The following is a 57671-nucleotide window of genomic DNA, read 5'->3' on the forward strand; positions in this document are numbered from 1 at the left end:
AAGCAACGTTAAAGTGCAGAATTATAATGGGGGAGCCAATATTACCTACTCGCTTCCTAATTCTCAAAATATTCTCTACGTGTTGGCGCAATATAAAATAAATGGCGTTACCACGCGGGAAACCAAATCAAGCTACTATTCCGACACCATCACAGTGGAGGGATTTGCTAAAAAGCAAGAATACGAAGTTACACTTTACACAGTGAGCAGGGCCAATGTGAAATCTGATCCACTGGTTGTTAAAGTGAGCCCGGATACGCCACCATACTTACTGGTAAAACCTACAATTAATGCCCAGGCAGATTTCGGCGGGATTAAAATCACCGGCACCAACCCGGGTAAAGCAAATTTAGGCGTAATCCTTTTAGGCTTCGAAGGCAATGTGTCTGATGTGATTGACCAGAATTTCTCCAAACTGGCAACAATAGATTATTCAGTTCGCGGTTACCAGCCCGTTGAAAAGAGAATTGGCTACTATGTTATTGATAATTACGGAAATATATCCGATACCACCTATAAAACAATCACCCCGCTTTTTGAATCGATTCTGGATAGAAATAAGTTCACTTCTTACCGCCTGCCATCAGATGGCGTAATTGCTTATGGATGGGATTTACCCTATTTATGGGATGGAAGAACCGATGGAAGTTCAAATGGCTGGCATACTGCGCCAGGCGGTGCCATGCCTGCTATTGCTACATTCGGCTTGGGCGTAAGTGCCAAACTGAGTCGTTTCATTCTTTGGGAACGCCCGGACGGAGGGGATAAATTTGCTTACGGGCATGGTAATCCAAAAGTATTTTCACTCTGGGGATCAAACGCAACGGCTCCGAGAGATGCCAGCCTGCCTATGTCTGCTCCTGAAGGAACGGTAATCGGCGACTGGACAAACCTGGGAAATTACAATTATCCGCCGCCACCTTCTGGCGCTACGCCGGTTGCACACACCACTGCCGATAATGATTTTGTTAAAGCAGGTGTAAGTTTCAATGTTCCGCTGGTAAGTCCAAAAGTCCGCTATGTACGTTTAAGCGTATCCACAACATGGTCTAGCGGCACCTTTGCGCACGCTATGGAAATGGCGTTTTACGGTGATGCCCGATAATTATTCTTCAAATTAATCAGTAGAGAAAAAATGAAAAACAGATATATAGTCTTAGCGGTGCTGCTTATTGCAACCATCATCATCAGTTGTACTAAAGATGATGTAGCCTTCAAGGAGTTCCTTAAAAACGGCGAAACCGTTTACCCCGGAAAAGTTTCAAAAATTGTAGCTAAAGCCGGTAACCTGCGTACAGGATTATGGTTTAATCCAAGTCCCGATCCAAGCGTAACCAAATATGTAATCAAGTGGAATAATAATGTCGATTCAATAACTGTAAAATCCACTTCTCATAATCCTTTGGATACCATTAAAGTGATTATTCCGAACCTAAGTGAGTATACTTATACGTTCACCGTATTGTCTTACGACGCACAGGGACGGAAATCAATTCCTATTGAAGCGCCCAACGTAAGGGTTTACGGGCCTCTATATCAGGGTGCATTGTTAAACCGCCCGTTCAACGCTACCGAGCCTTACGTTGTTAATGCCAACGGTTCCGTTCAGCTGAATTTTAATGTACCTGATACCATCAACGTGGGTACCACTATCCGGTATACCAATACCAGCAATGTGGTTACGGAGAAAACGCTGGCAGCAAAGGATATGTCGATTACCTTAAATGATTATAAATCAGGAACTGATGTGCTTTATAAATCTTCCTATATCCCATCTTTGGGCTCATTGGATGTATTCAGCGTAAGCGACTTTTCCACCTTTCCAAAAATATTCACCTTTGCACAATGTGATAAATCATTATTCAGGGAAGTTCGCCTGCCCAATGATGTGAATACCTACGAATCCGGTACAAGCATCAGTAAGCTTTGGGACAATAGCAATGGTCCGCAGGGCTACCCGAACATCTTTCACAGTGATGGCAGTTATATTGCACACGTGCTCACCTTCGATATGGGAAGAACTTACACCAACCTGGCCCAGATTGAGGAAGTTGGCCGGGATTGCTGCAATAATCCTGATCGTTTTGAAGTTTGGGGGATCAATGACCTGACCAATGCCACCACAAATTTAAGGGCTGATGATTCCGGCTGGAAAGCCGAAGCTGTTGCTAAAGGTTGGACCTTACTGAAAGACATCACCCGTACAGACGATGGTAAAAATGCCATGAAATTTGACCTGATTGCTAATCCGCCGCCTGTTCGTTACATCCGCATCAGGGTATTGCATACCGTAACTGGTTCAGGCTACAGCAATATGAGCGAACTCACTTTCTGGAATAAGCAATAGTTATGATCAAAAGTATTGAAATAAGAGATGCGAGATTTCCACTCGGAAATGGTGCGGGAAGTGATGCCATTCATCGCGACCCCATCTATTCCTACGCCGTGGTAAACTTAAAAGATGATACCGCTTTAACAGGTACCGGCTTTGCTTTTACTTTAGGTGAGGGAAACGATCTGGTTTGCAAAGCCGCTGGTTTTTACGCCAGCCAGTTACGCGGAAGAGACATTGAAGAATTGATGGCGAACTTCGGCACAACTTACAGGTCTTTTGCTAATGAACAGCAATTCAGGTGGCTTGGGCCCCATAAAGGTGTTGTTCACCTGGCACTGGCCGCCGTTACCAATGCCTGCTGGGATTTGTGGGCTAAAAAGAGAGGCGTACCACTTTGGAAACTGATGATCGATCTTTCAGCGGAAGAACTGGCGAATACCATTGATTTTTCATACCTGGAAGATGAACTGACCCGGCAGCAGGCCATTGATTTAATAAACGAAAATAAGCTCACACAGTCTTCCCGCACTTCAATCTTAAATGTAGGTTACCCCGGATACGATACCTCAATTGGCTGGTTTAATTATCCTGATGAACAGGTAAAACAGAATGTTAAGAGGGCGCTGGAAACGGGCTTTACTGCCATGAAACTTAAAGTTGGATCGAAAGATCCTGAGCATGATATCCGCCGCGCTAACATGGTGCGTGAAGTTGCAGGCGATGACATTAAAATCATGCTCGACGCCAATCAGCAATGGAACCTGCCTCAGGCATCAGCCGTTTGTGCCGAACTGAGTAAAATGAATCCTTACTGGATTGAAGAACCAACGCATCCCGATGATGTGCTGGCACATCAAACCCTGGCGAAGAAAATTGCCCCGGTTAAACTCGCATTGGGGGAGCATGTGCCAAATGCGATTGTGTTTAAAAATTATCTGCAGGTACAATGTGCTGGTTTCATGCAGGTAGATGCCGTACGGGTAGGTGGGGTAAGTGAGTTTTTAGCAATAAGTTTATTGTGCAGAAAATTCAATATCCCTGTTGTACCACACGTGGGGGATATGGGGCAGCTCCATCAACACCTGGTGCTGTTTAACCACATCGCCTTAGGTCACGAGGCTTTATTTTTAGAACACATCCCACATCTAAAAGCGCGTTTTGTGCATCCGGTCCGTTTAGAAAATGGTTTATACCACACGCCTCAAAATACAGGCAGCAGTTGCGATCTTAAATTGTAATTTCAATGATTAAAAAACCAATTTAAAATGATCCAGACCGTTGATATCATCATTAGTGCCAGCTATATCCTTCTCATTCTGTTTATCGGATTGTGGGTGGGCATCAGGCACCGCCGTCAAAGCCAAAAAAATGAAGCCAGCAGCTATTTTCTGGCCGGTAAGTCGCTAAAGTGGCCGGCAATCGGTCTGGCGCTTTTCGCTACAAACATATCAACCGTCCACCTGGTTAGTTTGGCACAAAGTGGTTTTGATACCGGTTTACTTAGCGGGAATTTCGAATGGATGGCCGCCTTTACCCTGATACTGCTCGCCCTGTTTTTTGTTCCTTTTTACATCAAATCAGGCGTATCCACCTTACCCGATTTCTTGGAGAAACGTTACGACCGTTCGAGCAGGGACTGGTTAACGTTTGTATCTATCGTTTCAGCCATCATCATCCACATCGCATTTTCTATGCTTGCAGGTGGTATTGTACTCAAAACCCTGTTTGGCGTAAATATATATCTGAGCGTTGTGGTCATCTGTATCATCACGGCCCTGTATACTATTGTGGGTGGTTTGAAGGCCGTTGTAGTAACCGAATCCATTCAAACCGTAGTATTGTTACTGGGGGCAGGCGTCATTTGTTTTGCCTGCTATCACAAAATGTCGGGCTGGAATGCCATGGTTGAGGTTTTACATTCTGAAAAACAAAACGTAAAACTTTCGATGTTAAGGCCGGCCAGCGACCCATCAGGAATGCCATGGTATGCCGTATTTTTAGGTTACCCGGTATTGGGCATCTGGTATTGGTGCGCCGATCAAACCATTGTGCAACGCGTTCTGGGAGCCAAAAATGAGAATCATGCCCGCGTGGGTACGTTATTCTGTGGCTTCATCAAAATTCTGCCCGTATTTATATTCATCATTCCGGGCCTTTTTGCCTACACATTAGCGCAAACCGGCCAGCTCGATCTTTCAAGCATTACGACGATGGGCAGCAATGGTCAGCCAATAGTAGAAAGTAAAGGCATCTACACGCTGATGATTACGCAACTACTGCCCAGCGGCCTTATTGGTCTGCTGGTTGCCGCTTTACTCTCCGGCTTAATGAGCCAGGTATCGGGCGCGTTAAACTCAATTTCAACCATGGTGAGCTATGATATTTACGCCCGGTATTACCCCAACCTCAACAATCGGAAACTGGTTAAAACCGGTAAAATTGCCGCAGGTATAGCCTTGCTGTTCTCTCTGGGCTTACTGCCACTACTCAACCGGTACGAAAGTATTTTTAGCGGGATCAATGACATCATCGCCCACATTGCTCCCCCAATTACATGCGTATTCCTGTTAGGGATTTTCTGGAAAGGTGCTTCTGCGCCATCAGCAAAAATTACCCTGTGGTTCGGTTCTGCCCTGGGAGCAGTGGTGTTTACCATCAATAAATTGTGGACAGATACCTGGTTCGCAGCAATCCCTTTTATGATGATGGCTTTTTACCTGTTTACATTTTGTGTACTGTTACAGATTATACTTTCCTATATCTACCCTGTTGTACATACCCGCGAAAGTGCTACGTTATACTGGGCTTCATGGAAATCACCGCTAACAGCAAAAGGCTGGCCCGGATTGGGCAACTATAAAACATTATCCGCCATATTGTTCATCAGCATGGCGGTTCTATTCTATTTATTCAGATAACTAATTTTAAATACAAGATGCATTTACTAAAAAACAAAGTTGTATTTCTAACAGGCGGCTCAAAGGGTATCGGCTTTGAGTGCGCATTAAAATATGCAGAAGAAGGTGCAAAGCTGGCCATCATTTCCAATGATCAGGCTTCGATTAATCGTGCGCTTTCTATTTTAGGCGCACCACATATTGGCATTCATGCCGATGTGTCAAATGCACAGGATATCCGCAATGCCGTCGCGAAAACGCTCGATCGTTTTCATCAGCTAGATGTGATTCATAACAATGCAGGTATTGCTTATCCCTCAAAAAATATTCATGAAACAGCTGATTCGGAATGGGATGACTTGTTTAATGTTAATGTAAAGGGTGTTTACCACACAGTAAAATTCGGTCTTGAAGCACTGATCAAATCCCAGGGGTGTATCATCAATACGAGTAGTCTGGTTGGGGAAATAGGACAGGAAAATCATGCTGCTTATTCCGCTACCAAGGGCGCAATCAACGCGCTTACCAAATCCATGGCATTGGATTATGCAAAATATAAAATCCGTGTCAACGCAGTGGCCCCGGCTGGCGTGTGGACGGATATGCTGGAGGAGTGGGGTAAAGCTCAGAATGATGTAGAAGGAATCAAACACTACCTTGATGGTATACATGCCTTAGGGTATTGCCCCAGCGGAGATGTGGTAGCCGATGCCTGTGTGTTTCTTGCGTCCGATAAAGCCCGCTTTATCACCGGAATTATTATGCCTGTAAGTGGCGGGGCCGAACTGGGATATAAAAAAGTAAATCAACTGGAAACTATTTAGTTATGCGAAATCAACTGATATTATTGCTGTCTTTCTGCTCGTTCCTTATTGAGCATGCTGCTGCGCAGCAGAACCTTAAACTCTGGTATAATAAACCGGCCCGGCGTTGGGAAGAAACCATTCCGCTTGGAAACGGCCGCCTGGGTATGATGCCTGACGGGGGAATCAATACCGAAAATATAGTGCTCAACGACATTACATTATGGTCGGGCGCCCCGCAGGATGCCAACAACTATGAAGCTCACAAAAGCCTTCCTGAAATCAGGCAGCTTATTTTAGCAGGCAAGAATGATCTTGCTCAGGATCTGGTTAATAAAAACTTCATTTGTAAAGGTCCGGGTTCAGGTGGCACCAATTATGGCTGCTTTCAGCTGCTGGGTAATTTAAAGCTTAATTTTACTTATCCAAACCAAAAAAAAGCTGTTGAAAATGCAAGCCTTTATCAACGCGAACTTTCGCTGTCTCAGGCTGTGGCCAGAACCAGCTTTGTCATCGATGGCGTCGCCTACACCCGCGAATACCTCACGAGTTTTGATGATGATGTAGATGTAATCAGGTTAACGGCCTCCAAACCAGGCTTGTTGAATTTTGATATCGAAATATCCCGTCCGGAGCGGGGAATTGTAGCTGCTGCAAATGGGGAACTGATCATGAGCGGACAACTGGACAACGGCATAGATGGCAAAGGCATGCAGTATATCAGTCGCGTAAAAGCCCGCTTAACGGGAGGTACACAAACCGTCAAAAACAATAAAATCATTGTAAAAAATGCTACCAGTGCACTGATCTACATCGCCGCCGGTACGGATTTTATGGATGCGGGCTTTAAAGAAAATGTGAACCTCGACTTAAAATCGGCATTTTCCAAAACTTACGCCATTCAAAAACAAAACCATATCCGTAACTATCAGAAAAAATTCAACCGCTTAAGTTTAAAGATTGGTAACAACATTACAGATACCATCCCAACTGATGAACGTTTAGTTAACTACAATAAAAATCCGAAAGCAGATGTTGGCTTTCCGGTGCTGTTTTATCAGTTTGGCCGCTATCTGAGCATCAGCAGCACCCGGGTAGGTTTATTGCCGCCAAATTTGCAGGGGCTATGGGCTAACCAGGTTCATACCCCATGGAACGGCGATTACCATCTCGACGTCAATATCCAGATGAATCAATGGCCCGTTGAAGTGAGTAACTTATCTGAGTTGAACCTGCCACTGGCAGATTTAGTTGGAAGAATGGTGAAAAACGGAGAGAAAACGGCAAAAGCCTATTACAATTCCAAAGGTTGGATCGCCCATGTCATCACCAATGTATGGGGTTTCACCGAACCTGGTGAAAGTGCCTCATGGGGTGCTTCAAATGCGGGGTCGGGCTGGTTATGTAACAATCTATGGGATCATTATGCTTTTAGCAATGATCAGGCTTATCTCAAAAAAATCTATCCCATATTAAAAGGCTCGGCTGAATTTTATGCCGATGCGCTGGTTAAAGATCCTGAAACGGGTTGGCTGGTCACCGCACCGTCCGTTTCTCCTGAAAATACTTTCTATCTTCCTAACGGAAAAACAGCCAGCATCTCCATGGGGCCAACCATTGATAATCAGATTGTAAGAGAATTGTTTACAAATGTGATCGATGCCGCGAAAACCCTGGGCGTTGATCAGGACTTTAGTAAGTTTCTGTCGGAGAAGTTAAAAGCTGTACCTCCGGCCGGAACTATCAGCAAAGACGGCCGGATCATGGAATGGATAAGGGATTACAAGGAAACCGAACCCCAACACCGTCATATTTCCCATTTATACGGGCTTTATCCCGCATCATTAATTACTCCGGTTAAAACACCGGAACTGGCAGAAGCGGCAAAAAAATCACTGGAAGTTAGGGGCGATGACGGGCCAAGCTGGTCGATTGCCTATAAGCTATTATTCTGGGCCAGGTTACAGGATGGGGAACGTTCGGGCAAACTGCTGCACGAACTGATGAAACCCACCATTAAAACAGACATTAACTATGGTGCAGGAGGAGGGATATATCCGAATCTGCTGTCTGCCGGTCCACCTTTCCAGATTGATGGTAACTTTGGCGGAGCGGCTGGCATTGCCGAAATGCTGATCCAGAGTCACGATCGCTTTATCGAATTATTGCCATCTATCCCTCAGGAGTGGAAAGCTTCGGGTAAAATTACCGGCGTAAAAGCCCGCGGAAACCTCACGGTAGATTTCGACTGGAAGGATGGAAAAGTAACTGCCTATAAGGTCTATGGCCCGGTACCTACTAAAATAAAAATTAAAATTAACGGTAAAATGGTTGATATGACCAGTCAGAAATCGTAATAGCCATGAACAATTTATCGAAGGTAATTTGCCTTTTCCTTATTTTTAGCAATGCGTCAGTTTTCGGACAAAAAATTCCTTTCGGTAAAAATTCCTTTATCAATTACAAAGCGGAAAAAGGGACTTTTGATGTGTTTGTAAACGGAAAACAGGTACTGAAAGATGGTTATTCTGAAGTGCTGGTCAACAATGAAATGATCAGCTCCCGTGATGTTAATCGCCGCACAATTGTGAAAAAGACTTTTAAGAATGATACCGGAACCGGTCAGCAGTATCAGTTTACGGGCAGAAGCAAATCCGGAGTGACTTTCATCCAATCGATTTTTGCATACTCCAACCATCAATTTTTCGTGATTAAAGTTTCCATTTCGGGTACGGCTTTAAGCAGCAACCAAATGTTTCCCCTTAAAGGAAAGTTAACTGCTGCTGATGATTTTACGAATCAAACGGGTTTAATGGTTCCTTTTGATAACGATACTTTCATCAGTTACCAGGCGAACTTGATCAGCATGGAAAAAGAGCATGTCAGTTCGGAAGTTACTTCTGTTTATGATAACCGTACCAGAAAAGGATATGTGATCGGTACTTTGAACCATGACCAGTGGAAAACCGCTTTGAAGACTCGTCTGCCCGTCCCGCAGCACCTAAAACTGGCCGTTGAATGTGGATATACCAGCTACGAGCTTACACGCGACCGATCAGCACATGGCTACCTGAAAGGAAATTCAATTTCTTCTTCAGGCATTCTTTTTGGCTATTTCGACGACTGGCGTACAGGTATGGAAAGCTATGCCAAAACCGTTCGTGAAACTGAAAAGCCAATTGTGGCGAACTGGACCGGAGCTACACCTGTAGGCTGGAATAGCTGGGGTGTAATGCAGGAGAAGCTCTCCTACGAAAAGGTAACTCAGGTGGTGGATTTTTTTGCCGAAAACCTGAAGAGCTTCCGCATGGGCAATGTCGCCTACATCGATCTGGATTCATACTGGGATAACCTGCTTAAAGGAAATGATTATTCGGCATTAAAGAAGTTTGCTGATTACTGTAAAAGCAAAGGCTTAAAACCCGGCATTTATTGGGCACCGTTTACAGACTGGGGCTTTCAGGGCGGAGCAAACCGAAAAGCACCCGGCAGTGATTTTACTTTTGGCGAAATGTGGACGAAAGTGGAGGGTGGTTTCCATGATTTTGATGGTGCCAGGGCTTTGGATCCGACACATCCGGGCACACAAAATAGAATCCGGTCAGTCATTTCAAGTCTTAAAGCCTGTGGGTTTGAAATGATTAAAATAGACTTTCTGGGTCATGCAGCAGTAGAATCTACCCAGTTTTATAATCCAAAGGTTAGCACAGGCATGCAGGCCTATAGGGTTGGAATGGAATATTTGCTGCAATGCCTGGATAACAAAATGCTGATTTATGCCGCCATATCGCCAAGTTTAGCTTCCGGCAGGTATGTTCAGGTGAGGCGGATCGCCTGCGATGCTTTCAAGAGCATTAAAGATACTGAATACACCTTAAACAGTTTAACTAACTGCTGGTGGCAAACTTATCTGTATCATTATATCGATGCAGACCATGTTGTTCTGGGCAATGAAGGCGAGGCTGCAAATATTTCACGAACGCTATCAGCCATCGTAACCGGAACTTTAATTGTTGGGGATGATTTCTCAGCCAACGGACCATGGAAAGCCAATGCCCAAAAGCTGTTTCAGGATCAGGATTTGCTTCAGATTATTCGTGATGGGAAAGCTTTTAAACCGGTGGACGGCAACCGGGGCAAGAGTGCATCAAACCAGTTTATAAAAGAACAGGGCAAGGTGAGGTATGTGGCACTTTTCAACTATGGAAACAGTTCTGCTATAGCACCTATCGATTATTCCAGGTTAGGCATTGATGAAAAATCGATTGTATCCATCGAAGATCTGATCAGCCATCAACCCATCAACCCCATAAACTATCATCAGCAAGCACTCCAGCCAGCGCAGGCAACCATGCTTAAAATCACATTAAAATAAATACACACCAATGAAAGCAATTAATATATCTACATTCAAGCATCAAATCCTGTTACTCGGTTTGTTTGGCATTGGCCAAGCAGGACTTGCACAGGAAATCATCAGCATTGAAACCGCCCATAACGCAATGGTACTCGAAGCCGTGAAAGGCAAGGATGTAAACACCATTTATTTCGGTGAAAAGTTACACTCGCCTGCCGAATACGCTCAGGTAAATGCTGCCTATAAACAAACAACGGAATATACAGGCCAGTTAAATGCAGCTTACACGCCTTCTGGCTCGCGTAACCTGGCCGAACCGGCCATCAGTGTAACGCACGCTGACGGGAACAAAAGCCTGAACCTGAATTTCGTTCAACAGCAAGCTAAAGATATCAACGACAATGTTCGTTTAACCACACTTACCTTAAAAGATCCGGTATACAACTTCACGGTTAAACTGTTTTATAAGAGTTTCTTTAAGGAAGATGTAATTGAACAATGGACCGAAATCAGTCACAGTGAAAAAGGTGCGGTTACTCTAGAAAAGTTCGCTTCCGCAAATCTATACCTGAAGGGTAAAAGTTATTTTCTGAAACAATACCATGGCGATTGGGCAAAGGAGATGCAGCCTGAAGAAAGCCGCCTTACCCACGGTATTAAAACGCTCGATAGCAAACTGGGTACCCGGGCAAACTTGTTTCAGCCTTCTGTGTTTATGGTTTCACTCAACGCTCCGGCAACTGAAACCCAGGGTGATGTTTTATACGGCGCAATGGAGTGGAGTGGTAATTTCCGTGTAGATCTCGAACTGGATTATCAGGATAACCTTCGGATTATTGCCGGTATAAACAATTATGCATCCAACTTTAAGCTCAAGGCTAACCAACCTTTTGTTACACCGAAATTTCTCTATACTTTCTCAACCACAGGTAAAGGCGACGCTAGCCGGAAATTGCAAAGCTGGGCGCGCAACTACCAACTTCTGGATGGTAAAGGCGACCGCTTAACCTTGCTAAACAACTGGGAAGCCACCTATTTTGATTTCAATGAACAGAAACTGGCCGGGTTACTGAAAGATACCAAAACCCTTGGCGTAGATATGTTTTTACTGGATGATGGCTGGTTCGCCAATAAATATCCACGTAATGATGATCATGCAGGGTTAGGCGACTGGCAGGAGAATAAACAGAAACTGCCCAACGGAATCAGTTCACTGGTAAAAGAAGCCGGTCAGAATGATGTGAAATTCGGCATCTGGATAGAACCGGAAATGGTGAATCCCAAAAGCGAACTCTATGAAAAACATCCCGATTGGGTGGTGAAGCAACCTAAAAGGGACGAATATTACTTCCGGAATCAACTGGTACTGGATTTGGCTAATCCAAAAGTACAGGACTTTGTATTTGGCGTTGTAGACGGTCTTTTTACCAAGAATCCGTCTCTTGCTTATATCAAATGGGACTGCAATGCAGTTATTTATAATGCATATTCTTCCCATCTAAAGGATCAGGCCGCTTTTTACATCGAATATGTGCAGGGCTTATACAAGGTTCTGGAAAGGATCAGGGCAAAGTATCCTAAAGTTCCGATGATGCTTTGCTCGGGTGGAGGTGGAAGGGTAGATTATGCGGCGCTTAAATATTTTACTGAATTCTGGCCAAGCGATAATACAGATCCCCTCGAGCGTATTTTGATTCAGTGGGAGTATTCCTATTTTTATCCGGCTATCGCCAGCTCCAACCATGTTACCGATTGGGGTAAGCAGCCCATTAAATTCCGCACCGATGTAGCCACTATGGGGAAACTGGGTTTCGATATTGTGGTAAGTAAACTGCCGGAAAATGACCTTAAGTTTTGCCAGCTTGCGATTAAAAATTATAATGAAATCAAGCAAACCATCTGGCAAGGCGAACAATATCGCCTGGCAAATCCTGCTGAAGGCAGCGTTGCCTCCATGTTGTTTGTCAGCGCAGACCAATCTGCTGCGGTCACTTTTAACTACCTGGTGAATAGCCGTTACGATGAAGGCAGTAAATTGCCAATCAGGATGCAGGGACTGAACCCTGATAAAAAATACCGTTTAACCGAAATCAACTTGTATCCGGGTACTCAGTCAAGCATCGATTCCAAGACGATTTACAGTGGTGATTTTTTGATGAAAGTGGGTTTTAATCCAAATGTTAAAGCAGACCGTAGCAGTGTAGTGATTAAAGTGGAGGAGGTTAAATCATGATCAGAATTAAATTAGCATTAGTTTGCCTGTTGTTTTGCTCCTATACTGCATCGCAGGGGAAAGTTACGCTACCCGCCTTTTTCAGTTCAAATATGGTATTGCAGCAAAAAGCTGAAATCAATATGGAGGGAAAGGCAAATCCAGGTGATCTGGTAATGCTGGCCTGTTCCTGGGATCAAAAAAAATATGCGCAGCGTACAGATAAAGCCGGGAACTTTAAGATCAGAATTAAAACACCTGCTTACGGAGGGCCATATATCGTGGTGCTTTCTGCAGCCGGTACAGCAATAAAATTTGATAACGTACTGATTGGTGATGTTTGGTTGTGCTCAGGGCAGTCGAACATGGAAATGCCATTGGCCGGCTGGGGGAAAATCAGCAATTACCAATCGGAAATTGCTGCTGCAAACTATCCCAACATCAGGTTACTACAGGTAAACCACACTACAGCTAATTTTCCAACGGATGATCTCAGTGTTCAGAATGGAGGATGGAATGTGTGCTCCCCGACTAATGTGCCGGAATTTTCATCGACTGCATATTTCTTTGCCAGAGAAGTGTATAAACAAACCGGAATTCCGATAGGGTTAATTCACAGTTCCTGGGGTGGTACTGTAGCTGAAGCGTGGACCAGTGCTAAAACCATATCGCAATTTCCCGACTTTAAAACCGCACTTGCCCAGGTTCAGCAAAAGAATGGTGATGAAGACTATTTAAAACAAATTACTGCCTGGAATGAGGCCTTAAAATTGCAGGATAAAGGGATTAAATCAGGTACAGCAGTTTGGGCAGGTAAAAATATCGGTGATGCCGGATGGAAAGAGATGACCTTGCCCGCGTTTTTTGACGCCAAAGAAAATCCTGGTTTTGATGGCGTAGTCTGGTTTAGAAAGAAAATTACGATACCCCAGAGCTGGACAGGTCAGGAGCTGATTTTATCGCTGGGAACGATAGATGATAATGACATCACTTTTTTCGACGAGCAGGAAATCGGCAGAACAGAGGGCTACGATCATGAACGCAAATACCGGGTGCCTAAAGAAAGGGTTTCACCCGGCGACCATTTCATCACCGTACGTGTTTTCGACGGTGGCGGGGGCGGTGGTATTTACGGTGAGCCCTCAAACCTTTTTATTCAGGGTGCTGGTGAAAAAGTGAGTATAAATGGTTCGTGGAAATATCAAACCGGTGTCGATTTAAAAGATTTGAAACCCATGCCTCAGGCTAACTCGGGTGCCAACAGACCAACAGTGCTATACAACGCCATGATTCACCCTTTTATTTCATTCGCTATCAAAGGCGTTATCTGGTATCAGGGAGAAGCCAATGCCGGCCGCGCTGTTCAATATGAAACCCTTTTTCCTGCATTGATTCAGGATTGGAGAACGCAGTTTAAAAACCCAACGTTACCCTTCTACTTTGCTCAGCTGGCTGGCTATGGTAGGGGGGAAGGCGACGAAACCTCCTGGCCAATGCTTCGTAACGCTCAGCTCAAAACATTGGCATTGCCACACACGGGTATGGCCGTAACCATTGATATCGGGGAGGAAGCTGATATTCATCCTAAAAACAAACAGGACGTTGGCAAAAGGCTAGCCTTGATTGCGCTCGCTAAAACCTATCATAAACCTGTAGAGTACTCCGGCCCGGTTTATCAATCATTGGTTCAGCAACACAACGAGCTGATCTTAACCTTTAGATTCAATAATGGTATTCAGGCAAAGTCGGGCAGTTTAAAAGGCTTTCTTATTGCCGGAGCTGACCAGGTGTTTTATCTGGCAACAGCCAGTATCAAAAACGGTCAAGTTCATCTGCAGAGCGATCAGGTTGCAAAACCGGTAGCAGTAAAATATTCATGGGCAAATTACCCGAATGGAAATTTAACCAACCAATCAGGACTTCCCGCTGGTCCATTTCGGACAACTCTATAGTATTGATTTTGCCATTAACACCATAAATTAATATATCATGTTAACGGAGGATTTTTAAAGCAAATCTATCTGTTCGCAGGAAGCTGATGAACACGATTAATTGCTCTATATCCGATAAATGAAATGAGGCCTATGGTTACCCCCACGATTATTGCTGCTTTGAATGGTGACATAATAAGATAACGCATAACAGAATATTTTGTTTGACCTAAATTTAACACATTCGAGATGATGGTTGCATTTTAAAATGTTACCATCCTTTAGGTTTTCCGGTAGGTTGGTAATACCGTCGCGGATAATACCCATGCATATTCTTTGCACATTGTATGCACATTCCTTGCACATTGTTTGGGTAAATGCAACGAAAACGCAGTGTAAACCCATTTAAATCCGCTTTTTGCTGCTTAAATTGCATTAAACCCACCGCCAGGGCACTTTGATAAAACCATAGCTTGATGGTCGCTGCTCCAATCCGCAATAAATAAAATCAATAATTATTTGCGAAACCAAATAGTTGCATATATATTTGCAACTGAATAGTTTCATATACTTTAATTAATAACCGATGAGGCGAGATATTTTCCAGGCGATAGCTGATCCAACAAGGCGCGCTATCATTACATTGATTGCGATCCAGGCGATGACGCCGAATGCCATCGCTGAAAACTTTAATTCCACGCGGCAGGCTATTTCAAAACATCTGCGCATCCTCACAGAGTGCGAAATTGTTAAACAGGAACAACAAGGCAGAGAGATCTATTATTCCCTTGAAGTAGAAAAGATGAAAGAGATTGACAAATGGCTGGAACAGTTTAGGTCCATTTGGGAAACTAATTTCGATCAACTGGATGTGTTATTAGCAAACATGAAAAAACAATCTAAAAAATAAAAATATGAAAACCGATTTATTATTTGATTTTACCGTTGACAAGGCCACAAAAACGGTATCGATCACCAGAGAGTTTGCAGCAGCACTTCCTTTGGTATGGGATGCATTTACGAAAAAGGAATTGCTGGATCAGTGGCAGGCACCTAAACCCTGGTCGGCCAGAACAAAATACATGGATTTCAAATTAGGTGGGAAAAGATTTTACGCCATGATAAGTCCGGAGGGCATGGAGCGTTGGGCACTTCAGGAGTACACATCCATTAGCCCTAAAACCAATTTCAGGCTGTATAACGCTTTTGCAGATGCAAACGAGAATCCAGAGTTACCAGGTTCTGACTGGGATCATACTTTTAGTGAAGTGGAGGGCGTTACAAAAGTAACTATCATCATCGTAAACGAGTCGCTTGAGCGTTTGGAAAAAATGATTGAAATGGGCTTCGAAACAGGTTTTAAAATGAGTATCGACAACCTGGAAAAATTACTGGCTTCATTATCTTAATTTGTAGCTCAGTTTCTTTAAATAAAAAACCCCACATACTCAAAGATGTGGGGTTTTCTGTATGATTTATTATTGTTGAAAAGCAATTCTATAAGAACCGGTCAAACATTAGTCAACTCTTCCAGGATATGCTTTCAGGGCAATTTCAAGGCAGTCCATTGCGCTATTTAAATCATCGGTATTTAATACGTAGGCCATGCGAACCTCATTCTTTCCGGAACCAGGAGTTGAATAAAACCCGGTAGCCGGTGCCATCATTACCGTTTGGTTGTTGTGGTTAAATTCTTCTAAAATCCACTGGCAAAACTTGTCTGCATCATCAATCGGGAATTTAGCCACTACATAAAATGCACCTCCAGGATTGGGGCAAAATACACCATCGATGTTATTTAATCTCCCTACGAGCGTATCACGGCGTAAAGTGTATTCCGTATTTACTTTCTCAAAATAGCTATCCGGGGTATCTACTGCTGCAGCTCCCGCAATCTGTTCAACCATTCCGGGGCTTAACCTGGCCTGTGCAAACTTCAAACCTGAAGCTATAACGGCCTTGTTTTTGGTAATTAAACAGCCTAAACGTGCACCACATGCACTATAACGTTTAGAAACCGTGTCCATAATCACCACATTTTCATCTAAGCCATCCAAATGCATTGGTGAAATAAATTCGCGTCCATCATAACAGAATTCACGGTAAGCCTCGTCTGAGAACAGAAAAAGGTCATACTTTAAGCATAAACTTTTCAAGGCATCCAATTCTTCTTTGGAGTACAGGTATCCTGTCGGGTTATTTGGATTGCAGATAATAATTGCCTTCGTTTTTTCTGTTATCAGTTTCTCGAATTCAGCAATAGGAGGAAGCGCAAAGCCATTTTCAATATAAGATAGGATGGGTTTTACAACGACATTACTCATGCAGGCAAAACCGTTATAATTGGCGTAAAATGGTTCAGGGATGATGATTTCATCGCCTTCATTTACACAAGTCTGCATGGCGATGGTAATCGCTTCAGAACCACCAACGGTCACCAGAATGTTTTCAGGTGTAATGTTGTAACCCAGCTTATTGTAATATTCTGTAAGCTTTAATCTATAAGCCAGAGTACCTTCTGATGGTGTATAAGCCCAAACATTGAAGTCAATGTTCTTAATGGCATCCAGCATGATTTCGGGTGTTTCTATATCGGGCTGACCAATATTTAGATGAAAAACCTTTTTTCCGTCCTGTTTAGCTTTGTCGGCAAATGGAGTGAGTTTTCTGATTGGCGAAGCAGGCATCTGCAGGCCTTTTTGTGAAATTTGTGGCATGGTGCAAAAATAAAAAAGTCCCGATGAAAATCGGGACTTTTTAAATATTGTTGTTTAAATAATTACTTAGATGACGAAGCAGGAGCTGAAACGGTTTCACCTTTAATGTAAAGCACTTTAATTGGTGTTTTAGCATTTGAAGAAATGGTTACTGCTTTTGAGAAAGTAGACGGACCAGCCGCTGCATTAAACGTTACCGAAATAACACCAGTTTCACCTTTTTTAAGTGGAGTAGAGGTATATTTTGGAACTGTACAACCACAGCTTGCTTCAGCTTTGCTGATAATTAATGGCTCGTCGCCAATATTAGTGTACTTAAAATCAAAAGTTACAGGTTTGTTTAAGACAATTTTACCGAAATCATGTGTTTCAGCCTCAAACTTGAATTCAGCAGGTTTAGTCTGCGCGTTTACGGCAACACTTAAACCCAATACAAAAGCGAATAATACTAAGATCTTTTTCATGTTATGTGATGGTTATTATATTTAAAATTCTTAAAACAAATTTATTGTTTTATCATCTAAAACAAAAACTATTCCATTAATATTTTACCAGTCCATATATAATTTTACAAAGCATCATAAAGGCAAACTTTTAATTTTATATATATTTGCCAAAACCAATATTGATTACGATGCAGAATGAAAAAATAGTTACCAATGCCATTGATGCTTCTGAATTAAGTTTTAACGACTTTAAGTCTATTGTGCTAAACGACTACAAGATAGCGTATGAGAGTAGACAGGCGAGTGTTTTAGGGCGTAGGGAAGTATTAACGGGAAAGGCGAAGTTTGGGATATTCGGTGATGGTAAAGAGGTTCCTCAGATCGCCATGGCCAAAGCATTCAAGGCTGGTGACTGGCGTTCTGGATACTATCGTGATCAAACATTTGCTTTTGCAACGGGCATCTCAACTATTAAGGAATTTTTTGCTCAGCTGTACGCCAATCCAACTGAAGGCGCTGATCCTTTTTCAGGTGGGCGGCAGATGAACTGCCACTTCGCCACCAAATCGGTAAATGAAGATGGTAGCTGGAATGATCTTACAAAAATTAAAAACTGTTCTTCAGATATTTCTCCTACAGGCGGCCAGATGGCCCGTCTGGTAGGGCTCGCTTATGCATCAAAGCTATATCGCGAAAATAAAGAGTTAGAATATTTAAAGCACTTTTCTGTTGAAGGTAATGAAGTTGCCTTTGGTACCATTGGTAATGCATCAACTTCGGAGGGTGTATTTTTCGAAGCCATCAATGCTGCCGGTGTTTTACAGATTCCTATGGCGATCTCCATTTGGGATGATGCTTATGGCATCTCTGTTCCGGCCAGGTACCAAACCACTAAAGAGGATATCTCTGAGGTTTTAAAAGGCTTTCAGCGTGACGAAAAGAACGCCGGATATGAAATTTATAAGGTTAAGGGCTGGGATTATCCGGCTTTATGCGAGGTGTATGAAAGGGCGATTCACGTTTGTCGCGAAAAACATGTGCCGGTACTGATTCATGTTACCGAACTCACTCAGCCTCAAGGACATTCCACTTCCGGTTCCCATGAACGCTACAAGTCTAAAGACCGCCTAACCTGGGAAACCGAGCACGACTGTATTGTGAAAATGCGTGAGTGGATGCTGGAATCGGCAATAGCAACCGACGATGAAATTGCAGCTGTAGAAAAAAACGCGAAAATATTCGTTCGCAACGCGCAAAAGGAAGCCTGGAATGAATTCTTAGATAGCATAAAGCCAGAGCATAAACAGGTTGTCGATTTCATTAATGCGATGACTGCACAACAACCTGAATTGGCAAAAATAGCTGCAGGTTTAGCTGCTACTGCTGACGCACAACGTAAAGATGTAATTGTTGCGGCCCGTAAAGCCATTCGCTTATCTGCAAAGTTCGCTACGCCTGAGAGAGCGGCACTCCTTGAATGGTATAAAGCCCAGCAAGAATTGAATTATGAACGTTATAGCTCGAAATTGCATACTGATGGCGATGACAGGCCGGCAATGATTCCTGTTGTAGCGCCTGCTTATGACGATCAGTCTAAAATGATCGATGGCAGGGAAGTCCTGAACGCCTGCTTTAATGAGAATTTCTCACGAGATTTACGGTTAGTTGCATTTGGGGAGGATTTAGGAAATATTGGAGATGTTAACCAGGGTTTTGCCGGCTTGCAGGCGAAATTTGGAGAACTCAGGATTACCGATACCGGAATCCGTGAAATGACCATCATGGGGCAGGGAATAGGTTTGGCCCTTCGCGGCTTAAAACCAATTGCTGAAATCCAGTATCTCGACTACCTGATTTTTGCGCTGAACGTGTTGAGTGATGATCTTGCATCGTTGGCTTACCGGACAAAAGGAATACAAAAAGCACCGGTTATTGTGCGTACACGTGGACATCGCCTCGAAGGGATATGGCATTCTGGTTCACCAATTGCCATGTTGCTTGGCTCGCTCAGGGGAATGCATTTATGTGTGCCCAGAAATATGACTCAGGCTGCAGGAATGTATAATACACTGTTTAGGGCTGACGAACCTGCAGTTGTAATTGAATGCTTAAATGGCTACCGCTTAAAAGAAAAGCTGCCGACAAATGTTGGAGAATTTACCGTACCCCTTGGCATAGCTGAAGTAGTGGAAGAAGGAACTGACATTACAGTGGTTTCATACGGTTCGACTTTAAGAGTGGTTCAGGAAGCTGCGGAAGAGTTATTGCTCATGGGAATTTCAGTGGAAATTGTTGATCCGCAAACCCTTTTACCATTTGATACCACCGCAGTTTGTGTGGCGTCGCTTGCCAAAACCAATAAACTACTTGTGGTGGATGAAGATGTTCCTGGTGGCGCTTCTGCCTATATTCTGCAAAACATTCTGGAAACGCAAAAAGGTTATTTTCATCTTGACGGGCAGCCCAGAACGTTGTCTGCTAAAGCTCACAGGCCTCCATTCGGTTCGGATGGCGACTATTTTAGCAAACCTTCTGTTGATGATGTTATTGAAACCATTTATAAGATGATGCACGATGCTAACCCTGCTAGGTTCCCCGCTATATTTTAAGTTCTTAATGCCATTTTCAATCAGGTAAAAATACGGTTACTTTGTAATCGGAATTTTATATACATTTATACTTTGTCCCTAAAGTGTATATGATGTTTAAATTTAACCGGATTTGGAGGTTTTGCCTTCCAAAGGCTCCGCTTTGCGATTCCTATCCAGCTGACTTTCACAGATCTTTGCGTTTTTAGTCATGAGTTGCTCATCGTCAGGCCCCTGTGTAATTCGTTTTGTGTTACCTGATAAACGCTGGATTTTATTATTTTTCATTGCCTTTTCATTCAAGGTTTCCCTTGCCCAGCAACGCTATGTCGTTTCTCAGGCAAAGTTAGATAGTGCTCTACGACTGGATAATCAGTATGTAAAACGCGATTCTATAAAGCTTAAAATTTTAGAAACCATTTACCGCCAGTATATTGGTTTAAAGAAAAGAGAAGCTGCAGATAGCTACATTGATAAAGTAATTGAACTTGCACACGAAAAAAATCTAAAGAAATTTTCAGCGTACGCTTTTTACAGGCGTGCATTGGGGTTTCATGGCCGTTCGAGCTATTTAAAGGCTGAAGAGAATTACAATAAAGCTTTAGCTGATTTTTCGGCAATCGGAAACCTCGATATGGTTGGCGGGATAAACCTCAATTTGGGGGCATTGTATTCTAGTATTCCCGATTATGTTAAATCTCTGGATGTTAATCAGAAGGCGATTGCAATATATGAGAAGTTAGGCAATGAAGAAGATATGGCGAGTTGCTACACGAATGTTTCAACTGTGTATCAGCATATGGGCAATCAGAGTCAGGCTGTATATTACCTCAGTAAAGCATTAAAGGTTTTTCAAAAGGATAAGGATAATCTTCGCGGGGTTTCGGTAGTGTATGAAGCAATAGGTACCAATTATTTCCATGCTTCGGATAAGGAACTTGCCGAAATGAATATGATGCCTGCGCAAAAAAATAAGCTGGCTCTCGACTATTTTACTAAAGCATTAAGGGTAGCCGAAGATATAAAAGATCAGGGTTTAATCGCAACCTGCAAAAGCGACATCGGTGATCTCTACCGATCGGTAGGGAAGAAAAAGGATGCTATTAAAGCGTACAGGGAATCGTTAGCAATCAATAAAGATGGCGAGAACCAGGATGGATATGCCTCCAGCTTATACGCTTTGGGTGATTTTTATCAGGAGGAAAATAATACAGACGAAGCCATTAGACTGCTTTCCGAGAGTTTAAAAATTGCCGAAGACAATAGCCTTTTGGAGAATGAAAAGCAGGCTGCATTAAGTTTGAGCCGTGTTTATGAAAAACTTAAAGACTATAACCAGTCTCTCATTTATTTCAGACAGTATGTTACTGTGAGGGATAAAATTGTTGATCAGGATAAAAAACGGGAAATTATTAAGCGTCAGTTGGAACTGGATTTTAGTGTGAAGGAGAATGACTACCTGATGAAACAACGCATATCAGAAAGTGAACTTAAAAGGCAAAAGCAGCAGCTGGAATTGCGGCGGCAACAGCTGGTTCTTGCAGATAAAGAGAAAGCTTTGGATCTGCTTTCCTTCCAAAAGGCTAAGCTTGCGTTAGACCTACAACACCTTGCTCAGGAAAATAAGTTGCAAAAGGAAACCAATGAGGCCCGGTTCGCTGCGTCCGAAAAAGATAAAAAAATCTTTTCGCAAAACCAGCAGATAAAAATTGACTGGAAGATCAAGGTGTTTTTAACCACCGCTGCTACGTTGATATTCATCATTGCCTTGCTGATATATCTTAGTCAACGGAAAACCAACAGACTAAATAAAATCATAAATACCCAAAAAAGAGAACTTGAACAACTCAGTAAAGTAAAAGACAGAATATTCAGTGTCGTAAGTCATGATATGCGTACACCTGTTAATTCATTAATTGCCTTTATCCAGCTCTTGGAAGAGGGTGATATAGAAAGAGAAAAGCTACGCCGTTACGCGGCAACCCTTAAAAATAACTTAAGCTACACTTCCTCCATGATGGAGAATTTACTTAACTGGGCTGCGAGCCAGATGCAGGGTTTCAACCCTTATTTGCAGCAGTTGGATTTGCATGAGCTCAGCACGGATGTAAGCAATACTTTGGCAGCTACGGCGCACGAAAAGAACATCTCGCTTATCAACACAGTACCTCAGCAAACCTTTTGCAAGGCAGACCTTAACATGCTAGCGCTTGTCATCAGAAACCTGATTACTAATGCCATTAAGTTTACACCAAACGGAGGAGTGGTGGAGATCAGCGTGAAAAGTATGGCCACGCAAATCAATCTTAAGATAGCGGATACCGGTATAGGATTAACGGAGAAGCAGATTACACATTTTAATAAGCCAGGTTATCTTGGTGCAGGTATAAGTACACCAGGTACCAATAAGGAAAAGGGAACGGGGCTGGGCTTACTGCTATGCAGAACCTTCATCGGCTTAATGGATGGTAAGGTATCAGCACACGTCAATGATGGCGTTGGAAGTAATTTTGTTATTGAGCTTAAAAGATAGTTTACTTCATAAATCTGGATAAGATTTTCTTATCAATAGATTTCTCCAGCAGCTCCTGTCGGTTTGCAGCACTAATCGGAACCACAAAATTATGATTCAGATGTACCTCATGATTCGTAAGGGTAGCAATATGATTGATATTGATAATGTATTGCTTATGAACACGTGAAAAAAGGGCAGATGGCAGCTGTTTTTCCAGATTTTTTAAGCTTACCAGAATAATGTGCTTATCGTCATGAGTAAACAATTTTGAAAAATCGCCCATGCTTTCAATGTAAATCACATCGTCATACCTGAGTTTGGTAATCCCTTTTGTTTCTCTGAAGAAGAAGTAATCATCTTTTAGCTCGTAGTCGCCGTTTGATTTTTCGGAATGCCTTTCTGCATTCTTTTTAAGCTCGATATATTCGATAGCTTTATTCGTCGCTTTTAATATCCGGTCGAAAGAAGCTGGTTTAACAATGAAATCTATTGCATCCAGATTAAAGCCCTCCACTGCATATTCGCTATACGAGGTTATAAAAATAAACTGGGGTTTGTTTTTGAGGCTTTTGAGTAAATCCATTCCTGATAAGTCTGGCATATCAATGTCAGAAAAAACGATGTCGATGGGGGTTGTAGAGAGAACCTGTGAGGCTTCAATACCATTGGCACAATTAGCTACAATATTTAATGAAGGAATTTTCTTCAGCTGGAACTCAATTAGGTCTCTTTCGATCTCATTGTCATCAACGATCAGGCAATTGTAGCTCATTTTTTAAAAACAAATATTTGGAACCCCCAAATGTAATATTAAAACGTCACTTAGCATGTGTCAGCAATACAAATCTTTAAAAAACAGCTGTTTTATTTGTAAAATAATTCAATTGCTACTTTTTATGTTTTTTATCACCGGTATAAAGTTGCTCTCCGGCCTTTATTTCCAGTTCTAAGTCGTTCTCCTGAGGCGGAACAGGACATCTATAACCGTCGCTGTATGCACAATATGGATTATAAGCTTTATTAAAATCCACTTCAATCTTGTTATCGGCTATTTCTTTTGAGCTGAGGTCAATGTACCTTCCGCCGCCGTAGGTCTCTTTGGTATTGGTTTCGTCTGTAAAAGGAAGAAATAACAGATCTTTGTACTTCGGATTGCCGGATAAGGCTACGTTTTTATACAAGGTCATGCTTACAGCTTTGCCATTCAACATAAAACTAATCCTGGCATAGCGATAAAATTCTTTGCTCGTTCCATCGTAGGTCGGCATTTTAAAAACCTTTTCATTTTTTAAGATCTCCACATTTGCAGTAAGTCTGTAACTGCTGTCTGCATCATAAAAATGTAGATTCGGAAGATCACTTTCTTTTAATGGCGCATAGCTGTCTTTAACAAATTCGTGTTTATAGTTTTCCCGGTGTTTTGAAATCTGATCTGTATGAGACTGTGCAAAGGAATTTAAACTAAAGAAAAGAAGTAGTATTGAAAGGATTTTCATATTACCATTTTTAATAGGCGACTTAATTTCAAATTACACTCGCTTTATTTCTTAAAAACTGATCTGCCAGAACCAAAGCCGCCATGGCTTCAACAATGACTACTGCCCTTGGTACCACACAAGGGTCGTGGCGGCCTTTTCCTTTAATTTCTGCAGCTTCACCTGCAGCATTAATGGTTTGCTGATTGTGCATAATGGTAGCTACAGGTTTAAAAGCCACCTTGAAGGTGATATCCATTCCATTTGAAATGCCCCCTAAAATGCCGCCGGCAAAATTGGTTGTGGTTTTAAAAGTATTGGCTTCGCTCGCTTTTGGCAGGGGAATATCATTGTGCTGTGAACCTCTTAGTTCGCTTCCGGCGAATCCCGATCCATATTCAAAGCCGTGTACTGCATTAATACTTAACATGGCCTTGCCCAGGTCGGCATGAAGTTTATCAAAAACCGGTTCGCCCAAACCTGCAGGACAGCCTTTAATTACACAGCTCACTTTTCCACCCACTGTATCGCCGTCTTTCCTAACGGAATCAATAAATTCAATCATTTCATTTGCCGTAGCCGGATCGGCACAACGAACAATATTTTCCTCCCTGATATCCAATAGTGCAGTCAAATCATTGCTTTCCAGATTTGGGGCTTCTATTGTTCCAACAGCGGTAACATGGGCAAAAATTTCAATTCCTTGTTGTTTCAAAAAGAGTTTGGCAATTGCTCCGGCCGCTACACGTGCTGCTGTTTCGCGTGCCGATGAACGGCCACCACCGCGGTGATCGCGAATGCCATATTTTGCATCGTAAACATAATCTGCATGACTCGGGCGATAAACATCAACATTATGGCCGTAATCCTTTGAACGCTGGTCTTCATTTGGAATTAAAAGTGCTATTGGGGTTCCTGTACTTTTACCTTCAAATACACCTGATAATACCTGTACGGTATCGCTTTCTTTTCGCTGAGTGGTTATTTTGGATTGACCAGGTTTGCGCTTGTCCAGTTCAGATTGAACGAAATCCATATCGATGTCGAGCTGCGCTGGACAACCATCGATTATTATCCCAATGGCTACGCCATGAGATTCGCCAAAGGTCGTGATGCGAAATAGTTGCCCGAATGAGTTGCCTGCCATATAGTTAATGAATGAGTGTTAGATTGATTGAATAATTGAATGATCCGTTATTTTGAGATTTCATACCTGCTATTTAATGCTAACATCAAATCCCGCTTTCTTTAAATCTTCCCAGTAATGAGGATATGATTTTTCAACTACCTGCATTTCTTCAATCTCTACTTCATTGATTAATAGTGCAAGCGGGGCGAAAGCCATCGCCATACGGTGATCCTCATAAGTTGCAATGGTGATTTTTTCAGGGAAATGAAGTTCATCTGTATTTAGGGTGTATACCAGATTGTCTTCAGTTAACGTCACACCGATTTTTGCCAGTTCATTTTGTAAAGCGGCAATACGGTCTGTTTCTTTAATTTTTAGGGTTTCTAAACCTGTAAAGGCCATGTTTTTTCCCAGAGCTGCTGCAATTACGACAATCGTTTGTGCCAGATCAGGGCAGGTTTTTAAATCAAGGACCTGATTGGTTTCGAGTGATAAGCCTAAGTTACTGATGAAGATTCCTTTTTCAGTTTTATCGGTTGCAATTCCAAAAATCTTCATGATTTTCTGAATCCGGCTATCGCCCTGTAAACTTTTTTCTTTCAATGCAGGTAGGCTGATTTCAGCTTCATCGGCCAAGGCTGCAATGCTGTACCAATAAGATGCGGCACTCCAGTCTGGCTCTACAATAAGATTACCTGGTTTAAATGCCTGAGGAGCAATTGAAATGGTATTACCGTTCCATTGGTGCTCGATGCCTACTTCAGCAAGCATATCAAGTGTCATATCAACATAAGGCTTAGAAGTAAGCTCTCCCTCAATTTCAAGAGTTAATCCTTGTGGCAATATGGGTGCAATCATCAGCAGGGCAGAAATATACTGGCTGCTCACATCGCCTTTGATTTTAACTTCAGAAGTTTTTTGGTCGAAAGGACCTGTAATATTTAAGGGAGGAAAGCCATCGCTTTCCGCATAGGAGATGTTTGCTCCGATTTTTTTCAAAGCTTCAGTAAGTATCCCAATTGGGCGCTGTTTCATACGCTCCGTACCCGTTAACAGGAAGTTCCCGTTTTTTGCAGAAAGATATGCCGAAAGGAAACGCATGGCAGTTCCGGCCGGACCAACATCTACGAGCTGAGAGTTCTGAGCAGGAGCTTCGGCCTCGTCTTTCAATGAATTTAAAATCCCATCGAGTGTTACCGTATCGGCTGCATTCGACAGGTTTTCAACTTTAACCAGTTTTTTACTCAGTGCACTGATGATCAATGCCCTGTTACATTCGCTTTTCGAACCTGTTAATTGGATTTCCGTATTAATAATCTTGTCGCCTTTAAAGGAGACTAAGGCATTTTTTGCCATTTTATTCTGTTTTTATGCGCTAAATCTAATGCCGGTAAAAATAACCGGCATTAGATGTACTTTTTTCAAATCTATTTGCCTACTTCAGTATGTTGTTCTGCAGCAATACCTTTTTCTGCTTTACCGGCATTCATGATTTCAGTTTGCTTGCGAATAGATTCGCCGTGTACCAATTCTAAGAATTTCTCTGTAAAGTTCAAATCTAGTTTTAAAGCTTTTGCAAAGGCATGGCCTTTTTGTATAATGGCATCCCAACGGTTAACTTGTAAAATAGTAACCTGATTATCGCGTTTGAATTCGCCGATTTTCTCTACGATAGACATACGTTCACCCAGTTTTTGCAATAAGATATCATCAATTTTATCAATTGATTTACGTAAGTCGGCCAGTTTATCAGCAAAAGCTTCGTTTGGTGCTTCAGGCTCACGAACGGTTAAGCGGTCAACAAGTTCTGCCAAAGCTGCCGGAGTAACCTGTTGTTTTGCATCTGTCCAGGCAACTGAAGGATCAACATGTGATTCGATCATCAAACCTTGCATATCTAAATCCAAAGCTTTTTGAGAAATATAAGGAATCAATTCGCGGTTTCCACAGATGTGGCTCGGATCGTTGATAATCGGAAGTTCAGGGCAAAGTGTTTTTAACTGGATGGCCATTTCCCACATCGGTTCGTTACGGAAAGAGCTCTTCTCGAAAGATGAGAAACCACGGTGGATGGCACCAATTTTAGTGATTCCAGCGCCATTAATACGCTCTATAGCACCAATCCATAGCTGCAAATCCGGATTTACAGGGTTTTTAATTAATACAGGAACATCATGACCTTTTAAAGCATCGGCAATTTCCTGAACAGTGAAAGGGTTTACTGTTGAACGCGCACCAATCCAGAGGATATCTACACCTGCAGCTAGAGCTTCTTCAACGTGTTTTGCATTTGCAACCTCAACTGCTGTAGGCAAACCAGTTTCTGCTTTTGCACGTTTCAACCACTCTAAACCAATACTTCCAATACCTTCAAATTCTCCCGGACGTGTACGTGGTTTCCAGATTCCAGCTCTTAAAACCGATACTTTACCAGTAGCAGCCAATAAATGTGCTGTAGTTAATAATTGCTCTTCAGTTTCGGCGCTGCATGGGCCCGAGATAATTAATGGTTCGTTGTTAACGTTTAACCAGGTGTTTAGTGGTTGGATGTTTAAATTAAGTTTCATGATTATGGAATTGTAGTATTTTTAATTTTGTTAAACTTTATCGTTCTTTTGATATTCACCAAGGATGTTGAAGTTGGTGGTGTATTTTAATGCTTTCCGGATGGCCTTATCATACTTTTCTGTGCTGGGCCACTCAAGGTCAACGTAAAAGTAGTATTCGTTTCTTTTCCCAAGTACTGGCATAGATTGTATTTTTGTTAAGCTTACGTCTTGTTCAGCAAATACATTTAATACTGTGGCCAATGATCCGGCCTTATGGCCAACCTGAAAGCAAATCGACGATTTGTTGATTTTTTTTCCTTCGTCTGTTTTCTCTTTTTTAAGGATCAGAAAACGGGTATAGTTTTTTTTATTTGACTCAACGCGACGCTCGAGAATGTTCAGTCCGTACAATTCAGCAGCTAAGCTATTGGCTATAGCCATGGTATCAGTAAGTTTCTCCTCCTGGATGCGTTTAGCACATGCCGCAGTATCATTACTTTCCACAATGTTGATGTGCGGGTAATCGTAAAAGAAATCAATGCACTGGCGGATCGCGATAGGATGGGAGGTTACCACCTTGATGTCTTCAAATTTCACGCCCGGCAGTGCCATCAGGTGTAGTTGAATTGGCAGGTAAACTTCACCCACAACAGAGAAACCATAATCGCGGATTAATGTATAGTTAGGTAGTAAGCTTCCGGCAATGGAATTCTCTATGGCCATCACCACGAAGTCAGCCTCGTTTTTTTCCAGCTTATCGCAGGTTTCTTTAAAAGAATTACATTCAACAGTTTCGATCTCTTTTCCGAAGAACTTGTATGCTGCTTCTTCGTGAAAAGAAGCCTTAATACCCTGAATTGCTACTCGTTTTGTCGTGTCCATTTTGTGTAAAACAAAAAAAGTCCCGGCTGTTTGCCGGGACTCTTTATACATTTAATATTTTATATATCTTTTTGCATATTAGCCCCGGCTCTTACTAAAAAAGTAAAAGTAACCAAAGTAATATGTGTTGAATAATTTCATTTTCTGTTATTGAATGAGCCAAATGTAGTAACAAAATTTAATTTGTCAATAGGAAAATGAAAATATTTTAATTTTTTTTCATTTAGACTGTTTCAGGTCTCGGTACAGATTCTCGATTTACTGAATGTTTATGGGTTATTTTTTTACGGCTAATGAATAAGCTTGCTCAGCCTTTGAGTTTATTAGGCTTAATATATTCAAGGTTACGGTTTAATAATTTGAAGGTATGCATATATAAGGTATGGCAATTCATTGCGTGGCCACATTGACTCGATAAGCTATAATATCCTCTGGTGAAAATTACATAAAATAATTTTGATATGTGTTTGTGTGTTAATTGAATTTGTTCTATATTTGCACCTCGTTAAATAAAAATTAAAAAACTAATATTTAAACAATGTACGCAATAGTAAATATAGCAGGGCAGCAATTTAAAGTTGCTAAAGACCAGCACCTTTTTGTACACAGATTGCAAGGAGATGAAGGCGCTAGTATTGAATTTGATAATGTATTGTTGGTTGATAATGGTGGTGCTATCACTGTAGGTGCTCCTGCAGTTAAAGGTGCTAAAGTTTCAGCTAAGATCGTATCTCATTTGAAAGGTGATAAAGTAATCGTTTTCCACAAGAAACGTAGAAAAGGTTACAAAAAGAAAAATGGTCACCGCCAGTTTTTCACTAAGATTCAGATCTCTGATATCACGTTATAATTAATTGTTAACCCAATAATTCGCTTTCTTTAGCGAGTTACAAAATATAAAATCATGGCACACAAAAAAGGAGCCGGTAGTTCGAAGAACGGACGTGAATCGCATAGTAAACGTTTAGGTATTAAAGTTTTCGGTGGTCAGTTAGCTATCGCAGGAAACATTATAGTACGTCAACGTGGTACAAAACACCACCCTGATAAAGGTGTTGGTATTGGTAAAGACCATACTTTATTCGCATTGGTTGATGGAACAGTTGTTTTCAGAAAGAAAGCTGACAACAAATCTTATGTTTCTATTCTTCCTTATGTTGAAACTGAAGTTGTAGCTGAGCCAGTTAAACAAGCGCCAGTTGCAAAACAAGAAACTGAAGCTGTAGACGTTGCTGCTGAAGCACCTGCTAAAAAAGCACCAGCAAAAAAAGCTGTTAAAAAAGACGAAGCTACTGAAGAAGCTGCAGTTGCAGAGTAATTAGTAAGCCACAATCATTAAAAAGGGTATCCATTTATTTGGATACCCTTTTTTTGTTCGCACGAAGCTGAGAAAGCATTGCTGTATCAAAAATATATTGATGATGTCAAAGGCTTTATTTTCAGATTTTGATCAGGTGTAAGTGTCATACACCTGTCTGATCTCCGAACAACATCCGAAGGGGATGTGTTTCGCGAAATAAATTTCTTGTTTCGGAATTAAATATAAACTCACACAAGCTTAACCCAACAAGTAATAACAATAAAGACTGTCTCTAAAGGGACAGTCTTTCATTTTTAGTGCTATTTATCAAAATGGATTTTAGTATTCCCTTGCCATTAACTGATTGGTCAGAGTAAGCAGGTTTGATTTCCTTTCTCCACTTGCCGAAATTTGCTGAAAAACATTTAAAGCTTTATCTAAATAACGGTTCATACTTTCTTTGGCGATATTCTGAATATCTAAAGTGTCGTACACCTGCCTTACTGTTTCAACTTTTTCTTTAATATCAAACTCTTTACAGGTGGTCCAGGTATCCAATGATTCTTTGACATCGCCCTCTGCCAGTTCAAATGCTTTTAACAATAAGAAAGTCTTTTTGTTGGCAATGATGTCGCCACCAACTTGTTTCCCGAATTTTTCAGGGTCAGCATACACATCCAGAATGTCGTCCTGTAATTGAAATGCTATGCCGATATTTTCTCCAAACTGATAGATCAAATCAGCTTCTTTTTCTGATGCACCGGCTATAATGGCTCCAAGCTTTAAAGCACCACCCAGCAGAACTGCTGTTTTTAGACGAATCATGTTGATGTATTCATCAATACTCACATCATCACGCTCTTCGAACTCCATATCCAGTTGCTGACCTTCGCAAACGCCCTGTGCAGTAGCGTTAAAAGTGTCTAATACATCCTTTAAAAAAACTGGGTTGACTTTGGCCAGATTTTTATTGGCTTCCACCATCATCACATCGCCACTTAAAATGGCAGTATTGATGCTCCATTTCTCATGTACCGTTTGTTTTCCCCTGCGTAATGGTGCATTGTCCATAATATCATCATGCACAAGTGTGAAGTTATGAAAAACCTCAATGGCCATTGCCGCATGTATGGCTTCATGGGCATCTTTTCCAAATAGTTCCGTAGCCATCAAAACCAACAACGGACGAACACGTTTTCCTCCGAGATTGATGATGTAGGTAATCGGATCATAAAGTTGTTTGGGATGATCAGGAAACTTTAAATTTTGTATTGCTGTATCTAAAATCTGTTGTAGTTGTTCTGTTGTATGCATGCGTTGCTTAAACATTGTGAATTCGGGCACAAATGTCTTAATTTTTAATCAGGAATTAGTGTAAAATCAATTTGACGTTTAGAAAGATCTACCTTTTTCACACGAATCATCACTTCATCACCCAGTTGATATTTCTTTTTCTTTCTTTGGCCTACGATGCAGTAATTTTTTTCATCCAATACATAAAAGTCGTCGGAAATATCGCGCAGGCGAATCATACCTTCACACTTATTTTCTTCAATTTCCACATACATTCCCCATTCGGTTACACCAGAAATAATTCCCTTGTATTCGGTTCCGATATTGTTTTCGAGATATTCGGCCTGTTTATATTTAATTGAAGCCCTTTCTGCATCAGCAGCCCTTTTCTCCATGGCCGACGAATGAACACACGCCACTTCGTAGAATTCTGCATCAGCTGATTTTTCTCCATTTAAGTAACTTTGTAAAAGGCGGTGCGCCATTACATCCGGATACCGTCGGATAGGAGAGGTGAAGTGGGTATAATACTCGAAGGCTAAGCCATAATGACTGGTCTTTTTGGTGGAATAAATCGCTTTTGCCATCGAACGTATGGCTAGCGAAGTAAGGATATTTTGTTCCTTCTTGCCTTCAACATCAGCCATCAGGTGGTTTAAAGATTTGGCAATTTCCTTATCTGATTTTGTATTGATTTTGTAGCCAAAGCGGGAAGCGAACGTAGCAAAGGTATTCAAGGTCTCCATGTTAGGAGAATCATGCACGCGGTAAACGAATGTGAGTTTGTTTTTTCCTTTGACCTTTGTGGCAATAAATTCTGCCACTTTGCGATTGGCCAGGAGCATATAATCTTCAATAAGCTTGTGGGCATCTTTACGCTCTTTTACATATACGCCGATGGGTTTGCCTGCTTCATCAAGTTTAAATTTTACTTCTGTGCTTTCAAAGCTGATGGCGCCATTCTGGAATTTGCGTTCGCGAAGAATATAAGCCAGCTCATTTAATTTTAATATTTCGTTTGCATAGTCGCCGGCTTTATTTTCAATAACTTCCTGGGCCTCTTCATAGCTAAACCGCCTGTCTGAATGAATGACCGTACGGCCATACCATTCATTCTTGATATTTGCGTGTTCATCCAGCTCAAAAACAGCGGCAAAACAAAGTTTATCTTCATGAGGACGGAGAGAACATACACCATTGCTTAAGCGCTCAGGAAGCATGGGGATTACCCGGTCGACCAGGTAAACAGAAGTTGCCCTACTGTAGGCTTCCTTATCGAGTTCTGTGCCCTGTAATACGTAATGGGAAACATCAGCAATATGAACCCCGATTTCATGGTTGCCATTCGGAAGTTTCTGGTATGAAATGGCATCATCAAAATCCTTAGCATCTGCAGGGTCTATGGTGAAAGTGAGAACCTTTCTAAAGTCTTTTCTTTTGGCTATTTCAGCTTCCGGTATTTCTTCAGGAATGGCATTTGCTTCCTTCTCTACCTGTGCCGGAAATTCGAGTGGAAATCCGTACTGCGCAAGAATCGCGTTCATTTCCGTGTTATTCTCGCCCTGGTTTCCTAAAACATGTTTTACGATACCAATAGGATTTTTCACACCTTCAGGCCAATCGGTTAACGAAACCAATACCCGTTGGCCGCTTTTAGCTTCGTGTGTATCGGCAAGCGGAACGAAGATGTCGTGCATCATTTTTTTATCATCAGCGATTACAAAAGCGAATCGATCTGATATTTTGATCACACCGGTAAAGTCTGATTTTGCACGTTTAATAATCTCAACAACTTCCCCATCATTTTTGCGGCCACTTTTCTTCGCAAAAACATAGGCCTTTACCGTGTCGCCATGAAGTGCATTTTTAAGTTTTCTGGGGGCAACGAATATGTCTTTTTCAAATTCATCCTGAGGTACAATGTAAGCAGATCCATCTGCTGTCATATCAACCGTTCCAATAATAAAGTTTTGAAGGTCTTTCAATCTAAACTTCCCTTTTTCAGGCTCAAGGAAAATACCAGTGCTTTTTCCTTCCTTTAATATTTCGAGAATAGTTTCTCTTGATTCCTGATCATTTAGGTTTAACTTGGCCGAAACCTGCTTATAATTTAAAGGCTGATTGTTATTCTTTTCGAAAACATCACTAACCAATTGATTAAGAACTAATTTTATATTCGCCGATTTCTTCTTTGCCATACGCTAAAACTGAATTTACCGAAGATACAGAAAAGATGGGGAGATTAGGTAAACCGGGGATTGGAAAATGTGTTACCCCTAATAAGATCATTGATTTATTGTAATTTAAAGCTTAGGTATTTGATCTTTTTTCTGATGGAAGTGTAGCTTAAATGTATCACTTCATTGCTATCCTGAATAATTGCAGGATAACTATATTCACCTTTTTTGTGGTTTTCAAGCGTATAGATGTCAGTCCAGTTTTTCCCATCATCTGAGATGGCCAGCTTTAATACCGAACGGCCTTCCCACCAGTTTTTACCGGCAGAAAGCGGATTGTATATCAGGATTTGTCGGCCATCCCGCAGGGTAACGGCATCGCTTCCGGAATTGGGGTTAGGTAGTTTTGTTGCTGTGAGCTTCGACCAGGTTTCACCATTATCGGCCGACCAGCTTTCTACAATTACATTTTGTCTGCTTCTGCACAATAGCTGCAGTTTACCATTTGGATAAGTGAGTATGGAAGGTTGAATTACGCCAAAGGTGTCGCAATCGATTATGATCTTTTTCCAGTTTTTAGCTGCCGCATCGGTTTTCTCAATATGAATATTCCAGATTTTTTCATCCTGACTTTCGGTACTTGAAGGATAAAGGATATCTCCGTTGCGGAGTTGTACGGGTTTATTTTTTATCGGACCTAGAAAACCATCCGGCAGTTTAATGGCCTGCGACCAGGTTTTTCCGTTATCATTCGATGTTTTGTATACTGCCCACCAGCTTCGGGGATTGATACCAATTTTATAGTGGAGATACAGGATGCCATTTTTTGATTTGAACAGTACGGGATTCCAGGTGGGAAAACGCAAAGTGTCATTTTGTTTACCGTTCGCAATTTCTACAGGTGCGCTCCATTTTCCTTTTCGGTTTACGGATGACCATATGGAAACATCATTGCTACCCTCATGCTTACCACCAAACCATGCCGCCATTAGGGTTTGATTATCAAGTGCAACTAAGGTTGAAGCGTGACAGGCTTCGAAGGGGGCCTGTTCAAAAATATAACTGTCTGATATGATATGCAGGTTATTTTGGGCTTCAGACCTGAAATTAGCAAGGAGCAGTAGGGTAGTAAGCAGGATTGTAAAGCTTTTAGCTGGCGGGAATGGCATCGATGAGTTTTTTAGTGTAAGCAGCTTTAGGTGCATAAAATATTTCTTCAGGAAAACCTTCTTCTTCAATTTTCCCTTTGTTCATCACCAGAATCCGGTCGGAGATGTGTTTAACTACCGCTAAATCATGTGAAATGAAAATGTAAGTCAGGCCGAATTCCTGTTGCAGATCCCGGAGCAGATTGAGTACCTGTGCCTGAACAGATACATCCAGGGCCGAAACAGATTCATCGCAAATGATAAATTTTGGTTTTAGTGCAAGTGCCCTCGCAATAACAATCCGCTGGCGTTGGCCACCACTAAATTCGTGTGGATAACGGTTAAAATGTTCTGCTTTTAAACCTACTTTGTTTAAAAGTTCAAGTACTTTTTGTTTACGTTCTGAATCGTTGCTGAACATTTTATGAACCTGAAGTGGTTCCAGAATTGATTGTCCGACTGTAAGTTTTGGATTTAAAGAAGCGTAGGGATCCTGAAAGATGATCTGTATATCTCTGCGTAATTTTCGAAGGTAAGTACTACTAATGCTGGTGATGTTTTGTCCATTGAAAATAATATCACCTGATGTAGGTTGAATGAGCCTTAGGATGGTTCTGCCGAGGGTGGTTTTGCCACATCCGGACTCACCGACTAATCCCAGTGTTTCACCCTGAAAGACATTGAAGCTTACCTCATCTACAGCTTTAACATAATCAGTTGCTTTACCAAAAAAACCATTTTTTACTGGGTACCAGGTGCACAATTTTTCGATCTGCAGCAGCGGTGCCTGTTGATAAAGCTTCGCCCTGTGGAGGTCGATTTCTTCTGCCGTAAACTGATTTGATGCCTGCAAATGGGCATGGCTATCCTCAATTTTTCCGGTTAAAAAATCGGCAACGACAGGTAGTTTTTTTAGTTGCAGGGCAGGAGAAGGGCGGCAGGCCAGCAAGCCTTTGGTATATGGGTGTTGCGGGTGCTGGAATATCGATGCTGCAGAACCTTGTTCTACAATTTCCCCTTTGTACATCACTGCAATATCATCGGCAATCTCCTTAATAACCCCTAAATCATGTGAGATAAATATCATGGCCATATCCCTTTCTTCTTTGAGTTTTAACAATAACTGAAGAATGGTTTTCTGAACGGTAACGTCTAGCGCTGTAGTGGGTTCATCGGCAATCAAAAGTTTTGGATTTGCACTCAAAGCCATCGCTATCATCACGCGTTGCTTCTGGCCTCCTGATATCTGATGCGGGTAGCTGTCGAATATTTTTTCGGGTCTGGGTAACTGAACTTCCTCGAAAAGCGCAATGGTTTTACTTTTGGCGGTTCGTCGGTCGACTTTTTGGTGTAGTATAATGGCCTCTACAACCTGTTCTCCACAGGTGAAAACCGGATTTAAAGAGGTCATCGGTTCCTGGAAAATCATAGAAATCTGATTTCCCCTGATCTGGCGGATCTCGCTGGTGCTGAGATTCAGGATGTTTATGCCATCAAAATTAATCTCCCCTGTAATTTTAGCTGTACGTTCATCATGCAAACGCATGATGGAAAAGGATGTAACTGATTTTCCTGAACCTGACTCGCCTACGATGCCTAAAACAGTTCCTTTTTTGATATTGAAACCGATTTGCTTAACAGCTTTAAACCAGGTTTTATCTTCCTGGTTATAGAAATCGATATTTAAATTCTCAACGTTTAGCATCAGATTACAATTGTAATGTTTTCTGTTGGAATTATATTGATTCCTTTAATTTTTTGACAGAATTTGAGAGTTCGTACTATATTTTTGTTCGCTGGAGATTGACGCAATATTTTTTATATTTGAATATGTCAAAGAACAAATTTGAGCAATCAATAATTGATGGTGCTCACCATAGACTCAATGATTTGGTTGGAAAGTGGACCGGGAGAACTAAAACCTGGTTTGAACCAGATGTACTTGCTGACGAATCTCCATCTGAAGCTGAAATTTCGGCTAGTCTAGAAGGTCGTTTCATCTCTTATGACTACGTCAGCAGCCTGAATGGGAAACCACTGTCAGGTAAAATGATAATAGGTTTCGATATTCCTTATCAAAAATTCACTTTCGCCTGGATTGACAGTTTTCATATGGGAACGCAGATTATGCAGGCCACCGGGGATGCCACAGCGAATGGTTTTTCCATAACAGGTTCATGGGGAAACCCGGAATATGGCGATCAGCTTTTTGGCTGGCGTACAGAGCTGGAGATTATTGATAAAAACCATATTATCGTTTCGGCCTATAATATTATGCCGGGAGAGGAAGAAACCAAAGCGATTGAGGCGGATTATCAACGGCTACAACAGGTAGGTTCGTGTTAAATATACACTAACTGTTTTTTGAAAGTCAAACTCTTAATTTTAGCCTGTACTATTGCAGGATTTTAAGGAAATTAGCAATTCAATTATTGTTATGCCTTCCGAATCCGAAAAATCCGTCATCCAAAATATTAACTTAACCATCGTGAGTTATGTGGCTTTCACTTTTTTAGGCTATTTCACGATTGGACTGACACTAGCGGTATTGCCGCAGTATCTTCATGCCAACCTGGCTTATAGCACAATGGTTGCCGGAGTAGTCATCAGTTTACAGTATGCTGCGACTTTTCTCTTTCGTGGTTTTGCTGGAAAAATTGTAGACAAGAAGGGGCCTAAGCCTGCCGTTTTAATGAGTATGGCTGGTTTTATTCTGAGCGGTGTGGTGTTGTTAGCTGTCGCTTTTTTAAGTGAGTATAGGATGCTAAGCTTGATACTTCTAGTAATAATGCGACTGGTTACCGGTTTTGCAGAAGGTTTGGTTGGCGCGAGTCCGATCAATTGGGCAATACTCAAAGTGGGCCCGGCACATACAGCCAGGGCCATCAGTTACAACGGAATTGGTAATTATGGTGCACTCGCTGCTGGTGCTCCTCTAGGCGTGCTGATCAGTAATGCATTTGGCATTGAGTATATAGCCATATTTATTATTCTGATAGGTATTGCTGGTCTGGCTTATGCGAATAGCAAGTTGAATATTATTGGAATGAGTAAAGAGGCCCCTCAGTCATTTTTGCATGTATTAAAAAAGGTTACGCCCTACGGCTTGTGTTTAGCTGCAGGCGGAATAGGTTTTGGAGCGATTTCTACCTTCATCACTATCTATTATTCTTATTTACACTGGGCCGGTGCGGTATTCTGCCTGTCGATTTTTAGTGTGATGTTTGTTTTGGGCAGGTTAATTTTTGCCAGGGCCATTGATCAGTATGGTGGTATGAAAACGGCTATTGCCTGCTTAAGCATGGAAGTGGTCGGGTTAAGCATCATTGCCTTGTCGGTAAATCCGACGTTTACTTTTATCGGTGCAGGAATCGCGGGATTGGGTTTTTCTCTTGTCTTTCCGGCACTTGGGGTAGAAGCTGTTCGATTGGTTGCAGCATCCAGTCAGGGATCGGCTTTGGGGAATTATGGCCTATTTATTGATCTTTCTTTAGGCATTACCGGGCCTTTGCTGGGTGCAATATCGACAGGATTTGGTATGAACTATCTTTTTCCTTTTAGTTTAGGAGTTGTGGTGCTAGGCTTAATCCTGGCCAGCGCTATATTATATAAACGGCAACGTTTACAGGTGGCTAACTAATGATAAAGGTCTTGCTGTTTTAATATCGCAAGACCTTTTTAATTCTTAAAATAGAGTTGGTGGGGTTTTGTCATCAGCCATTTTCGGAATCTTCAAATCTGTTCCAATGGCTTTATTTAATTTTTGAATAAAATAGGCAGATAGAAGGGGGGAAGCTAACTCTACATTCTGGTGAACAAAGAAATAGAGATTTTGAAGTCCTTGTTCTTTCCAGCTTACAATACGGTCTACCCATTCATCTAATCTGGAATAATCGCTTTCGTGATTGGCACCCACATAGCGTACAAAAGCTGTCGGCGTGGTAAGGCGCATGTGGAGCATATCTCTGCGTCCGGCAGTATCCACAATGATATTGGCTATGCCAGTATCCTCAAATAGCTGGGCAAACTCTTTTGCGATGGCTGTATTGGAGAACCACTCTCTGTTTCGAACTTCTACGCCTAGGGGAATTACCTTAGGAAATTCGTTTACCACTATTTTTAAACGGTCAAAATCTTTTGGTTTAAAATTATCATGCAGCTGAAGAAAGGCCATTCCTAGCTTGTCTTCGAAGTTGCTGATGGCATCACAAAACTGTTCAACAGGTTCCTTAACGTTGATTAACCTTTTGAAATGACTTATGGTATTAGTTAATTTGGGGAAAAACCTGAAGTCAGCAGGTGTTTTTTCTTTCCAGGTAATTACCTGATCGCTCACTGGCATGCCATAAAAAGTAGAGTTAAGTTCGACTGAATTGAATTGAGTAGAATAATAGGTCAACTCATCTTTGGTTCCTTTTGGATAAAAACCTTTTAAATCAGCTTTGTTCCATTTTGCACAACCCACAGATGCATGAAACTTTTGTTTGGGTTTATTTGCAGCTAAAATTGCGGCTGTTTCCGGCGCATCTGCCGGTAGGGTGAAATCTATAATGGAAGGGTCTTCTACTTGTCCGAATTTCATAATGTGGTAGTTTTTTAACTGTCTGCTAAGTTAATAAAGAAAATAAGGCAAAGAAATATTTCGTACCTCATAATGACCAATGAACAAAAAAAGCGCTGAGTGATTACCCAGCGCTTTCTAATGTAAAATTTTATTATACCAGGTTAATAACCCAGAATCTTCAATACCTGCTTACTATTTTGTTCTTCTCCGAAAACCTCGAAGTTGAAACTTTCATCGCGGTTCCTGCGGATTAGCACGTGTTTCGGACTTGGAAGTAAACAGTGGTGAATACCTCCGTAACCGCTCAATACCTCCTGATAGGCACCGGTATGAAAGAAACCCAGGTATTGGACCTTACGGGTTTTAGGCATAAATACGCTATTCATATGGGCTTCCTGGTTATAGTAATCCTGACCATCGCAGGTAATACCACCTAAATTGACACGCTCGTACTCAGCATCCCAGTTGTTGATTGGAAGAAGGATGTATTTTTGATTTAATGCCCAAACATCAGGTAAATTCGTAATGAAAGAACCATCCAGCATTAACCAACGCTCACGGTCGTTTTGTTGCTTACGCCCTAATACTTTATATAAAATTCCGGAGGCTTCTGCCACAGTGTACTTACCGAATTCAGTAATAATATCTGGTTCCATTACATCGTGAATAGCACAGATTTCCTTAATCCGTTTCACGATTTCGTTTACCATGTATTCGTAATCGAAATCGAACACCAGTGAATCTTTGAACGGCATACCTCCACCAATATCCAGCGTATCAAGATCAGGATTGATTTTTTTGAATTTACAGTATAGGGTTACATATTTTTCCAGTTCATTCCAGTAATAAGGAGAATCGGTTATTCCCGAATTGATAAAAAAGTGAAGTAATTTCACTTTGAAATTTGGATTGTGAACGATCTTATTATTATAAAAATCGATTACATCTTCCATACGTACCCCTAAACGGGAGGTATAGAACTGGGAATCTGGCTGCTCTTCTGCAGCAATCCGGATACCCAGGTTACAAGGTTCTTCCATTTCAACCTCATCATCATACAGGTTAAATTCTTCCTTATTATCTAAAACCGGGATGATGTTTTTATAACCGTCGTGCAACATATCGATAATATATTGCTTGTACTGATAAGTTTTAAAGCCATTACAGATAATGGTGGTATCTTTTGTTAAGTGACCTTTCTTCTCAAGGGCATCTACCATTGGCATGTCAAAAGCAGAGGAAGTTTCAAGGTGAATATTGTTCTTCAGTGCTTCTTCAACAATGTGTCTGAAATGCGAGCTTTTGGTACAATAGCAATACTTGTAATCGCCACGGTAATTATTCTTTAATATGGCAGTCTGGAAAAGAATCTTCGCTTGCTGAATTTTCTTGCTAACCAGCGGTAAGTATGTGAAACGTAGGGGAGTACCGTAGGTTTCAATCATTTCCATCAGGTTTAAGTCCTGAAAATATAATTCATCATCCAACACATCAAAGCCTTCCTGCGGAAAGCCAACGCTTAGATCGAGAAATTCTGAGTAACTCTGCATTTAGTTATTAATAATTTTTGCAAAAATGTAATTTTAAATCGAGAATTAATCTTTATTGAAAATATTTTTACGGTAAGGAAACGGAGCATAGGAAAAATGCGTTGCTAATTATTTTCATTTTTTTTAAAGTAATTCCGCTACTCAACCGTCTACCCCTCTAAACCTTAACAAAAACGATTAAATTCTACATCATGATCTCAATTTTCAAAACGAACATTCAAACAGGAGTTGAACTGAATAAGATTGCTCAGCACCTGAATAATTTACTTTCCGGCGCTACCTGGAGTGTCGATCTGACTGATTCAGATAAAATTTTAAGAATCGACTCGAGTGTTGATAAAATTGGTGATGCGGTTTCCCTGTTAACCAGATATGGTTTTAACTGTGAAAACCTCCAGAATTTTTATGCACCGCCGGTTTGGTAAATTTATACGAGCGTCGTTAAATAACTGTTTATCATTGCGAGGTACGAAGCAATCTCTCTTCTAGAACAGATTGTTTTGTAACCCGCAATGAGCTAAGAATTTTAACCTTTCCTTAAATATTTGGTGAGGATTACGATGGTTTGGCCTTCTACTTTACCTTCAATTTGTTCCGTATTATCGTGAACCAGTCGGATGTTTTTGACCACTGTACCCAACTTCGCAGTGAGGGTAGAGCCCTTTACATCCAGTGTTTTGACTAACACAACGGTATCTCCCTCGTATAACCGGGTTCCATTACTATCCTGGTGGAACTCTACTGTACCATCCTGCTCGTGATCACCAGTTTTTTTAGCCCACTCTAAAGTTTCATCATCCAGGTACAGAATATCTAAACTATTAGCTGCCCAGCCTTCGTTTCTTAAACGACTTAACATTCTCCATGCTGCCACTTGTACGGGCGTAAATTCCGACCACATGGTTTCTGTTAAGGCTTTCCAGTGACTGGCATCAAGTTGTTCTCTTTTTTCAATCTGATTTAAACAGATATTACAAACCAGAATGCTATTGTCGGCGTTTGGATTGCTCGTTGGCGGTACTTCATAAACAGATAAGTGGTTAGTTGAAGTACACAACTCGCATTTATTGCCAGACCGTGTTTGTAGTTGTTGTGCTAAAGACATATTGCTATTCAGATTTTCGGCGAAAGTAGCAAAACTTATCGGAATAGCGCAAATGATCCTGCTTACATTTGAGGCAAATGGATTTCTGCTAGCATGCACCTGGCACTTCCGCCACCGTTTGTTTCGATTGTATCTATTGCTGAATAAATGATGCGGCTGTATTTTTCAAGTGCCTGGATCTGTTCATTGTTCAGTGAATTATAGGCTTGGGCCGACATCACCAGTAAACTTCCCCCGTCTTTGTTCGAAACCTGTAGCATATTGCCTGCAAAATGATTCATCTGTTCAAGGCTAATTTCAATAATTTCTTTACCTGTACTGCTCAGTACCTGTTTCAAGAAGCTTTTTTCGTGCTGATTGGGAATCGATTCAAGGCAGATCACGGCAAAGCGATCTCCGATACACATCATCACATTGGTATGGTAGATCGGAAATCCACTTCCATCAACAGCATGGAAAATCACCGATTTATATTCAGCCAGCTGGCAGAAGTTATTCAGCGCACTTACATCTGTTCTGATGCTTAGGCAGGCGTAGGCAATTTTGTTTACCCGATCCAACACCATACTGCCTGTTCCTTCAAGATAGGCCTCCTGAAATTCATAAAAACTTAAATCGTTGACGTGTTTGATGTCAAATTGTTTACTTAGCTCATCCAGGATGTCCTGCCTGCGCTCCTGTCTTCTGTTTTCGGAAAACATAGGGTAAAGATAAACCGATCCGTCTTCGTGAAATGAAACCCAGTTATTTGGAAAAATTGAGTCAGGTGTCTCCGGTTCGAGCGTGTCATCAATTACCATCACATCAACGTTGTTATTTCTCAATAATTCTGCAAAATTGTCAAATTCCTTTAGCGCTTGTGCCTGCACATTAGCGTGTTGAGAGGCTACCTGGAATTTATTGTTTTCTGCAGTTTGCTCGTTGAACTTAAAATCAACAGGGCGAATCATTAGGAGGTGGCTTGTTATTTGCATTATGTTTTCTTTAACTTAAATTATCCCTCAATATTGGTAAGCTCATACAGTGAAAGCCTCCGCGTGCGCGGGAGAGTTCTGCTGATGGCATTAAAATTAATGTATCCGTAATGGTTTCGATATCTACTTTACCAGCTTCTAAGTCCTGAATTAAATCTTTCACATCAACAACATTAAAGCCGGCGGCTTTGAAAGCTTCTACCGTTTTGTCGTTTCTATCGTATCCTAATACAACTCCTTCTTTTATTGCGAGAAGGTTACACGAATCGGTCCATTGTTCCCTGGAATCATATGGAAAGGTATTGTTTCCACTGTAGATGATTTTGGTTGGCTCATTGCTTTTCAGGTCATTCTGACTGATGTCATTCAATAAAGCTTCTACATGCTCAAAATGTTTGGGTGCCTGAGGATTAGCTTTGGTAAACTGAATTGCTGTGGTCGCTTCAAGCTTTTCAGGTTCTTTTAAGAAATTAATGGGTTCAAAAGGATTATATTTCGGTGAGTGCGCAATTGAATTCAGTATTACCCAGGTATTGCGTTTCACCTGCGTAAATACAGTATCCAGGTGCATATAGTCACGTTTACTTGGTATTTTAACTACGGTGACCTTTTCTACCACATCGTTTTCAAAAAGCAGTTTTATCGCTTCATTAGCTCCATGTTCAGAGGTACGCTCACTGCAGCCAATGAGCACATGATTCGGACTTACCATCATCACATCACCACCTTCCAAAGTGGTACTGAAAGCGGGTTCATCACCCGGGCGCAGGAAATGCATGGTTACGTCGGGGATTTCCAGCACCTTATCCTGATAATTTGCGAACAGGGGATGATTAAAGAAAATATAACGCATTAAAAGTGTTTCGCGGACCCGTGCTTTTTTTGCAGGTTTATTTAAAAGAATATGGTTATTTATGGTTGTACCTACGTCACGGGTAAATATCAGATTGGGAATTGGTGCAAAGATCATGGTATCATTGGCAAGCGTGCCGGATATAAAAATTTCAGCAAGCTCTTTAGGATCTGTGTTTGTAAGCTGTATCTGAACCTTATAGGTACAGCCTTCAATGGCACAAACAGCAGCAACTAATTTTTTCCGGATCGATTCATTTTCCAACATTTCGCTTAATAGATTCTGAATTTCTATGACAGATTTCGAATGATGGAAATCAGGATGATTGGGTTTGAAGAAATTCCGGTTTCCCTCTTCCGAATCGATATGTGCAAGCTTTCCTTTTATTTTTTCGGGATCAAGGAAATACATTAACAGTTTGATATAGTAGTCGTATTCGCCTTTTCGGATGGTATCTAAATGTACAATATCTTCAAACAGCCAGTCTTGCGCCTTAGAAGGTACTACCTTTCCAAGGCCGCTATCGGGACTATGAATCAATAATTTACGTAACCGGCCAATTTCGGTGTTTACGCCTACTTTAAAATCTGTATTCTGCTCGCTCATAAATAAGTTAGTTGTTACAAAGCTATTAGAATTTTATGTAGTATCAAGTGGCGGATATCAGGTAGCAAGTACAGGGATTATTTTATTGCCCGAGTCTTTCAGCTTTGGTCTTTCAGCTTTCCGCTTTAATCCCTATTTTTACCCCATGAATTTTATTATTACTGAAGCACAGAAGGCAATCTTTGAAATATATAATGAAGAAGTTGCTGAAAGTGTAATCAATATACAGGAAACCCGCAAAGAATTTGAAGGACAGGCAACAATTGTTGTATTCCCCTTTACTAAAATATCTAAGAAATCGCCTGAGCAAACGGCAACCGAAATTGGGGAATATCTGGTAACTAACGTAGAGAACATTATCGGGTTTAATGTGGTCAAAGGTTTTCTCAACTTAAGTATTGCTGAAAGCTACTTTCTTAAACAATTCAACGAACAAGTTCTGTCTCCGGATTTCGGCATTTATCCTTCAAATGGTAAAAAGGTAATGGTTGAGTATTCTTCGCCAAATACCAACAAACCGCTGCATTTGGGGCATGTTAGGAATAACCTTCTGGGTTATTCGGTGTCAGAATTGTTAAAAGCTTACGGATATGATGTTGTTAAAGTTAATCTGGTAAACGACCGGGGAATCCATATCTGCAAGTCTATGCTAGCCTGGCAGAAATGGGGCAATGGTGAAACACCTGACAGCTCAGGCTTAAAAGGCGACCATCTGGTTGGTAAATACTATGTAATCTTCGATAAAGAATACAAAAAAGAAATTGACGGATTAAAAGCTGAAGGACAAACAGAGGAAGAAGCAAAAAAGAATGCACCACTGATTAAAGAGGCTCAGCAAATGCTTTTGAAATGGGAGCAGGGGGATGAAGAAGTGGTTTCCCTTTGGAAAACCATGAATGAATGGGTTTATGCTGGTTTCAATGTGACGTATAAAAACCTCGGTGTTGATTTTGATAAGTTTTACTATGAGAGTAACACTTATTTACTTGGGAAAGGTACCGTTGAAGAAGGTTTGGCAAAAGGTGTTTTCTTTAAAAAAGAAGATGGTTCTGTTTGGATAGATTTAACTGAAGATGGCTTAGACCAGAAGCTGGTGTTACGTGCAGACGGAACGTCGGTTTACATTACGCAGGATTTAGGTACTGCAGAAATGAAACACGATGATTTCAATATGGACGAGTCGATTTATGTGGTAGGTAACGAGCAGGATTACCACTTTAAGGTATTGTTCCTCATTCTGGAGAAGCTGGGTAAAAGTTGGGCTAAAGGTTTATATCACTTATCTTATGGCATGGTTGATTTGCCAAATGGTAAAATGAAAAGCCGTGAAGGAACTGTAGTGGATGCTGATGAGCTGATTGAAAGCATGGTTGCTACTGCCAGGGAAAAAACTGAGGAATTGGGTAAAACAAATGATTTTGCAGAAGAAGATAAGGAAGCACTTTATAAGAATATTGGTTTAGGTGCTTTGAAGTATTTCCTTTTAAAGGTGGAACCTAAAAAGCGGTTATTATTTAATCCGGCGGAGAGTATTGATTTTCAAGGCAATACTGGTCCGTTTATTCAATATACACATGCCAGGATAAAATCTTTATTAGCAAAAGCGGATTACCGGTTTTCTGTTAATGATTCTGGCTTTGCTGGTATTTCTGATGTGGAGCTTGAAATGATTTTGCAATTGGCCAAATATCCGGCTGAGATTGCCATCGCTGCGAAGGCTTATAGTCCTGCAAGTTTGGCAAATTATTTATACGAACTTGCTAAATTGTTCAATAAATTCTACCACGAAGTTCCACCAATTGTGAAAACTGAGGCAGGTGAAGCAAAACAGTTTCGTTTAAACCTTTGCAAAAAAACTGCTGATATCATTAATTCCGGTATGTTGATATTGGGAATCATATCGCCGGAACGGATGTAGGCCAGCTGGATATTTAAGGTTTACCATGCCTGAATAAAAATAAAAGGTCGCCGCTGGTTTTTTCCAACGGCGACCTTTCTTATTCCCATGCGAGCGGTTTAAATGCCCAGGTCATCTTTCGCATACGAAAGTTTAGCCTCGAATTCACGTTTGTAATCGTTAGCTTTTTCCTTCCATTCCGGAGCTTTATCTTTGAGATCATCAACGATAGATTTTCCTGTAACCGGATCTTTTTTGGTTACGTATTTAAACCCTGCATATACTGCAGCACCTAATATAGCTGTTTTTAATAGTCCCATGTTTTTCGTTTTTATGTATTAACTCAACATTAGATGCATGTAAATGGTTTTAATTACATTACATAAAGATTAATTTACTACAGTGATTTTCAAGCTGTCAGGCACTACTATGCCGCTAACAGTTGCTGCGTTATATTTGATGGTATAGGAACCAGCTTTTGTAATGGCATATCCATCTGCAAGATTGAAATCTGTGCTTGTACTGTCACCTTTTTTCAAAGATGTGTAGCTTTCAGCAGGTGGGGGCATCATTCTTTTGGCCATCGGCCCCAGGTAACTAATGTCAGTATGGTCTTCAAATGCAACATCAAGGTATTTACTTGACAATTTCTCGAAAGGCGTATGCCATTTACAGAATTTGACCACAGTATCAGTATTATTATATACTGAGAATTTTATGCTAATGGGCTGACCAAGTTTAGCTTCACCGTTTAATCTGAGTGTCCCGGTAACCGGATCAGCTTTTATTGCCGCGCTGGTTTTTTCAGATAAAAGCGTAGTATCACTTTCGTTAACTTTGTTTTTATCATCTGAGCCGCATGCGGAAAGCAAAATTGCAATGGTGCTTAAGATTAGATATGCTTTTTTCATAATATATAACTTGTTAATTATTCGTTTTCAATACCGCTTTTAACAGGTACCGGCTTCTTTTTCCTGAAGCTGGAAAATGTCATCGGACTTTTCGCCGGTCTTTCATCGCCCAGCAGAACACCCCATTGTTTGAACATATCTGTACGATCGAAGATAATCTTCAAAACAGCAATAACTGGTAATGCAAGGAACATTCCTGAAACGCCTGCAACAGTTCCGCCAATAAACACACCAAGGATGGCGAACAAGGCGTTGATTTTAACTTTAGATCCGACAATCCTTGGCATTAGAATATTGTTGTCGAGAAACTGAACCAAAGCAATTACGCCCAGTACATACAGGACAGGTGCAATTTCCTGTGACGATGCGAGGGTTAATAATACGCCGATTATATTGCCAATTAACGCACCCACATAAGGGATTAGGTTGAGCATAGCGAAGATCACTCCAATTAATAGTGCATGTTCAATACCAATCAGCATCAGAATTCCACCAAGAAGAATAGTCATATATGTGATTTGAATCAAAAGTCCCAGAAGGTAACTTTTAATGATTGATTCGGTTTCAAAGATTGCTTCTTTCACTTTCGGGTGATGATCGGTTTTGAACCACATAAATATGAACCTCAAGAGAATGTCTTTATAGAACAGCATTAGATAAATGTAAATTGGTAAAAGACCGATGAAAACAAAAATTCCGCTTAAGGTGACAGCTGCACCACCAGCAAGCGAGGTTCCCATGTTCATCAGGTCATCACTTTTATCTTGTATAAAGGCTTTTTGGTCGGCACTATTGTATTTGGTAATCCTGCTGATCCAATCGCTTAGCGAATTGATATGCTGGGTTACATTTGCCTTGATTTGTGGGAAATCTTTCACCAGTACACCAATCTGATTTGAAAAAAACCACACAATTAGCGCTACAAAAATTGCAACCAGCAAAATAGGCAGTATAATAGACAGAGACTCGGGGAACTTTCTTTTTTTCAGAAACCGGTAGATCGGGAGCAGCATGATGCTGATGAAAAAAGCCATCAACATAGGCATGATAATGTCTCGACCTATAACGAGTACAGTCACCAGTGCCATTAGCCCGATAAGCTCTATTGTGCGCTTAACGGTAAGGGGTAAATTGTTATTCATAAAAAGCTTATTCTGATTCGTTGTAAACACATTATGCTCAGAAATGTTTTTAGTTTGGTTGTTTGCACACGTTTTGGATAAATGAAATTCTATATTATTTACAGGAATAAAATCATTTACATTTTTTTAAAACAATTTCAATTCAATGCTTTTATCGGCATTGTTTTTGTAACGAAGCTGTTATGAAAAATAAAGATATTTATAATCTGCTTTTAGGTTTGCTGATCATGATATTTACTTATTGGTTTCTGTTCTATCAAATGGCACCTGCAAATAAAGGATCTGAAAAGGTTTTTGTATCGTTGCCACAAGATAACAAAGTGGAATAGTCGTCATTCCTTATCAGTTAATTTCCAGCGGCGGGCATGATTCCATGTTCGGTTGCTCCCTTATTCTATTTTTTTGATGTTGGATTTGATCTGATATAATCCCATTCTTCTCATTTTTTCACCCGTAGATTACGAAATTGGCTCGTTTGATATTTTAAGCCTACTTTTATGGAAGGTGCGGCACTGCACACCATGATTTATGAAGAACATTTATTTACCCTGCGTAATCAGATTTAATAGAAATATTGCCTTAATCTTATTCATCAGCGGATTGTTTAGCGCAATGGCTTTTGCTCAATCACCCTGGCAAAAACTATCCAAACAGCCATCAACTTTAGGTTTGGAGAAGGGCATTTCGACATTTGATGCTGGCGCTTTAACGTTAAGATTGGTAAATTCTTCACAGACTGTGGCGGGTTTGCAACCTAAATCGACCAGGAATTTCGATTTTATACCTGCTGATAGTTTAAAGGTGCGAAGCAGCGATGGACTTTATCATCTTGGCGATATTAACTTAAGATTACGTTTTTCGGGCGAGAGCGCTTGGAAAAGTTATAGTACGGCAGCTAAAAGACATCCGGTAAGAAATGTTGTACTTCCAAAGACAATCGCTGCGGCTAATTTAGATGCAACGCTTCCAGCCGATATTCCCCTGCAGATCACCAGAATTTGGGAGATGAAAAGTGGCCAGCTGGTGCTCCGCTTTCAGATCAAAAATAAAACAGAACGTTCTGTAGAGATCGGTGCCCTTGGTATTCCGATGATCTTTGACAATATCCTGGAAGGGAGAACGCTGGAGCAGACCCATGCCAATAATGTATTTTATGATCCTTACATCGGAAACGATGCCGGCTATTTGCAAGTTACCCGGTTGAGCGGACAAGCCCCTTCATTGTTGGTAATTCCGGTAAAGAATACTCCATTTGAAGCCTATAATCCATTAAACGACGATAAAACACCCCGGGGCATTGCCTTTGAAGGATTTTACGAATGGATGGTACACAGTAAAGCATTTGCGGAAAATGAGTGGAAAAATGCAAACCCATGGAACATCCCTACATCAGCCGTAATCAAGCCAGGTGAAACCAAAAATTATGCGTTGCAGCTTGTGGTTTCAGGAAGTGCAAAGGACACCGAGCCACGATTGATTCAGCTTCATAAGCCGGTAGCGATTTCTGTACCAGGTTATGTGCTGCCTAAAAATGTAAATGGAAAGCTTTTTCTGAAATACCCCAAGGAAGTACGAGCCATCAGCGTTTTTCCTGATAAAGCTATTGAGATCAAAGCATTGCCAACCACCAAAAGCGGATGGAAAGCTTATCAGTTGAAAGGGTTGACATGGGGCAGAGCAAGATTATCGGTTACCTATCAGGACGGTTTGATACAGACGATCAGCTATAAGGTTATCGAATCTGAAGAGGATGTGATCAATAGCTATGGCCATTTTTTGACTACGAAACAATGGTTTAGTGAACCAGATTCAATTTTTAAACGTAGCCCATCTGTAATTACCTATGACAATGAAAAAAAGGAACAGGTTAGACAAGATAACAGGGCATGGATTGCTGGCCTAAGTGATGAAGGAGGTGCGGGATCGTGGTTAGGCGCAATCATGAAACAATTGGTTAGGCCTGATCAAATGGAGGTTGACAAACTGAAGACTTTTGTGGACACGGTAATGTTTGGCAGAATTCAGCTTAAAGAAGGTCCTAAAAAATATGGGGTACGGAAAAGCTTATTTTATTATGCCCCCGACTCACTTCCTAAAGACACGTATTCAGGCACGTTGAATTTTAAAACCTGGTCGGCATGGCCTAAAAAGGAAGCGGACAACCTGGAGCGATCTTACAACTACCCGCACGTTGCGGCTGCACACTGGGTATTGTATCGTCTGGCAAGAAACTACAATGGTTTGGTGGATGCAAACAGCTGGAAGCAACATATAATTGATGCTGCAGAAACAGGTTTGGCTATGGTAACTATTGCACCTTACTATGCACAGTTTGGCCAAATGGAGGGAACGGTATTTTACCTGATTCTGAATGACCTTAAAAATGAGGGGATGCTGGAAGAGGCAGCGAAGCTTGAGAAAGTGATGAAAGCAAGGGCCGATCACTGGCGGTCGTTGGAATATCCGTTTGGTAGTGAAATGCCCTGGGATTCGACAGGGCAGGAGGAAGTGTACATGTGGTCGGATTATTTTGGCTACCAGGATAAGGCGAAAGTTACACTAGATGCAATATTGGCCTATATGCCTGTTGTGCCACACTGGGCTTACAATGGAAATGCCCGGAGGTATTGGGATTTTCTTTATGGCGGAAAATTACAACGGGTGGAGCGGATGATTCATCACTATGGATCGGCACTTAATGCGATTCCTGTATTAACCGATTACCGAAAAAATCCCGCTGATTTTTATCTCTTACGAGCAGGCTATGCAGGCTTGCTGGGGGCTATCTCGAATATAACACAAGAAGGTTTCGCGCCTGCTGCATTTCATGCTTACCCGTCTACTTTAGAGAATGATGGCATTTCAGGAGATTATGGATCCGGATTTTTTGGTTATGCCGTTAACACCGCAACCTACCTCATCAATCACGATGAATTCGGCTGGTTATCATTTGGAGGAAATATTACACAGAAGGACAACGACATCAGTGTCGTTCTTAATACATCAGCTAAATCTGCGGTATTTATTGCTCCTGTCGGATTATGGATTACAACCGATGCAGGTACTATTGAAATGGCGACCTACAATGCGGTAACCAAAACTGTCAGTTTAAAATTGGGCATCGCTACAAAAAATACCCCAAAGGCACTCTTGAGGATTAAACAGGCGGTTGATGCGAATTCGTCAGATCGTTACATGATCTTTAATCAAAAGCTATCTGCTCGTGGTGCTTATGATGTCCCGCTAAATTCAAGTGGTAGTTTAACTGTAACTATAGGAAAGCCCTAGCAGAGCGCGCGACTTCCAACTATACTGCCTTGCATCAAAATGTACACGATGAACCGGCAACATCGTGAACGGTTTTGAAATTATCAGGTGATTCGCTTCACTCCGAAGCAATACCATTTAACTGTTTGTTTTGTCCACGGACATGAGTTGTGAACTAAAAGTTGTTGATTATTATCAAATAATTACGTTGCAAGTCCGCAGTGCCCACCACCACGTTTAAAAATAAGACCATTATTTATTTACTTTGTAGTATTGGTAATACAGAAAAGAGTGTATTTATGTGCTTTTGAAATGCTTGTTAAGAGATATTCATTGCCTGATTGTAAAATATACTTTTGTCCCCCTATATGTAGCCCCTGAATCCATGTCTTGTCTGAACATATTCACTATCAGTGTATAGTGGAATGGTTGAAATCTGGCAAAACTTATGGTCTGGCATGCATATGAGTTGATCTGGTATTATTAGTAACGTCTTTTTTTTTATATATAAGGAATCTTTCCGGTAGGAAGTAATGAATAAATTTAAACGCTGTAAAAACCAATCATCCAATTTTTTTAGAGTTATCACCTTGTTTTTATCGCTCATGGTATTCGAGCGGTCGGAAGTTGCTGCGCAATATGGTGCAACTGCTTTATACACAGATTACAAAGGGTACTGGACGTCTGCGGTTGGTGCGATTAATTCAGTGCAACCGGATAATAAGCATAACCTGCTGGGCTTTAAGTGGAATGGTGTAAATTACTCTACCGGAGTTAACGATTTACTACTTGCAACAAAAATAAGTTTTACAGCTGGAAGCTATCAGGCATTTCCTGTGAAAGACATTCCCTTGCCAGGTACAGCATCGAACTTTGTAGGGCTAGGTCAGCTGGAAGATGGCGTAGATAACGGAGGAGTGTACCCATATTCTGTTCCTGTCACAGTATCCCAGATATTGACAAGAGGAATCAGGGGATTGGATATGGGCTCATGTATCACAAACATTCCTTCTACTGCACAGCCTTTGAGTTTCAATTTCGGTGCGATTGCTGATGATTCTCAGATAGGGGACGGTATTCCTGATATTGTAATTACGCAGGTTGCTCAGGCGACCGGTGCTTTGGATGAAGTGTATTTTGAGGATGCTAATGGTGTTTTGGTTGGGAACAAAATTAGTATAGATCAATCTGCAATATCATCCATGGGTAACTGGCTTCCGGATTTTTATAACCCCAATACTGGCGTTATACAGCCAGGATTTATTAAGACAGACAGACCTATTCGGATATGGGCTGCCGATGCCAGTGCTTTTGGGATTACTTCCTTTAATTATCAGAAGCCGCTTGTTCTGCGTTATAAGCTCGGGGGCAGCAGCGATCCAGCTTTTCTGGCGTTTAATACAAAGTTTATTACGCTGGTGACGGCAAATGACGATCTGGCGGCCACAACATTAGGCGTGCCAATAGTTATTGATGTGCTAAATAATGACATTCCTAACAATCAAGCCTCATTGTCGTCTTATACAGTACCTACCTCATCAGCACACGGTACAATTGTGAAGAACGCTAATGGAACGTTAACCTATACGCCGGCCGCCGGATATTACGGACAGGATACATTTACTTACTCCATTTGTACTACTATTAATGGCACGCTTACGTGCGACGATGCTATCGTAACCATCAATATAGCCCCTGATGTTGCAGCTCCTGTTTTTACTTCAGGAAACAATATCCGCTGTCAGGGAGCAGGTGCGAATACATATACCGCAAGTTCTGCTTTTGCCACCTCTATGGCTTTTGCAGTAAGTCCAAATACTGCAGGAACGGTAGTCACCTCGCCAATGACGACTGCGTCAAATGTGGGCACAGCGACGGCCACAGTAACCTGGGCATCCGACTTCAATGGGACAGCGACGGTGACTGCGATAGCCCATGGGTCCAATGGTCCGAAATCCTCCACTTATAATGTAACGGTAAACCAGGCGCCAACACTTACAGCAAGTGGAAATACAAAGAATGTATGTGCCGGAACGGCAATTAGTTCGACCTATACCTGGGGTGGTGGGGCAACGGATGTTTCTTACACAACCTTGCCTGCTGGGTTATCTGCTTCGAAGAGTGGTAGTGCTTTAACCATAAGCGGGATTCCAACCGCTAGCGGAAGTTATACGGTTTCCACAACGGGACAAACAACCCCCTGTAATGCTGTGAGTGTAGCAGGAACAGTAACAATAAATGAAGCGCCTACGTTGGTGGCATCGGGCGAAAATCAAACGGTTTGTGCGGGCACATCGATAACCTCAACCTATACCTGGGGTGGTAGTGCAACTGATGTTTCCTATACTACATTACCTGCGGGTTTAACTGCATCTAAAAACGGCAAAGTGTTAACTGTTAGTGGTACACCAACAACCAGTGGAACCTATTCCGTATCAACTCTTGGTCAATCCTCAACCTGTTCTCCGGCATCAGTTAGTGCAAGTGTAAATATCAATCCTTCGGCTACATTAACAACGACAGGAAACGTTAACCAGACAGTTTGCGAGACTACCGCGATTACGCCTATTGAATTTGCGTGGGGAGGATCGGCCACGGATGTGAGTTACACGACTCTTCCGGCTGGATTGATTGCTGTTAATGATGTTGTAGCCAAAAAGCTGATCATAAGTGGAACGCCTACCGCCTCAGGAACTTTTACAGTGAGTAGTGTCGGACAAATTACCCCATGTTTGCCGGCTACATCGCAAGTAACAATAATGGTCACTAAAACGGCAGCGCCAACGGCATCAGATCAGACTTTCTGTGAGATTGAGCATGCTACTGTGGCTAATCTTGTTGCGGCAGGTACAGCAGTTAAATGGTATTCTGCATCAGCTAACGGAACAACTTTGGCTTCATCTACCACCCTGGTGAATGGTTCGACCTATTATGCTACGCAAACGTTAAATGGCTGTGAAAGTGCATTAAGAACCGCAGTAAAAGCAACCATTTATCCAAGCCCGCAAGGTTTCAGCGATGCCGTTACTTTAGCATGTGATGGCGTTCTTAACTATAATATCCAAACATCAAATCTGAATAACACAGGTAAAGGTGGAAACAGTGTGCCTTCAGCTTTCACATGGACGGTAAACAACAATCCAGAAGTAGCAGGTGCATCTGCCGGTTCAGGCAACAGTATTAGTCAGACGCTGATAAATAAGAGCAATGCTATTCAGACTATTGTTTATACTGTTACTCCAACTTCCACGGCTGCCGGAGGGTGCGTTGGTAATGCATTTACGATCACCACAACTATACCTGTTTGTTCTTCGTTGAATATCACCAAAACAACACCGTTGGTTTCTGTTAGCCAGGCTGGAGATGTAATTCCTTATACGATAGTTGTTAAAAATACCGGGAATTCAAATCAAAATAATGTTGTCGTTACAGATGCTTTACTTGGTGGTGTTTTGTCAAATCCTGCGAAAACAGGCGGCAATACAGATCAGATTCTGGAAAAGAACGAAGTCTGGACTTACACAGGTTCTTATACAGTGCTCCAAAGTGATCTGAATAGCAATGGCAACCCGACTGCTGCAAGCGGACAAATTAGTAATGTGGCCATTGCTACCAGTACTGAACTTCCAACTGCTCAAAGTGCAGCTGCGAATGTTAATATTTCTATTTTACCGGCTGTAACATTAGTCAAAACGATTGATGGAGCCATTCCGTCTGTTGCAGGAGGTATTTTAAAATATAACCTGGTTATTAAAAATATAGGTAATGTCACCTTAAGCAATTTGGTAGTCACCGATGCCAATGCAATTGTTGCGGGTTCTCCGGTTTCTAGTCTGGCTCCGGGTGCGAGCATTACACTTACCGCATCCCATACTTTAACTCAAGTAGATGTTGATGCGGGTACATACAGCAATACGGCAACGGTAACGGGTAAAACACCCGCTGGAGCAGATGTGAGTGATGTTTCAGGAACGACAGAGACCAATGATACACCAACAGTAGCAACCATTCCTCCAGCGGGTGCTGTGACTTTAGTAAAATCTATTAGCGGTACTGTTCCTAATAAAGCAGGCGAGGTACTGAATTACAATCTTGTTGTTAAAAATATTGGAAACGTCACCTTAACCAATCTTGTGGTTACAGACGTCAATGCCATAGTAACGGGTTCTCCGGTTTCTACTTTGGCTCCGGGCGCAAGTATTACTTTGACTGCTGCTCATACTTTAACTCAAAGCGATGTTGATGCAGGAACTTACAACAACACTGCAACTGTAACTGGTAAAACACCAGCTGGAGCAGATGTGACTGATGTTTCAGGAACGACTGACACTAATGATACGCCAACAGTGGCTACCATTACTCCGGCGGGTGCTGTGACCTTGGTCAAAACGGTTAACGGAACTGTTCCGAATAAAGCAGGCGAGGTATTGAATTACAATCTTATTGTTAAAAATACCGGTAATGTAACCTTAACCAATCTTGTGGTTACTGATGCAAACGCAATTGTTACTGGATCACCGGTTTCGACTTTAGCTCCGGGGGCAAGTGTTACTTTGACTGCTTCACATACTTTAACTCAAAGCGATGTGGATGCAGGTACCTATAGCAATACTGCAACGGTAACGGGTAAAACACCAGCTGGAGCAGATGTGACTGATGTTTCAGGAACGACTGGCACTAATGATACGCCAACAGTGGCTACCATTACGCCGGCTGGTTCTGTGACTTTAGTGAAATCTGTTAGCGGTACTGTGCCGAATAAAGCAGGCGAGGTAATGAATTACAACCTTGTTGTTAAAAATACCGGTAATGTAACTTTAACCAATCTTATGGTTACTGATGCAAACGCAATTGTTACTGGATCACCGGTTTCTACTTTAGCTCCGGGCGCAAGTATTACTTTGACTGCTGCTCATACTTTAACTCAAAGCGATGTTGATGCAGGAACTTACAACAACACTGCAACTGTAACTGGTAAAACACCAGCTGGATCAGATGTAACTGATGTTTCAGGAACGGCGGAGACGAACGATACACCTACGGTGGCAACGATTACGCCGGCCGGTTCTGTGACCTTGGTCAAAACGGTTAACGGAACTGTTCCGAATAAATCAGGCGAGGTATTGAACTACAATCTGGTGATTAAAAACATGGGTAACGTAACTTTGACCAATCTGATGGTTACCGATGCCAATGCGATTGTCACTGGATCGCCGGTTTCTACTTTGGCTCCGGGCGCAAGTATTACTTTGACTGCTGCTCATACTTTAACTCAAAGCGATGTTGATGCAGGAACTTACAACAACACTGCAACTGTAACTGGTAAAACACCAGCTGGATCAGATGTGACTGATGTTTCAGGAACGACTGACACTAATGATACGCCAACAGTGGCTACCATTACTCCGGCGGGTGCTGTGACCTTGGTCAAAACGGTTAACGGAACTGTTCCGAATAAAGCAGGCGAGGTATTGAATTACAATCTTATTGTTAAAAATACCGGTAATGTAACCTTAACCAATCTTGTGGTTACTGATGCCAATGCAATTGTTACTGGATCACCGGTTTCGACTTTAGCTCCGGGCGCAAGCATTAACCTTACCGCATCCCATACTTTAACTCAAAGCGATGTTGATGCAGGAACTTACAACAACACTGCAACTGTAACTGGTAAAACACCAGCTGGATCAGATGTGACTGATGTTTCAGGAACGACTGAAACTAATGATACGCCGACAGTAGCTACCATTACTCCGGCTGGTGCTGTGACTTTAGTGAAAACTGTTAACGGTATTGTGCCGAATAAAACAGGAGAGGTATTGAGTTACAACCTTGTTGTTAAAAATACCGGTAATGTAACTTTAACCAATCTTATGGTTACTGATGCAAACGCAATTGTTACTGGATCACCGGTTTCGACTTTAGCTCCGGGGGCAAGTGTTACTTTGACTGCTTCCCATACATTAACTCAAGCCGATATTGATGCAAGTACATATACCAATACCGCAACGGTAACTGGTAAAACGCCAGCTGGAGCAGATGTGACTG

General features: G+C 41.5%; 41 protein-coding genes (2 of these 41 cut by a window edge). 21 read left to right on the top strand and 20 right to left on the bottom strand.

Features of this window, described 5'->3' with window-relative positions; all coding sequences use genetic code 11:
* The 11 genes from AC570I_RS15095 to AC570I_RS15145 form a co-directional block, all read left to right on the top strand.
* A protein-coding gene (locus AC570I_RS15095; RefSeq protein ID WP_497406096.1) for a DUF5000 domain-containing lipoprotein crosses the window boundary here: on the top strand, window positions 1-1105 show its 3' portion. It extends 122 nt beyond the left edge of the window; 1105 of the gene's 1227 nt are visible here — the last part of the coding sequence; its start codon lies beyond the left edge, outside the window; it ends in the stop codon at window positions 1103-1105.
* Between the two features lie 30 nt (window positions 1106-1135).
* Complete coding sequence (locus AC570I_RS15100) at window positions 1136-2347, top strand: DUF4998 domain-containing protein (RefSeq protein WP_497406097.1); 1212 nt, start codon at window positions 1136-1138, stop codon at window positions 2345-2347.
* Between the two features lie 2 nt (window positions 2348-2349).
* Window positions 2350-3573: an enolase C-terminal domain-like protein gene (locus tag AC570I_RS15105; protein WP_497406098.1), complete on the top strand. Its 1224-nt coding sequence runs from the start codon at window positions 2350-2352 to the stop codon at window positions 3571-3573.
* Between the two features lie 27 nt (window positions 3574-3600).
* Window positions 3601-5253 carry a sodium:solute symporter gene (locus tag AC570I_RS15110; RefSeq protein ID WP_497406099.1) on the top strand — a complete coding sequence of 551 codons (1653 nt, stop codon included), beginning with the start codon at window positions 3601-3603 and terminating at the stop codon, window positions 5251-5253.
* A gap of 17 nt (window positions 5254-5270) precedes the next feature.
* Complete coding sequence (locus AC570I_RS15115; RefSeq protein ID WP_497406100.1) at window positions 5271-6056, top strand: SDR family NAD(P)-dependent oxidoreductase; 786 nt, start codon at window positions 5271-5273, stop codon at window positions 6054-6056.
* A 2-nt stretch (window positions 6057-6058) separates the two neighbouring features.
* The gene (locus AC570I_RS15120) at window positions 6059-8392 is read left to right on the top strand and encodes a glycoside hydrolase family 95 protein (RefSeq protein ID WP_497406101.1); all 2334 of its coding nucleotides are present in this window, start codon (window positions 6059-6061) and stop codon (window positions 8390-8392) included.
* Window positions 8393-8397: 5 nt separating this feature from the next.
* The gene (locus tag AC570I_RS15125; protein ID WP_497406102.1) at window positions 8398-10410 is read left to right on the top strand and encodes an alpha-galactosidase; all 2013 of its coding nucleotides are present in this window, start codon (window positions 8398-8400) and stop codon (window positions 10408-10410) included.
* A 10-nt stretch (window positions 10411-10420) separates the two neighbouring features.
* Window positions 10421-12625 (top strand): alpha-galactosidase, encoded by a 2205-nt coding sequence (locus AC570I_RS15130; protein WP_497406103.1) that lies wholly within the window; start codon window positions 10421-10423, stop codon window positions 12623-12625.
* On the top strand, window positions 12622-14556 hold the full coding sequence (locus AC570I_RS15135) for a sialate O-acetylesterase (RefSeq protein WP_497406104.1): 1935 nt from the start codon (window positions 12622-12624) through the stop codon (window positions 14554-14556). Before AC570I_RS15130 ends, AC570I_RS15135 begins: the two co-directional genes overlap by 4 nt.
* A 565-nt stretch (window positions 14557-15121) precedes the next feature.
* Window positions 15122-15445: an ArsR/SmtB family transcription factor gene (locus AC570I_RS15140; RefSeq protein ID WP_497406105.1), complete on the top strand. Its 324-nt coding sequence runs from the start codon at window positions 15122-15124 to the stop codon at window positions 15443-15445.
* Window positions 15446-15449: 4 nt separating this feature from the next.
* On the top strand, window positions 15450-15944 hold the full coding sequence (locus tag AC570I_RS15145; protein WP_047799127.1) for an SRPBCC family protein: 495 nt from the start codon (window positions 15450-15452) through the stop codon (window positions 15942-15944).
* Between the two features lie 108 nt (window positions 15945-16052).
* Here the strand turns inward: AC570I_RS15145 and AC570I_RS15150 are convergent, their stop codons facing one another.
* On the bottom strand, window positions 16053-17252 hold the full coding sequence (locus AC570I_RS15150; protein ID WP_497406106.1) for a pyridoxal phosphate-dependent aminotransferase: 1200 nt from the start codon (window positions 17250-17252) through the stop codon (window positions 16053-16055).
* 62 nt (window positions 17253-17314) lie between these two features.
* Window positions 17315-17716, bottom strand: coding sequence for a DUF1573 domain-containing protein (locus AC570I_RS15155; RefSeq protein WP_047799125.1), 402 nt, complete (start codon window positions 17714-17716; stop codon window positions 17315-17317).
* Between the two features lie 170 nt (window positions 17717-17886).
* Between AC570I_RS15155 and AC570I_RS15160 the strand changes: the two genes are divergently transcribed.
* Both AC570I_RS15160 and AC570I_RS15165 read left to right on the top strand, forming a co-directional pair.
* Window positions 17887-20307, top strand: a complete 2421-nt coding sequence (locus tag AC570I_RS15160; RefSeq protein WP_497406107.1) for an alpha-ketoacid dehydrogenase subunit alpha/beta — start codon at window positions 17887-17889, stop codon at window positions 20305-20307.
* Window positions 20308-20536: 229 nt separating this feature from the next.
* Complete coding sequence (locus AC570I_RS15165) at window positions 20537-22819, top strand: tetratricopeptide repeat protein (protein ID WP_497406108.1); 2283 nt, start codon at window positions 20537-20539, stop codon at window positions 22817-22819.
* A 1-nt stretch (window position 22820) separates the two neighbouring features.
* Here AC570I_RS15165 and AC570I_RS15170 read toward each other — a convergent pair whose 3' ends face one another.
* The 6 genes from AC570I_RS15170 to AC570I_RS15195 form a co-directional block, all read right to left on the bottom strand.
* Window positions 22821-23573: a LytR/AlgR family response regulator transcription factor gene (locus tag AC570I_RS15170; protein WP_497406109.1), complete on the bottom strand. Its 753-nt coding sequence runs from the start codon at window positions 23571-23573 to the stop codon at window positions 22821-22823.
* A 115-nt stretch (window positions 23574-23688) separates the two neighbouring features.
* Complete coding sequence (locus AC570I_RS15175) at window positions 23689-24297, bottom strand: DUF1684 domain-containing protein (RefSeq protein WP_497406110.1); 609 nt, start codon at window positions 24295-24297, stop codon at window positions 23689-23691.
* 28 nt (window positions 24298-24325) lie between these two features.
* The gene (aroC, locus tag AC570I_RS15180) at window positions 24326-25423 is read right to left on the bottom strand and encodes a chorismate synthase (protein WP_497406111.1); all 1098 of its coding nucleotides are present in this window, start codon (window positions 25421-25423) and stop codon (window positions 24326-24328) included.
* 69 nt (window positions 25424-25492) lie between these two features.
* Window positions 25493-26761, bottom strand: coding sequence for a 3-phosphoshikimate 1-carboxyvinyltransferase (gene aroA / locus AC570I_RS15185; protein ID WP_497406112.1), 1269 nt, complete (start codon window positions 26759-26761; stop codon window positions 25493-25495).
* A 71-nt stretch (window positions 26762-26832) separates the two neighbouring features.
* Window positions 26833-27972 carry a chorismate mutase gene (locus tag AC570I_RS15190; RefSeq protein ID WP_497406113.1) on the bottom strand — a complete coding sequence of 380 codons (1140 nt, stop codon included), beginning with the start codon at window positions 27970-27972 and terminating at the stop codon, window positions 26833-26835.
* Between the two features lie 30 nt (window positions 27973-28002).
* Entirely contained in the window at window positions 28003-28836 is an 834-nt protein-coding gene (locus AC570I_RS15195; protein ID WP_047799118.1) for a prephenate dehydratase, read from the bottom strand.
* 538 nt (window positions 28837-29374) lie between these two features.
* Here AC570I_RS15195 and rplU point away from each other — a divergent pair.
* Window positions 29375-29686, top strand: coding sequence for a 50S ribosomal protein L21 (rplU, locus tag AC570I_RS15200; RefSeq protein WP_039476071.1), 312 nt, complete (start codon window positions 29375-29377; stop codon window positions 29684-29686).
* A gap of 54 nt (window positions 29687-29740) precedes the next feature.
* Entirely contained in the window at window positions 29741-30154 is a 414-nt protein-coding gene (gene rpmA / locus AC570I_RS15205) for a 50S ribosomal protein L27 (protein WP_082120644.1), read from the top strand.
* Window positions 30155-30475: 321 nt separating this feature from the next.
* On the opposite strand, the gene AC570I_RS15210 is transcribed toward rpmA, so the two are convergent.
* From AC570I_RS15210 to AC570I_RS15225, 4 genes are all read right to left on the bottom strand, one after another.
* Complete coding sequence (locus tag AC570I_RS15210; RefSeq protein WP_497406114.1) at window positions 30476-31450, bottom strand: polyprenyl synthetase family protein; 975 nt, start codon at window positions 31448-31450, stop codon at window positions 30476-30478.
* 44 nt (window positions 31451-31494) lie between these two features.
* The gene (rnr, locus tag AC570I_RS15215) at window positions 31495-33627 is read right to left on the bottom strand and encodes a ribonuclease R (RefSeq protein WP_497406115.1); all 2133 of its coding nucleotides are present in this window, start codon (window positions 33625-33627) and stop codon (window positions 31495-31497) included.
* A 95-nt stretch (window positions 33628-33722) separates the two neighbouring features.
* Entirely contained in the window at window positions 33723-34775 is a 1053-nt protein-coding gene (locus AC570I_RS15220; RefSeq protein ID WP_497406116.1) for a sialidase family protein, read from the bottom strand.
* Window positions 34756-36459: an ABC transporter ATP-binding protein gene (locus tag AC570I_RS15225; RefSeq protein ID WP_497406117.1), complete on the bottom strand. Its 1704-nt coding sequence runs from the start codon at window positions 36457-36459 to the stop codon at window positions 34756-34758. Before AC570I_RS15225 ends, AC570I_RS15220 begins: the two co-directional genes overlap by 20 nt.
* 125 nt (window positions 36460-36584) lie before the next feature.
* Here AC570I_RS15225 and AC570I_RS15230 point away from each other — a divergent pair, with 125 nt between their 5' ends.
* Both AC570I_RS15230 and AC570I_RS15235 read left to right on the top strand, forming a co-directional pair.
* Window positions 36585-37100, top strand: a complete 516-nt coding sequence (locus AC570I_RS15230) for a DUF1579 domain-containing protein (RefSeq protein ID WP_497406118.1) — start codon at window positions 36585-36587, stop codon at window positions 37098-37100.
* 91 nt (window positions 37101-37191) lie between these two features.
* A complete protein-coding gene (locus AC570I_RS15235; protein ID WP_497406119.1) occupies window positions 37192-38394 on the top strand; it encodes an MFS transporter in 1203 nt (400 codons plus the stop codon).
* A 45-nt stretch (window positions 38395-38439) separates the two neighbouring features.
* On the opposite strand, the gene AC570I_RS15240 is transcribed toward AC570I_RS15235, so the two are convergent.
* Both AC570I_RS15240 and AC570I_RS15245 read right to left on the bottom strand, forming a co-directional pair.
* Window positions 38440-39336 carry a DUF72 domain-containing protein gene (locus tag AC570I_RS15240; protein WP_497406120.1) on the bottom strand — a complete coding sequence of 299 codons (897 nt, stop codon included), beginning with the start codon at window positions 39334-39336 and terminating at the stop codon, window positions 38440-38442.
* Between the two features lie 143 nt (window positions 39337-39479).
* The gene (locus AC570I_RS15245) at window positions 39480-40868 is read right to left on the bottom strand and encodes an arginine decarboxylase (RefSeq protein ID WP_047799113.1); all 1389 of its coding nucleotides are present in this window, start codon (window positions 40866-40868) and stop codon (window positions 39480-39482) included.
* 191 nt (window positions 40869-41059) lie between these two features.
* Here AC570I_RS15245 and AC570I_RS15250 point away from each other — a divergent pair, with 191 nt between their 5' ends.
* The gene (locus AC570I_RS15250; RefSeq protein ID WP_047799112.1) at window positions 41060-41293 is read left to right on the top strand and encodes a hypothetical protein; all 234 of its coding nucleotides are present in this window, start codon (window positions 41060-41062) and stop codon (window positions 41291-41293) included.
* Window positions 41294-41394: 101 nt separating this feature from the next.
* Here the strand turns inward: AC570I_RS15250 and AC570I_RS15255 are convergent, their stop codons facing one another.
* The 3 genes from AC570I_RS15255 to AC570I_RS15265 form a co-directional block, all read right to left on the bottom strand.
* Entirely contained in the window at window positions 41395-41973 is a 579-nt protein-coding gene (locus AC570I_RS15255) for a PhnA domain-containing protein (RefSeq protein ID WP_497406121.1), read from the bottom strand.
* 62 nt (window positions 41974-42035) lie between these two features.
* On the bottom strand, window positions 42036-42947 hold the full coding sequence (gene ctlX, locus AC570I_RS15260; protein WP_497406122.1) for a citrulline utilization hydrolase CtlX: 912 nt from the start codon (window positions 42945-42947) through the stop codon (window positions 42036-42038).
* Between the two features lie 10 nt (window positions 42948-42957).
* Window positions 42958-44406, bottom strand: coding sequence for an arginine deiminase family protein (locus tag AC570I_RS15265; RefSeq protein ID WP_497406123.1), 1449 nt, complete (start codon window positions 44404-44406; stop codon window positions 42958-42960).
* A 145-nt stretch (window positions 44407-44551) separates the two neighbouring features.
* On the opposite strand from AC570I_RS15265, the gene argS reads away from it, so the two are divergent.
* Window positions 44552-46324, top strand: a complete 1773-nt coding sequence (gene argS, locus AC570I_RS15270; RefSeq protein WP_497406124.1) for an arginine--tRNA ligase — start codon at window positions 44552-44554, stop codon at window positions 46322-46324.
* Window positions 46325-46422: 98 nt separating this feature from the next.
* Here argS and AC570I_RS15275 read toward each other — a convergent pair whose 3' ends face one another.
* From AC570I_RS15275 to AC570I_RS15285, 3 genes are all read right to left on the bottom strand, one after another.
* Window positions 46423-46623: a YtxH domain-containing protein gene (locus AC570I_RS15275; RefSeq protein ID WP_497406125.1), complete on the bottom strand. Its 201-nt coding sequence runs from the start codon at window positions 46621-46623 to the stop codon at window positions 46423-46425.
* Window positions 46624-46692: 69 nt separating this feature from the next.
* Window positions 46693-47214 (bottom strand): protease, encoded by a 522-nt coding sequence (locus AC570I_RS15280; protein WP_497406126.1) that lies wholly within the window; start codon window positions 47212-47214, stop codon window positions 46693-46695.
* Window positions 47215-47231: 17 nt separating this feature from the next.
* Window positions 47232-48356 carry an AI-2E family transporter gene (locus AC570I_RS15285; protein ID WP_047799535.1) on the bottom strand — a complete coding sequence of 375 codons (1125 nt, stop codon included), beginning with the start codon at window positions 48354-48356 and terminating at the stop codon, window positions 47232-47234.
* 528 nt (window positions 48357-48884) lie between these two features.
* On the opposite strand from AC570I_RS15285, the gene AC570I_RS15290 reads away from it, so the two are divergent.
* On the top strand, window positions 48885-51644 hold the full coding sequence (locus AC570I_RS15290; protein WP_497406127.1) for a DUF5695 domain-containing protein: 2760 nt from the start codon (window positions 48885-48887) through the stop codon (window positions 51642-51644).
* Window positions 51645-52228: 584 nt separating this feature from the next.
* Window positions 52229-57671 carry part of the coding region annotated (locus tag AC570I_RS15295) for a CLIPPER-2 domain-containing protein (RefSeq protein ID WP_497406128.1) on the top strand (this coding region is incomplete at its 3' end). Its footprint extends 649 nt past the window's final position, so 5443 of the 6092 annotated nt are shown.

The sequence above is a fragment of the Pedobacter sp. A2324 genome (assembly GCF_059693705.1).

Excerpts from the sequence above, each read along its gene's own strand:
- AC570I_RS15240 (WP_497406120.1), bottom strand. The coding sequence starts at position 39,336 with ATGAAATTCGGACAAGTAGAAGACCCTTCCATTATAGATTTCACCCTA.
- AC570I_RS15235 (WP_497406119.1), top strand. The coding sequence starts at position 37,192 with ATGCCTTCCGAATCCGAAAAATCCGTCATCCAAAATATTAACTTAACC.
- AC570I_RS15100 (WP_497406097.1), top strand. The coding sequence starts at position 1,136 with ATGAAAAACAGATATATAGTCTTAGCGGTGCTGCTTATTGCAACCATC.
- AC570I_RS15190 (WP_497406113.1), bottom strand. The coding sequence starts at position 27,972 with ATGAAACTTAATTTAAACATCCAACCACTAAACACCTGGTTAAACGTT.
- AC570I_RS15290 (WP_497406127.1), top strand. The coding sequence starts at position 48,885 with ATGAAGAACATTTATTTACCCTGCGTAATCAGATTTAATAGAAATATT.
- AC570I_RS15155 (WP_047799125.1), bottom strand. The coding sequence starts at position 17,716 with ATGAAAAAGATCTTAGTATTATTCGCTTTTGTATTGGGTTTAAGTGTT.
- aroA (WP_497406112.1), bottom strand. The coding sequence starts at position 26,761 with ATGGCAAAAAATGCCTTAGTCTCCTTTAAAGGCGACAAGATTATTAAT.
- AC570I_RS15280 (WP_497406126.1), bottom strand. The coding sequence starts at position 47,214 with ATGAAAAAAGCATATCTAATCTTAAGCACCATTGCAATTTTGCTTTCC.
- AC570I_RS15265 (WP_497406123.1), bottom strand. The coding sequence starts at position 44,406 with ATGAGCGAGCAGAATACAGATTTTAAAGTAGGCGTAAACACCGAAATT.
- AC570I_RS15130 (WP_497406103.1), top strand. The coding sequence starts at position 10,421 with ATGAAAGCAATTAATATATCTACATTCAAGCATCAAATCCTGTTACTC.
- AC570I_RS15220 (WP_497406116.1), bottom strand. The coding sequence starts at position 34,775 with ATGCCATTCCCGCCAGCTAAAAGCTTTACAATCCTGCTTACTACCCTA.
- AC570I_RS15285 (WP_047799535.1), bottom strand. The coding sequence starts at position 48,356 with ATGAATAACAATTTACCCCTTACCGTTAAGCGCACAATAGAGCTTATC.
- AC570I_RS15175 (WP_497406110.1), bottom strand. The coding sequence starts at position 24,297 with ATGAAAATCCTTTCAATACTACTTCTTTTCTTTAGTTTAAATTCCTTT.
- AC570I_RS15120 (WP_497406101.1), top strand. The coding sequence starts at position 6,059 with ATGCGAAATCAACTGATATTATTGCTGTCTTTCTGCTCGTTCCTTATT.
- ctlX (WP_497406122.1), bottom strand. The coding sequence starts at position 42,947 with ATGCAAATAACAAGCCACCTCCTAATGATTCGCCCTGTTGATTTTAAG.
- AC570I_RS15145 (WP_047799127.1), top strand. The coding sequence starts at position 15,450 with ATGAAAACCGATTTATTATTTGATTTTACCGTTGACAAGGCCACAAAA.
- rpmA (WP_082120644.1), top strand. The coding sequence starts at position 29,741 with ATGGCACACAAAAAAGGAGCCGGTAGTTCGAAGAACGGACGTGAATCG.
- AC570I_RS15250 (WP_047799112.1), top strand. The coding sequence starts at position 41,060 with ATGATCTCAATTTTCAAAACGAACATTCAAACAGGAGTTGAACTGAAT.
- AC570I_RS15195 (WP_047799118.1), bottom strand. The coding sequence starts at position 28,836 with ATGGACACGACAAAACGAGTAGCAATTCAGGGTATTAAGGCTTCTTTT.
- AC570I_RS15160 (WP_497406107.1), top strand. The coding sequence starts at position 17,887 with ATGCAGAATGAAAAAATAGTTACCAATGCCATTGATGCTTCTGAATTA.
- AC570I_RS15115 (WP_497406100.1), top strand. The coding sequence starts at position 5,271 with ATGCATTTACTAAAAAACAAAGTTGTATTTCTAACAGGCGGCTCAAAG.
- AC570I_RS15245 (WP_047799113.1), bottom strand. The coding sequence starts at position 40,868 with ATGCAGAGTTACTCAGAATTTCTCGATCTAAGCGTTGGCTTTCCGCAG.
- argS (WP_497406124.1), top strand. The coding sequence starts at position 44,552 with ATGAATTTTATTATTACTGAAGCACAGAAGGCAATCTTTGAAATATAT.
- AC570I_RS15150 (WP_497406106.1), bottom strand. The coding sequence starts at position 17,252 with ATGCCACAAATTTCACAAAAAGGCCTGCAGATGCCTGCTTCGCCAATC.
- AC570I_RS15135 (WP_497406104.1), top strand. The coding sequence starts at position 12,622 with ATGATCAGAATTAAATTAGCATTAGTTTGCCTGTTGTTTTGCTCCTAT.
- AC570I_RS15255 (WP_497406121.1), bottom strand. The coding sequence starts at position 41,973 with ATGTCTTTAGCACAACAACTACAAACACGGTCTGGCAATAAATGCGAG.
- AC570I_RS15125 (WP_497406102.1), top strand. The coding sequence starts at position 8,398 with ATGAACAATTTATCGAAGGTAATTTGCCTTTTCCTTATTTTTAGCAAT.
- AC570I_RS15210 (WP_497406114.1), bottom strand. The coding sequence starts at position 31,450 with ATGCATACAACAGAACAACTACAACAGATTTTAGATACAGCAATACAA.
- AC570I_RS15230 (WP_497406118.1), top strand. The coding sequence starts at position 36,585 with ATGTCAAAGAACAAATTTGAGCAATCAATAATTGATGGTGCTCACCAT.
- AC570I_RS15225 (WP_497406117.1), bottom strand. The coding sequence starts at position 36,459 with ATGCTAAACGTTGAGAATTTAAATATCGATTTCTATAACCAGGAAGAT.
- AC570I_RS15275 (WP_497406125.1), bottom strand. The coding sequence starts at position 46,623 with ATGGGACTATTAAAAACAGCTATATTAGGTGCTGCAGTATATGCAGGG.
- rnr (WP_497406115.1), bottom strand. The coding sequence starts at position 33,627 with ATGGCAAAGAAGAAATCGGCGAATATAAAATTAGTTCTTAATCAATTG.
- rplU (WP_039476071.1), top strand. The coding sequence starts at position 29,375 with ATGTACGCAATAGTAAATATAGCAGGGCAGCAATTTAAAGTTGCTAAA.
- AC570I_RS15110 (WP_497406099.1), top strand. The coding sequence starts at position 3,601 with ATGATCCAGACCGTTGATATCATCATTAGTGCCAGCTATATCCTTCTC.
- aroC (WP_497406111.1), bottom strand. The coding sequence starts at position 25,423 with ATGGCAGGCAACTCATTCGGGCAACTATTTCGCATCACGACCTTTGGC.
- AC570I_RS15140 (WP_497406105.1), top strand. The coding sequence starts at position 15,122 with ATGAGGCGAGATATTTTCCAGGCGATAGCTGATCCAACAAGGCGCGCT.
- AC570I_RS15170 (WP_497406109.1), bottom strand. The coding sequence starts at position 23,573 with ATGAGCTACAATTGCCTGATCGTTGATGACAATGAGATCGAAAGAGAC.
- AC570I_RS15105 (WP_497406098.1), top strand. The coding sequence starts at position 2,350 with ATGATCAAAAGTATTGAAATAAGAGATGCGAGATTTCCACTCGGAAAT.